Raw genomic sequence first — 55,523 nt, 5'->3', positions numbered from 1 at the left:
TGTTCTCGTTTTGACAAATTGGCCAGGAACTTCTTGAGTTTTCTCTATCTCGTCAGTGCTCTCTTTTGGCTCAAATGAAAGATCAACACAACCTAGCATTCGTGACATCCTCCCGGCGCTCGTCCTACGGACAGAGCGCGGGCTTCCCTTGGCGTCAGCGGGATGGAGTCTTTACCTCGCGGTTGGGTATTCCTACCCCACGCCACTTGTCTAGGTCTACGACCCCCGACAGAACAACTGGACAGGTGGTTTCCCTTCCCCAGCATTCCTGGGTACTAGGCTTTGTTGACGCTGGGGGGAACAGCGGCACTTCTGGGGGGTAGGCGGCGTCGGCTAGGCTGTGGACTGTACGAGGGATTTGCCGTTGAATTCACGGCTGGCTTTCAAGTTCTGTTGCGATTCAACTAGAGACCTGCGATGGCAAAATCCGTCTCCCCTGACTCATTGCCGGCAGCTCCCTGGCACGCCCTGCCCGAAGAGGAAGTTGCCCGCCAAATCGTTGCAGTGGATCTGCCTCTGGCGGCGCTTCTGGAACGGGGTCTGTCTCAAGCTGAGGTGATCCAGCGGCAGAAGCAATATGGCCCCAACGAGCTAAAGGCCAAGGCGGCTACCCCGGCCTGGGTGAAGTTTCTGCAGCAGTTCAACCAATCCTTGCTCTACATCTTGATGGTTGCCGGGGCGGTCAAGGCGTTTTTGGGATCCTGGCGCAATGCCATCGTGATCTGGGCGGTGGTGGTAATCAACGCTCTCATCGGCTACATCCAGGAGTCCAAAGCGGAGGAAGCGATTGCCGCTCTGGCTCGGTCGGTGGTGACGGAGGTCACGGTCATCCGGGATGGGCAAAAACTGCGGGTGCCCTCGCGGGAGCTGGTGCCGGGGGATGTGGTGCTCTTGAGCTCGGGAGATAAGGTGCCCGCCGACCTGCGCTTGCTGAGCGTGCGCAACTTGCAGGTGGATGAATCGGCCCTGACCGGAGAGTCGGTGCCGGTGGAAAAACGGCTGGGATCCCTGCCAGAGGAGACTTCTCTTGCGGACCGCCAGAACATGGCCTATGCCGGCAGCTTTGTTACCTTCGGCCAAGGAGCAGGGGTGGTGGTGGCCATTGGCAACCAGACTCAAACAGGCCGTATCTCGGAGTTGGTCGAAAAGGGGGGATCCCTGCAAACTCCCCTAACACGCAAGTTCGAGGAATTCAGCCTCATGCTGCTCAGGATCATCCTCAGCTTGGCCGGGCTCACCTTTTTGGTGGGATTGGCTCAGGGACAGGGGGCGGCCAGTGTTTTTGAGGCGGCAGTGGCGCTGGCGGTGAGTGCTATCCCCGAAGGCTTGCCGACGGTAGTCACTGTAACCTTGGCGATTGGGGTTTCCCGCATGGCAAAACGCCACGCCATTATCCGCAAGCTGCCGGCGGTGGAGACCCTGGGCAGCGCTACGGTAATTTGCTCTGACAAAACCGGCACCCTCACGGAAAACCAGATGACGGTGCAGGCCATCTACGCCGGATCCCAGCTCTACCAAGTTACGGGCAGTGGCTACAGTCCTCAGGGACAAATCCTGGCCCAGGAGGGGGGTGATCCAGTGGAAGTGGAGCGGCTGCTGGCGTTACAGGCTTGTCTCTTGGCCGGCTGCCTCTGCAATGACACCCGTCTGCAACCCAAAGACAACGGCCAGTGGGAGGTGGTAGGGGATCCCACCGAGGCGGCTCTGCTTGTGGCGGCTCAGAAAGGGGGCTTGGATCGAGAAGATCTGCAGCGCTGCCGCCCTCGCCTAGATACCCTCCCCTTTGAATCCCAGTTTCAGTACATGGCTACCTTACACAGATTGGGGCCGGAGGAGCATTGCATTTACGTCAAGGGATCGGTGGAAGCCCTGCTGCCCCGCTGCCGCAGCCAGATGGGATCCCAGGGGGAGATCCAGCCTCTGGAAGAGGAGCGGATTCGCCAGCAGGTGGAGGCCTTGGCACGGCAGGGGCTGCGAGTTCTGGCCTTTGCCCAAAAAACCGTCCCCAGCAGCCAAACTCGGGTGGATCACCCAGATCTGCAGGAGGGTTTAATCTTCCTCGGTTTGCAGGGAATGATTGACCCGCCGCGGCCAGAGGCCATTGCCGCCGTGCGCGCCTGCCAGAGTGCCGGGATCCAGGTGAAGATGATCACCGGCGACCACGTGCTCACGGCTCAAGCCATTGCCGAGCAGATGGGCCTGGGGGGTGGCAAACCGGTAAAAGCCTACAGCGGCCGGGATCTGGAGCAGCTCGGCCCAGAGGAGTTTGTTACCGCCGCCAATGAGGGATCCGTCTTCGCACGGGTGGTGCCAGAGCAAAAGCTGCGCCTGGTGGAAGCTCTGCAAGCGCGGGGGCAGATCGTGGCCATGACCGGCGATGGCGTCAACGACGCTCCGGCCCTAAAGCAAGCAGATGTGGGGATTGCCATGGGGCGAGGCGGCACCGAAGTGGCCAAAGCTGCTGCCGACATGATCCTGACCGATGACAACTTCGCCTCCATTGAGGCAGCCGTTGAGGAGGGGCGCACGGTTTACAACAACCTGCTCAAAGCCATTGCCTTCATCCTGCCGGTGAACGGGGGGGAATCGATGACGATTCTCCTCAGCGTGCTGCTCAACCGCCAGCTCCCCATTCTGGCCATTCAAGTGCTGTGGCTAAACATGATCAACTCCATCACCATGACGGTGCCTCTTGCCTTTGAGCCGAGCACAGGCCGAGAGATGACTCGCCCACCGCGGGATCCGGAGGCCAACTTGCTCTCTCCTAGGCTGCTGCAGCGCATCCTGCTGGTGTCCGTGTTCAACTGGATCTTGATCTTCGGGGTTTTTGAATACATCGAACAAACCACTGGCAACCTTAACCTGGCCCGCACCATGGCCATCCAAGCGTTGGTGATCGGTCGCATCTTCTACTTGCTCAGCCTCAGCCAGGCCATTCCTACCCTGTTGGGCCGTGGACGTGCCAGCCAATTGGAGCGCCATGAGCGCCTCATGGATACAGCAGCCATTGCCATCGGCATTGGGGCGGCCATCCTGCTGCAGATCCTCTTCAGCCAGTGGAGCCTGTTCAACATTATCTTCGACACAGCACCCCTGTCTTGGGAGCAATGGGGCTTTTGTTTGCTGGTGAGCTTGCCACTCATCGTTGTCTCAGCGGCAGCCAATCGAGTGGATCCTGAATGAATAACTTGCTTTGGGCAACTCGCGCTCACTGCGCTCCCATCTGAAGAAGTGCCGAAGAGGGGATCCCTCAGCCATTACTCAGATGTAGCCGGCCTCTGCCAAGAGATAAAAATGCCCGCTGGCCTAGGTCTGATGGCATCCAGCTTCACACCGCTCTGGCTGTCTTTTCGACCGATTTGCGCAAGGCAATCACCATCTCAGCGGCGGTTTTTTGGAAAGTCGAGCCTGTTTTCTGGCTGTGATCAGAGTTTGGGGCAGCCGACGAGTGGGGATGAGGCTGTAGAAAGCGGTGAGTCGGATCTACACCGCGGTACTACCCCCAAGGCGATCTTTTGTCAGCTCCATCCACAAAAGCCCCAGCACTCTTCAGGGCTTGAGTTCTTTTTGCCCCCATCACCTTTTGGCAAGGGCAGGAACACCTCTTGAGGGAGACGAGGTTTTTCCTTCGGAGCTGCTGGCTCAAGGAACAAGAGAAAAACCTGTCTTCAAAAAAGTCTCAGACTTTCGGTTGCAGGAGTACATCACAAGGGTATGATCTTAAGAGAAGGATGTAGGACATTAAAAAATGTCAGATATACCACCACAACCTTTAACCGGGAAGGCTCTGCTCCAGAAGGTCGAAGCGTTGGGGCATCTTCCGCGCCGAGAAACGGCAAAGCGATGTGGCTATGTAACCATGACCAAGACCAACAAGCCTCGCGTCAACTTGAATGAGTTCTATGACGCGGTGCTGGCGGCAAAAGGTCTGAGTCTCAGCCCAAGTTCCAGCCGAGACAAGCGCGGTCGTGAACCAACCTTTCGGGTCAGCGTCCACAAAAATGGGCAGTTGATCATTGGGTCGGCCTACACCGAAAAAATGAATCTCAAGCCTGGGGATGAGTTTGAGATTCAGCTGGGTTACAAGCACATTCACCTCAAGCAAGTGCTAAACGGCCAGGTGGTGGAGGAGTCAACCCCAAGTAAAGAAGCTTCCCCCAAAGCGACTCGCGGTCGCCGGAAAAAAACTGCTGGGGCTTGAGCCGCTGCCGGGCCGGGAGTGAGGAGAAGGGATCCAGTTGACGAACTGTCACTGTGTGGCTTTCTTCTTGCCTTGCCCTCTTTAAGATGGGATCCAAAGCCTAGGTTCACCGATCTTGCTGACCCTAGATAAGGATCCCTATGCAACAGAAGGTTCAGCCACCCCTCAAGTTTTTGCCACCGCGATTGACGCCTTGGGTCGTTCGTTTTGCTCAAGCAGGCTTGCCCTTTTGGTTGCGATGGACCAAAGGGATCCCTCGCGTTGAAGTGGAGGGGGGAGAGCGTTTGGCTCAGCTTTATCAGCAGTTTGAGGCGGGCAAGATTCGCCTGCTGGTGGCGTTTCGACACCCGACCCTGGATGATCCCCCCTGCTTGATGTACTTGTTTGCCCATCTTCTGCCGCAGGTGGCCCAACGCCAGGGGATCCGCTTTCGGGGCCGACCCCACGTTTTGTTTGTTTATGACCGCGGCCTACCTCTGTGGCTGGGATCCGTTGCCCGTTGGGGCTTGCCGCGCTTGGGCGGGATCCCGATTTTGCGAGGCCGTCTGGATCGGGCAGGGCTAAAAAGTTCTCGTGAGCAGTTTGTATCGGGCCAATATCCGCTGGCGGTAGCTCCAGAAGGGACGATCAACGGCATGAGCAGTCTTCTCAACCCGTTGGAGCCGGGGGTAGCCCAGATGAGCTTTTGGGCGGTGGAGGATCTGCACAAGGCGGGACGGCCAGAGCAGGTGCTGATCTTGCCGGTAGGCCTTCGCTATTCCTACCTGCGGGATCCCAGTGCCGCTCTGAATAGATTGCTCAGCCGCATGGAGGCCGATTGCAAGCTGCCGCCCACGCGCTCGGCTCACGCCGGTCAAGCCTTTTTGCTGGCCCGTATCCTTCGCTTGGGAGAACACCTGCTCCAGGTCATGCAGACCTTCTATGAGCGCTTCTATGCCCCTGCTCTTCCTGCTGCAGATAGAGCCCAAGTTAAAGAGGGGGATCTGTTGGCGCGTCTTCAAAGCTTATCGGATCTGGCCCTGCGCGTGGCCGAGCAGCATTTTGGTCTGGAGCCCCAGGGAGACTTCATCGAGCGGCGGCACCGCATCGAACAGGCGGGCTGGGCCTGGATCTACCGCGAAGATATTGCCGATATTGCTGCTCTCTCGGCTCTGGAAAGGGGGCTGGCCAATCGAGTGGCTGCTGAGGCCAGTTTTCACCTCTGGCACATGCGCTTGGCGGAAACCTTGATGGTGTTTGCGGTGCGCCCCATGCCCGAGCAGCCCAGTTTGAGTCTAGACGAGTTGGCGGAAACCGCCCTGCGCCTCTGGAGTCTGCTGGCTTGGATCAAAGGAGAAAATCCCGTCGGAACTGCTCCCCCCCGCTTGGGCCCCCGCCTGGCGCGTTTCAGCATTGGGGATCCCCTCTCGGTTTCCGAACGCTGGCCCGCCTACCAGGCCAACCGCCGACAAGCCGTACAAGCCCTCACCCAAGATTTACAAGCAGAAATGGAGCGGCTTATCAAAGGGATCCCGTGCTCCCCTGCGGTCCTCCCTGCTGTCTGACATGCCTAGTCGGCTCAGGGGCAAAAAGTGTAACAATTCCTGAGACATCTTGTGAGATATTTCGTGAAAGTAAAACGAACTTTTGCATTATCTGACAAGCAGGTGAAGGAAAGGGGAAGTTTCTGGCTCTTGGGGTAGAAAGGGGGCAGAAAGGAAGTGAGGCTCGTTGGCTTGGTCTATGTCTGATGAGCTGCTCCGCGCCATTCGCAGACGCGACCTGGAGGCCGCCACTTCAGCCGTGCAGCATTTGCGTTCTCGCCATTTAAGTGAAGCTGTGATCACCTCGATGGTGATGGTGGCCGTGGAGCGGTTGGCATGGGATGAAGGCGACCGGGCCGCCGCCAGTTGGTTACTGCGTCGCTGCTCCAGACGACGGCGCTGAAGGGATCCCTGCCCACATTGATTGTCTCGGGCCGTTGCTCTACGAGCTGTTTCAAGAACGCTGGGCCGAGATCCAACTCGGTCATGGGGTGGAAGGAGGAGTGCTGGAGCTGGCTTTTGAAAAGCCGACGGCTTTGTGCATGCTCTACGACGGCTACCTGACAGTGGCCACCGAAACTTGGCACCTGCATTTGTGCCTGGAGGAGCACCAAGGCGGCCCCTACCGCAAGACCCCACCCGAGCTGCGCCGCAAAAGATGGGTTAGCCGCGCCGCTCTCTACCGCCGTCTCAATCCCCAGAACCAGCCCCGCAGGTGGGGGATCCAGACTGTCTGTCGCTCCAGCCGTTGCTATCCTTCCCGCAACTATCAACCGGTTGTGGAAGCTCTGGAATCTGCCCGCCGAGAAGTCAACCTGGATGTACCGGTCATAACCTCAGGTTGTCTAGAAGTTTGCCAACAGCGACCGGTGGTTTTTTACTCTGGCGACCGCACCTGGTACAAGCGGGTTACTCCGCCAGTAGCGGGACAACTTGTCCACGAGCACCTGCTTAGGAATTGTCCCCTAAAAGCCCATCTTTTCCCAGGAGATTAGCCTATGGTCAGCCTACAGCCGCTTGTTCAAGCCCTTCCCGAAGCTCCTCGCCGAATCCCAGCCTCTATTTGGCTACAGGCTACCCAAGACTTGGCCCAGCCTATTCACCACCCTTGGCTGCCTGAGCAATATCGCCTATACCTGTACGCTGCCCTTTGTTGCTATCGGCATCATTGCAGGCACCAGGTTAACTCGCCAAAGGGCGGTCATCAGCGCTTTGATGATTTGGCTGGCTAACCAAATCTTTGGCTACACCTGGCACAGCTATCCCCGCACCACACCACACGCCCCAACCCTCTAGTTTCCTGCGGTGGAGCACAGCATGCAGACCTGCCGGGACAGCAGAGCAGACCTGTTGCAGGAACTCAGTTTCGGTGAAGGCATCTGTGTACTCGATGGCGAGCACCGGCTTGCCGGCTTTCGTGAAAGGCTGCCAAAGATCGCACCACCCCTCTGCAAAGCAGGACTCACTCACGGCAAAGTCGAAATAGGGCTCTAGAGCAGCCGCTTGTTCAGGATCGTTTTTCAAGCTGACCGCCAAACCGCGACGATGGGCTTCCTGGGCCAGCCAGCGATTGAACTGGAGTTGGTGAGCCGGTGCGAGGGCAAAGCCGGTGGGGTTCAGGTAGCCGTCCACGTTGTCCGGGTCTACACCGTCAAATCCCTTCTGCACCGCCAGATCAAGCCTCGCGCTCAGGATTGGTGCCAGGATGTCAAGGGCGCGAATGTCCACCCAGCGTTCTCTGTCCCAGCCTTCGTAGGCTGCGCCCAGTACGCTTTCCGGGTACAACGCAGCGTCTGGTCGCCAATCTTCCCAACTCCCGGCTGAAAAATAGGCAACAACGCGGGCACCCGACCGCTGGAGCAGAGCAACAGTCTCCGGGGGCGTGTCAAATTCAAATAGATCCAAGACATAGACCTCTACCCCCGGCTGGGGCGCTGTAACCGGCTGGCTCAACTGGTAGAGCCACACCGCTTCCTTCTGGGGATGCCAGCGGCTAGTCAGGCCACAGCCAGCCGCCAATGCAATCAACAGGGGCAATAGATCGCGATTCATTCCTGTATCCACCGGCAGCTTGCTAAGAAAACGGTGGCCTGCTCCCTCTCCCCTTTATTCTAGGACATCCCACCCATACCCAAACTTTTAGTCCTAGCAAGCGAGAAGAATTTGGTACCCCAGTCATCTCATCTCAATCCTAAATGACTACAAAGTTTGCCTTGACCTTAACTTTATGCATATGCATTTCTGATCCCTTCTAGGGTAAACTCCTGGCAGAAAACCCGGAACGGATCCGGAGACCTGGGAGACAACCATGCCTTTTTACGTGGGTTTGCGGCGCCATGCCCTGCAAGGTTTTATTTTCTCTACGCTAACAGCTCTACTTGTCCAGGCGGGGCTGGCTCGGGCCGATCTGCCCGGAACGGCGGATCCTCCGGGGCTCAAGCGCTTTGCAGGATCCAGCATTGTGTTTCAATCGCAGGCCGACTACGACCGCTTTAAGTTAGCCCTTGAAAAAATCGTCTTCAGTGGCGCGATGGGAGCTGTGCAGCCGTACCGGTCTCAAACTGTCGAAGGGCGTCGCATCACGACCTATTACCGACTGCCGGAGCGGGTTGCCCCTCTTGAGGCGCTGCTCAACTACGAAACCGAACTGAAAGAGTCCGGCTTTGAGATCCTCTTCTCCGGGTTGGGGGAGGAGATTGAGACCCTCGGCTACAACAACCAGATTGCTGACGAGATCCTGGATATGAAGGGCACCTACAGCACGCCGGAAGAACGGGCCCAGTGGCCGTTTCAAAACGCCAGAGAAAACACTGCTGCCTATTTAGCCGCACGTGGCAAGTCCCCCGAAGGCGATGAGCGATTCGTGAGCGCCTACTTTGTGGTCAATACCGATGACTGGGAGATCACCCGCGGCAGTGGGCAGATCCCGACCGGGATTACTCTGGGGCGAGTGGATGTCGTCGATGTCAAGCCCCGCCAGCAACGCCTGGAGCTGGTTGAAAGCATCACAAGCGGCGAGATCAATCAAGCCATCAGCCGCGATGGCCGGATCGCCCTCTACGGCATTCTCTTTGCCTATGACTCGGATCAGATTGAAGCGGCTGCCGAGCCCACCCTTGCCGAGATCGCCAAGCTGATGCGCGAGCGCACCGACCTCAGCATCCTCGTGGTCGGTCATACCGATGCAACCGGTAGCTTCGACTACAACCTAGGTCTCTCGCGGCGCCGGGCCGAGGCGGTTGTCAACCGGTTGGTTCAGCTGGGTATCGAGCAACGTCGACTCTATCCGGTTGGTGTGGGGTTCTCTGCTCCTGTGGCCAGCAACACCACTGAGGAAGGCCGGGCGAAGAATCGCCGCGTGGAGTTGGTGGATCTGGCGGGTGGCAGAATCCCCTAGGGGAGAGTTTCTGAGTTTTGGCTCAGGGCAAGCATCGCCGAAACTCTGGACACTGCGGCTGCGGCGAACTAGTTTAGAGGCAACTCTTTACTTCTAAGCTATTTCAAGGGGTGGGATCCATGCTTAGGCCCAGTCTTCTGTTCTCCGGCTCGGCTTTGTTGGGTTTGCTGTCTTTGCCGTTTTTGATTGGCGAAGGTGGCTGGTTGACCTCATCTCGTAAGAGCCAGAGTCCTGTCACTGAGGTTTCTCTACAAGCTTGGGAGCACTCCCTGCCCTCATCCCAGGCCTTGTTTGAAGATGAAGCAGGTTCTGGATCTTGGCTCATGCGGCAAGCCCAGCTGCAAGAACGGGTACAGCAGCTTGAGCAGCGCTCTCTAGCTCACCAGCAGCAGGCTCATCAGTTGCTGGTACAGCAGGCAGCTCCCCAGCCCGCCGGGGGTGTTGGCCGTTCCAGCTCAAGCCCTGCCCTGTCGGCACGGCCTCGGCGTCAGGATCCTACCCTTTCTCCATTCTCTGCTCAGGCGGATGTTCCCAATGAGCTGGCGCTGCTAACCCAATTCATCCAGCAGGAGCCGGGAAATGCGCAACTTTATCTGCAACGGGCGCAATACTTCTGGCGTCAGTCTCAGGAGGATCCTGCTGCTTTACCGCAGCCGGAGCATGCTTCTGCCATTGCTTACCTGATGCGCTCCGCTCTGCGGGATCTGGATATTGCTATTGCTTTGGATCCCTATCTGGCTGAAGCCTATTTGCTCAAGGCCAAAATCCAACACGAGCGTTTGCAAGAACCTGAGCAGGCTCTGGCAACCTTGTCTCCTCTGGATCGGATTGCCTATCACAACCCGCAACTGCACTTGATCCGCTCTCGCATCTGGGCCGAACAAGGCCATCTGGAATCGGCGTTTGATGTGTCGCATCTGGCGATTGAGCTGGCCAAGCAAAATCAAAGTGCTGCCGATCTTTTCGAGGCCTATGTCCATCGCGGCCTGATGTGGGCCAGCATCTGCGACTTCAATTTGGCCGTTCAAGATTTCAGCCGAGCTCTTGAGTTGCAGCCTTACCAAGGTGATGTGTACTACTACCGGGGTATGGCGCGCGCTTACCAGGGAGAGGATAGGGCTGGTGCCGCTTCCGATTTGGGTAGCGCTTTGATGTTGTGGCGGGCTTCCGGCACGGGATCCCCGGAGCTGCTGGAATATGCAGAAGCGGTGCGGAGGGAACTGTTGCGGTAGCTCAGCTCTGGCGGGGTTTTTGCTGAGGATCTGAAGCGCTGGGTTTGGGGTCTTTGCCCAGGAGCATTTGGCAAGTTCGTCCAAGCCAGGCCAGGATGGTAGAGCCATCTGTTACCCAGGGGGGCTTGAACGCCCCCCTGAAGAGAACCCAGCCAGATGATGAGCCGAAGACAATTGACCATCTCCGTATCCTCCGTAGCCCTGGTGGTGGCCACAGGGATGCTGTTGTTGCTGCTGTGGCAACTGCGCAGCTTGGTGCTGACGGTGATGATCGCGGTGGTGGTGGCGGCAGCGCTGGCTCCCCTGGTGGATCTGGCCGAGCGATTACGCATCCCCCGCTGGCTGGGGGTTGTGCTGGTGTATTTGAGCTTAATTGCCGGGATTGCCGGCTTGGCTCTGCTCATTGGCCCAACGGTGGTAACTCAGACCCAGCGGTTGCTAGCGAGGTTGCCTTTCTATCTGGAGCAGTTGCAACTGCTGGTGGACACCTGGATTGCTGATCTGGCGGGGGTGGATCCGGCGGCGCTGGACTACCTAAACCAGTTGCTCGACCCTCAGTCGTTGATGAGCTGGGCGGTTCGCTCGGGACAACGGGTGCTGGTGCAGTCTTTCGACTTCACCCGCGGTTTGCTGGGCGGTCTGCTGACCATGGTGCTGACCCTCTTCATTTCCGGCTACATGCTGGTGAGCGGCTCTGACTTGGTGCGGGGCTTGGTGGAGTTGTTTCCCTATCCCTGGAATGAGCGGCTTGCTGAGCAGGTACACCCGATGGCCCAGCGCATGGGGGGCTACATCCAGGGGCGGGTGCTGGTCTCTGCCATTTTGGGCGTGATGATCACCGTCTCGCTTCGCTTTCTCGGCCTGTCGGAGTTCGCTCTGGCGCTGGGGGTGATCGCCGGGTTTACCAACCTTATCCCCTTCATTGGGCCGGTACTGGGATCCCTGCCCGCCTTGGTGGTGGCGATTGTGCAGGGGGGCTGGACTTTTTTGTGGGTGCTGATCCTATATGTTGCCGTTCAAAACCTGGAAACTTATGTGTTGGATCCTCTGTTGGTGGGATCCTCGGTGCGGGTGAAGCCCTTGTATCAGTTGCTGGCGGTGCTGGGGGGCACCCAGTTGTTGGGTATTGTTGGGGCGGTGATCGCCCCCCCGTGGGTGGCGGGTATGGCGGTGCTGCTGGAGAACCTCTATCTGAAGCCCAAGCAGGAGGCAGAGGTTCGAGCCAGGCTGTATGCTCGGGCCACCGAGGCTGCTGGTTCTTTGGCTTTGCCGGGGATGGATTCTGCCGACGCGAGCAACCTAGAGCCATCTTTTTCCTCTGGTCCGAATGGCTCTTCAAATGAGCCGGAAGAGTTGCCACAGGAAGAAAGTCTCTCGCCTGCGGATCCCGTAGCCGGAAGAAGTCCTTATTAGCAAGCTTCTCATCTATTCGCCTCTCTCCGCTCTCGGAGAAGGGCTGCTGTGGTTTTGGGTAGGGTGCACATCTCAGCGGTGACGGGCATCGAGGATGAACAGAGCACTACCTACGACGAACAGGAGGCTGGCTCCTATCCCCAGCAGGGTTTGGACAACCTTGAGATTGAGAAAGGCTGGAGCTGCTGGATCCCACGGAGGGGGGTCGCTACCCAAGGTCATCACCTCGCTCGCCGCAAACAGGCTGCTCCCCAGCAAAAACAACCAACTGGCCAACTCGTAGCGGTGGCTGCCTCTCATGTCTGCTCCGACTGCAAGTGTTCGTAGGCTTGGGCAGCGGCGGCCATTTCCGCAGCCTTTTTCGAGCGACCTTCACCGCGGCCCCAGCACCGCCCTTGCCCCCAGACTTCCATGGTGAAATGGGGGGGATGTTCCTGGGCGGCCACCAGGCGGTATTCCGGCAGGCTGCCCCAAAGGCGTTGGGTCAGTTCTTGCAGGGCTGCTTTGGGGTTGCGCCGAGTGGGGTCTTGGAACCATTGCTCCACTCGTCGGTGTAGATAGGGATCCAGCCAGGGATGCAGCCTGGGCAGCGTGTAAATACCCCAACTGAGATAAAAGGCTCCCAGGAGAGCCTCGAAAGCATCCGCCAGCCGCCGACCCCGCCCGGCCAAGTCGTTTTGCGAGCTGGATCCCACCTCCAGGTAGCGATCCAAGCCGTGCAGATCCGCCAGTTCTGCCAGGTAAGCATCGCTGGTCAGGTCGGAGCGAATCGCGGTCAGCTCTCCCACCGACAGATGGGGATAGGACTGAAACAAGAATTCCGTAACCAAAATTCGCAGGACAGAATCCCCCAACAACTCCAGCCGATCGTTGTTCCGTCGGCCATCCAGAGAAGGGTGAATCAGAGCCTGATCCAGCAGATCCCAACGCAGTTGTTCCAGCAAAGCCGGATCCCTGAATCCAAGACGAGCCAGCAAATGCTCCAAGGCACGACGGCGGGACGGGATCAACTCAACCATACCATCAGGATACTGACGTTGCCTCAGCGGTTAGAGCTGCACAGCTTAGGCCCATTTTGACCTGGGCCATCTCACCCAGGCCAGGATCCCCGCTCAGGCGGTAAGCCAGCTATGCTACAGGAGTAGTATAGGCTTTTCGAGGGAGGATCCCTGCATGCCCGTTCGCGCCCATTCCCCCATTCCCACGACCCAGATGGAAGTGACCAGCATTCGGCTGGAACGTGAGCTGAAGCAGCGACTGAAGGCGTTGGCCGGAAATCGGGGCTACCAGGCCCTCATACGGGAAATTCTTTGGAGTTATGTCCTGCGTCACTGATACATTCACGCTGAACTCTCCTGAACATGGTTCAGGAAAGAAGCGATCGCATCCTGCCTATCTCTGAGCAGGAAGGCGGTATCCCGCAAAGCCCTGAGGAATACCCCCCGAGCGCTTTCCCCCTTCACTTCCCGGCAACCGTTGCGGTGGACTCAAGGATCAGGGGGAAACTTGGTCTACTATATCCCTCTCAATGACTTTTGCCAAACCGCCTAAAGCTCAGTAAATTCAGCAAAGTTCAGGGTTTTGGGGGTTAGAGGCATGCTCTCAAGGGGCTGCTGCCCTCAGTCCTGAGGATATTCGGGCCAGCTTCCCGGCCACGGCCCACCAAGCCCAATGCTGTGCTCTCACCGGACGGGCCATTCAACCGCAAGAGCCCATGCTGCTGGGGTGGACCACCGATGGGAAGTTTGTCGCCCTCAGCTCCTCCTGCTTTTAAGTTTTGGAGTCTCTCTCCAGTTGGCGAAAGGCTCCACCCGGCACGAATGCCACCCCTTTAGACGCCACGAAGTTCTCGATATTTTCTGGCCCGTTCCTCGGCTGGATCGGGGGCTTGAGCTTTGGCAACTGCCTCCTCCAGTTGGGCCATCACCGTCTCTGCCGGTTCAGCGGAGCGGACGACGTAAAACATTAGGTTAATGGCTTCGTTGGCCGTCAGTTTGAGGGTTTCTTTTCCCTTGGGCACCAGCGCGATCTTGCCATCTGTGGTTGTGATGGCTGTATGGGATCCTTTAGCCAGAATCTCCCCAGCTTTTTCCAGAGTGACAAGCATATCCGTAGCTCACGGCAGCAGGACATCTACTATCCTATCGAATGTCTTGGGGCAAACGTTCCAGAAGGGTCTAAGCCATTTGGCGGATTGGGTGGGTTCATCATGGGTTGCCATGCTCTGCCAGCCAAGCATGCAAGTGGGGAAACAACTTTTGATTGGCTCCCGGGAAGGGAAATTCCGACAGTTCCGCCGGGCTGACCCAGCGCACCTCGCTACATTGCAGGGCTTGGGCTTCTCCGCCCAGGTAGCGACAGATAAAGGCGATAAGAGTAACGGTGAAATGGGTATAGGCATGTTCGACGGTGGCCAGCGGTGCGACCACCTCGATGTCGATGCCGATTTCTTCCTTCACCTCCCGCACTACACACTCAGCAGCCGTTTCTCCCGGCTCGATTTTCCCTCCGGGAAACTCCCACAGCCCACTGAGCATCGAGCTTTCCAACCGTCGATCGATAAGGATTTCTTTCCCCCGCAGAACAATGGCAACCGCGATTTGCTTGTGAGGACGAGAGGCACGGGGTGCAGACATAGGCAATTGTTGGTGTTGACCTCGATTGTAGGCGCTGCAATCCGCTTGCCAAGGGCACCGGCCACAGTGAGGCTTTTTGGGACGACAGACGGTAGCCCCCAAATCCATCAGGGCTTGGTTAAAAGCCCGCGGCTGCACGGGATCCAACAATTGCTGGGAAAGCTGCCACAGCAGGGACAGACACTGGGACGGAGGCTGCTGCAAAGCCACCAAGCGAGCCAGCACCCGCTTGACGTTGCCATCCAAAATGGGCAAAGGCTGATCGAAGGCAGCGCTGAGAATGCCGCCGGCTGTGGTGCGCCCGATCCCCGGCAGAGCCAGCACCTGCTCCAAATCCCTGGGGAACTCGCCGTTCCGTTCCCGCACCAGGATTTGGGCGGCTTTGTGCAAGTTCAGGGCCCGCCGGTAGTAGCCTAGGCCCTCCCACAGTTTCAGCACCTGCTGCTGGGGGGCTGCCGCCAATGCTGGGATCCCGGGCAGGGTTTGCATCCAGCGCTGAAAGTAGGGGATAACTGTTGCCACCTGGGTTTGCTGTAACATCACTTCCGAAACCCAAATGGCGTAAGGATCCCGGGTGCGGCGCCAGGGCAGATCCCGCCCGTGTTCACGGTACCAACGCTGAAGAGACTGCCGCAAGCGTTGCAAAGAAGCCTCGTCCCACTCCCCTCCTTTGCTCGGAAGGCTGGCAATGTAGGAAAAACTGACCTCGGCTTCTGATATGGGCTGAGACTCAAGCCGCGTAAGCAAAGTGCAAAGCCCACCAGATCAGGGCCGAAACCACACCGGCCACAATTCCTGCCGAGATCAAAACGACAATTGGGCTATCTGCCCCCTTGAACTTCATAATGCCGCGATTGTAGTCAGCCATCCTTGCCTCCTACCAGCTCTGGCGTTGGGGTTGCCATGGATGTTGATCGGGATCCAGATCTGCCAGCTCTATTCACAGGGAAAGCTGTGGCGAAGATGTCCCAGTAGAGGTGCTCCGCACCGCCGGCACAAACATGCCTGGGGAGAAGCACCGTCCTCGGTCATGCATGATACAACCTTAGCATGGAACAGACTTTGACCCTGGTGATTTGGACTGTTTGGAATAACCAGAAGCTAGGCAACCCGCAGAACTAACCGGTCTGCTTCCCACTGTCGAAATAGGTTGAGAAGGTGGTCGGCTCTCTCTTCATGGGCAGCCAGGATCTCAGCGCCAGAACGGGCTTGATTGGCCAGGGGCAGCAGCAGCTCCACCACCTGGTAGCGGGTAGAGGCTATCATCTTGCCCGGGATGCGGGCGATAGGCCAGAAAATATCCATCTTCTGGGTCAGGATCTGGGCCGGATCCAGCTTGCCCAACAGATCTGAAAAGGGGATTTTTTGATCCCAGTAGCGCACGCTGCCATAGCGGACGAACAAGGGGTTGAGTTGCCAGCGGGATCCCTTAAAAAATTCGACTGTAAAGGGATCCCAAGTTGTTATCTTTTGACCTTGATGGCAGCACCAAAAGAGATTTTGCGTGTGATATAGGGGCTCCAGATACTCCATGACCCGCAGTTGGTCGATGCGAGCAAGGGCCTCGTAGCGGCGATGGAACTCCGGGTGGGTGGCGGCAATCAACGGCCTGGCGTTCCAATAGTCCAAGTAGGGGGCTACATCGATAAACTCCAGCCCGGCTTGGGCAAGCAAGTCGGGAATCTCGCCGATGTCGAAAGGAATATCATTGGCATGGAAGAAATTATCGACAATGTTTTCATCTTGTCCATAGTATTCTTGGTGAGCCTTGGCGTGCTTGGCCAAAAGGGAATTGGGGCTGGCTCCCTTCAGCAGTTGCCGCACAAATTCGATCTTTTCTGGGGTTGCAGGTGGGGTGATGCCCAACAACTCCAAGGCTCGCCGAATGCGGTAGAGGTGCCAACGGCCTGAACGGTTGTAGAGCATCAGCGCCATCACCCCATCGGGAGCCAACCGCGATGCCAGATTGCTCAAAGCCTTCACCGGATCTGCAGTGTGGTGAATCACGCCGTAGGAGCTGATCATGTCGAAGCTGCCTTCGGGCCAAGTAGAGGGATCCATTAGATCCCCGTACTGCACAGAGCAGTTGCGTAGGCCGTGGTGCTTAATTCGCTTTTGGGCAATCTCTAGGGCCGGGCGGCTGATGTCGATCCCGACCACCGACCCATAGCCGGGGTTGCTGGCGGCAATGCCATGCACCTCCCAGCCGGTGCCACACCCTGCCACCAAAAACCTGGCTCCTGCGGGCTCTTGCAGCCTACGGGTGCGGGCGTACTGCGCCAAGGTATAGCTGCCCAGACTGGAGAAGCCCTCAAAGGGCCGGTCGTAAGGAATAGGAGGATAGGGGAACGTCTCGTACTGGGCCTGCACCGCCCGGGTAATCTCGGCTTCGCTCACCAAAAGCACTTCCTCCCACGTATTCCCCCCCATCCTACGGTTTTCTTGAGGTTTTGAGCGGGGAGATCTTCCCAACCGTTGCTAAGCCCCTGCCAGAGCGTGGGTAGCCCGCTTGTAGGCTTCCTCCAGCGTCTCTGCCAAGGTGGGGTGAACGTGCACCAAGCCGGCCAGTTCTCGCACCGTGGCCCGGCGAGCAATGGCCTGAGCTGCCTCGTGAATCAAATCCGCCGCATGGGGCCCGAAGATATGGGATCCCAGCAGTAGGCCGGTGCTCTTGTCAAAGACCAGCTTGACCATGCCCTCTGTCTCTCCCGAAGCAATGGCCTTGGAGTTGCCGCCAAAGTAGGTGCGCACCGTGCCCACGCTGTAGCCTTCCTCCTTGGCCTGAGGTTCGGTCAGCCCCACAAAACCCATTTCCGGGTGAGTGAACACCGCGGCCGGGATGCTGAGGTAGTCCATGTAGGCAGTACGGCCACAGATGTTTTCCACGGCCACTCTCCCCTGAGCTGCCGCCGCGTGGGCCAACATCATCTTGCCGGTCACATCCCCAATAGCCCAGAGGTGAGGCAAATCGGTGGCCATGCGGCTATCGACAGGAATAAACCCCCGTTTGCCGGTGTCGATGCCCAACTCGGCCAAGCCCAGCCCCTCTGAGACCGGGATCCGACCGGCAGCCACCAAGCAGCCATCCACCTGCAGCGTCTCGCCGTTGGAGAGGTGAATCGTTACTGGCTGGCCAGGGATCACCTGCTTGGCCGTGATCCCCACGTAGGTCTGGATTTGCCTGGGCTTAATCAGCACCCGCTGGGCCAGGCGGGCAATATCGGGGTCAAAGGCCGGCATCAGGGTCTCCAGGGCTTCGATGAGGATGACCTGGGATCCCAAGGCAGTGTAGATGTCGGCAAACTCCTGGCCAATGTAGCCACTGCCGATAATCGCTAGGCGCTCCGGGATCCACTCCAGCCGCACCGCCTCGTCGCTGGTGAACACCGTCCGGCCATCCACCTCGATGCCAGGGGGCACAAAGGGGCGGGAGCCCGTAGCAAGAATAACATCCTGCGCCGTGTAGGTATAGGATCCCTTCTCTTCCTGGACTTCCACCTGCTGGGGTGCCACCAACTTGCCCCGCCCTCTCAGGATTGTTACCCCCAGCCTCTCCAGGGAGCGGGTCATGTCGGCGCGGATTTTCTCCACCACTTGGGCAGCATGATTGGCAATAGCCTCTCGGTTCACCTGAAGGGATCCCACTTGGATGCCCAGCTCAGAGCTGTGTTGCAGTTCCCGCAGGCGTCCGGAGGCGGCCAAGAGAGCCTTGGAGGGGATGCAGCCGCGGTTGATGCAGGTGCCGCCCATTTCTGCACCTTCAACGATGGCGGTCTTCAGGCCAGATTCGACCGCATGTAAAGCAGCGCCGTGACCGCCGACGCCGGCACCGATGATGATCAAGTCAAAATCGAAGCTCATGGCGAGATTGGATAACCGGTGCTTCATTCTCTCATCTTGTCGGCCTTCCCAGAAACCAGGCTGAGAGCACCCAAACCATGGGGTAGCATAGGGTCGCTTGTAGCTGGGGGGGAGCGGGGGTACGCATGGAACTGCAAGCTTTGATTTTCGATGTGGACGGCACGCTGGCGGACACGGAGCGGGATGGCCATCGCGTGGCCTTCAACGCCGCCTTTGCCGAGGCAGGGCTGGACTGGCACTGGTCGGTGGAGCTGTACGGCCAGCTCTTGGCCATTACGGGAGGTAAAGAGCGCATTCGCCACTTTATCGACACCATTCAGCCGCCGCTGCTCCCTGGGGAAGATCTGGTGGCTCTGATTGCCCGGTTGCACCAGGCCAAAACCCGCCACTACACGGCTCTGTTGGCCAAAGGCGGGATCCCTTTGCGCCCCGGTGTCAAGCGGCTACTGCGGGAGGCCCAAGCTGCTGGGATCCGTCTAGCCATTGCCACCACCACCACGCCGGAAAATGTAACGGCCCTTTTGGAGCACGCGCTGCCGGAGAGCCTGAGCTGGTTTGAAGTGATCGCTGCCGGCGATATTGTCCCCGCCAAAAAGCCCGCCCCCGACATCTACTTCTACACCCTGGAACAGATGGGGCTGCCCCCTCAAGCCTGCCTGGCCTTTGAAGACTCGGAGAATGGGCTGCGCTCTGCCCAACAAGCGGGGGTCCCCACTGTGGTGACAGTAAACGACTATACCCGGGATCAGGATTTTTCCGGGGCAGCTTTGGTGTTGGATCACCTAGGGGATCCTGAGAATCCCTTTCGGGTGTTGGCGGGAACGGTGGGATCCCACCGCTACTTCACCCTGGAGTTGGCCTGCCAAGTCCATGCCCAAGCCATTCCCTCTGAGGTGGGAAACTGATGTCAGCAGCAGAGCTCCCAGACCTGCAGCAGCGCCTAGAGGCCCATCTGCGCCAGGTGGCCCAGCCGCGGGATCCCGACTGGTCGCCCTTGGGCCATCAGCAGGTGGAGCGCTACATCCAAGAGCAGCTCTCTGGCTGGGGATCCCTGGAGTCCTTCCCCTTTGAGGCCGGTGGCCGCCTGCACCGCAACTGGATCTTGAAATTGCCGGGATCCCGTTCTGGTCGCCCGCCCATTCTCATTGGGGCCCACTTCGACGCCGCTCCGGCAACCCCTGGAGCAGACGACAACGCCAGCGGCATAGCGGTGTTGCTGGAATTGGCCCGCCATTTTGCCGCCAACCCTGCCCCTTCCCCCCTGTGGCTGGTGGCTTTTGACCTGGAGGAGCGGGGAATGGTGGGCAGCACAGCCTACGCCCGCTTTCTTAAACAGCAGCGCCAGCCCCTGCGGCTGATGCTCTCTCTGGAGATGCTGGGCTACCGGGATCCCGCCCCCGGATCCCAGGACTATCCCGCCGGCCTTGAGAAGCTCTACCCCAACCGGGGAGATTACATCGGTCTCATCGGCAACTGGCCCACCTGGGGGGATCTGCTCAAGCTGCAGCGTGATTTTCAAAAAGTGGGGATCCCTTGCTGTTGGTTGTTGGCCGGGCAGCGGGGCCTAATCCTGCCTGCCACTCGCCTGAGCGACCACTCCCCCTTTTGGGATGCGGGCTACGCCGCCGTTATGGTTACCGACACCGCCTTCTTGCGCAACCCTCACTACCACAAGCCAAGCGACACCCTCGAAACCCTAGATCAAGACTTCCTGACGGGGGTCTGCCAGGGCTTGATGGCCGGGATCCGCTTGCTGTAGCTCCTCCAAACCCCCCAGTCATTCCGGCAGCAAGTAGCATGCGTTGAATCCCAACTCCCCTCTCCTGGAAGGAGGCCAGGGGTAAGGATGGAATTGGCATCCTCAGTACGGAGATTTCTCCAGGGGGTTCGCGATTCTGCGACTGGATCCTTTGTTGATGAGGGGAGACAATGGATGAGAGTAGTAATGGGGAAAAGGTTAAAAAAACCTGCCTTGGCAGTGTGAAACTCAGCAGGAGCATTGTGTATGAGCACTTTTGCCCAAGCTCCCAAAAAGTGCGTTTCCAAAGTTTCCGAAGTAGTGAGAGCACAGTAAAGCGCCATCTCGCCCTTCTGCCTCTACCTCTTTTGGATCTGCTCTAATTCGCCAACTGCAACTTTGTATTCTGGAAATAGCTCGAAAAACCCTAACCTTGCAGGGGTGAGCCTATGGCTGCGAGTGACTTCAAGGATTACTACAAGATCCTGGGCGTCAGCAGAGATGCCTCTGCCGAGGAAATCAAGCGCGTCTATCGCAAGTTGGCCCGCCAGTATCACCCCGACGTGAACCCCGGCAACAAGGCGGCAGAGGAACGCTTTAAGGAGATCAACGAAGCCTACGAGGTGCTCTCTGATCCGGAAAAGCGGCGGCGCTACGACCAGTTTGGGCAGTACTGGCAGCGGGTGGGTGCCGGCTCTGCGGCTGGAATGCCCGGCATGGAGGGCTTCGCCCAGTACACCAGCTTCGAGGAGTTTATCAACGAGCTGTTGGGCCGTATGGGATCCCGCCGCAGCGGGTTCCAGGGCTTCAGCGGCGGCTTTGGGCCGTTTGTCTCGGTGGATCTGCCGGGGCAGGATGTGGAGGGCACCCTGGGTCTCAGTTGGGCAGAAGCTTTCCACGGCACCCAGAAACGGCTGAACCTGGATGGAGAAACGCTAACCATCCGCATTCCCCCCGGTGCCAAGCCGGGCAGTCGCATCCGCGTCAAGGGCAAAGGCCAGGTCAGCCCCTTTGGAGGGCCAAGAGGGGATCTCTACCTCACCCTGGAGCTGCCCCCCCACCCCTTCTTCCGCTTTGACGGGGACAACCTGCTCTGCGAGCTGCCCATTACTCCTGACGAGGCGGCTTTGGGAGGGACGGCGGAAGTCCCTACCCCCACGGGTCGCGTGCAACTGAAGATCCCTGCCGGGGTAGACAGCGGCCAAACCCTGCGGCTGCGGGGCCAAGGCTGGCGGGATCCCCAAGGCCAGCGGAGCGACCTGCTGGTGCGGCTGAAGGTGGTGGCACCCAAATCCCTTTCCCAGACCGAGCGGGATCTCTACGAAAAGCTGCGCCAAAGCCGTAGCTGGGATCCCCGCGCCCACTTGCAGGAGGTGAGTCTATGAGTTTGGCCATTGTGCGGGTAGAAGAACGGCTCTATACCTTCGAGCAGGCCACGGAACTGCTGGGGATCCCTCCCCACCTGCTGGAATGGCTGCTGGCCCAAGGCTTAGTGGAGGCCGAGAGCAGCTACCTGACCCCCCAACAGCTCAGGCGGTTGTTGCAAATGAGCCGCCTACACCGAGACTTAGGCCTCAACTGGACGGGGGCAGCGATGGTCTTGGACATGGCTCAGGAAATTGCCCGGCTCAGGGGGCAACTGCGCCACTACCGCGGATTTTGAGGCTGCCCAGCCAACCCATCAAGGAGATAAACTTCGATGAACCCTATGGAACAGATCATCCGACGTAGCCAAGTGGTGGGCCTGCTGGCCCTCGATGGCAGCACTGCTACCGCATTGGGTACCGTAGAAGAAATCTGGGTTGACCCAACAGGGCGGGTATGCTACTTCACCAGCCAGCAGGGGTACACCCCCCTGGAGCAGATTTCTCTCATCGGGCCAGACGCGCTGCTGACCTACTCTACCGTTTTTGCTACCCCCCTAACCCCCATCAGCTCTCTTTACCGTCGCACAGTGCGCATTGGGAATCGAGAGGTCGGCTGGATTGAGGATTTTCTCTTTGACTGGGAGACTGGAGCGATTGCCGCTTATATTCTGGGTGGCAGCATTGCCGAGCCTTGGGGGGGGCGCGCCGTTCTCCTGCCTGAGGACGTGGAAGCCATTGATGTGGACGCGGTGGTGGTTAAGGAGGATGCTCCGCAGCGGCTGAAATCGGAAGCAGAAGGCTTGAAGAACTTTTGGAGCGAAAAATCTCGGCAGGTGAAACAGCTTATCCAGCGCATGGGGGATCGCCTCAAGGCGTTGGTTGGCCCCCAGGATCCGCCCGAGGTGGTGCGCGTCAAGGTGAAGCAGGTGCGGGACGAGCTGGCCAAAGGGGGCAAGTTCGATCTCTCCCTACTGGACGAGGCGGCAGAGTTTCTGCAACACAAGTGGGAAACCTGGCAACATCGCCTCAGCCGCGCCGCTCAGCGCATGCAGGCTGCCCTTCAGGCTGCTTGGGAGAAGCTGACCGAATAATTTTTCAACCTCTAGCCTACGGTCGCTACAGATGCTGCGAAGTTGATTCTTAACTCCCCTCTCCCTCTAAGGGGGCTGGGGGTGAGGGTCAGCAGCAGGGGGATTCTGTCCCACTGCTCGACCGGAACTGTTGCAAGCCAGTCCTCGACCAAACCCAGCTGACGGACGGCGGCTTTTTCGGCTACGATCTAAGATCGCTGTCAATGCTCGGATCAGGTTTCAAGACCCCCGCAGGGCACCTGTACGGCAGGGAGAAAGATGACTTACGCAATTGTGGAAACCGGCGGTAAGCAGCTTTGGGTGGAGCCGGGGCGTTTTTACGAGGTCGATCGCCTGGCGGAAGTGGAGGAGAACAGCCCCTTCGATTTGTCTCGTGTGCTGTTGATCAACCACGAGGGACAAATCACGTTGGGGCATCCCTACGTTTCGGAGGCGGTCGTCAGGGCACGGGTTTTACAGCATCGGCGCGGCGATAAAATCATCGTCTACAAGATGAGGCCAAAGAAAAAGACCCGCAAAAAGAGGGGTCATCGGCAACCGCTGACCCGTCTGCTGATCGAGTCTATTGAACTCAATGGGGTGCCCCTAGCAACGGCACCATCCCGTACGGAAGCGGCTCCAGAGTCTAACCCAGAGGCAGCCCCTTCGGCAGCGGCGACAGGGATCCCTGCGGATGAGGAATAAACTCTGAACTCAGGTGTCCTGAATCCCGATTTCTTTATCTTGTTGTTGATCATGCAGTTGCATAGGAGGCGTTATGGCTCATAAGAAGGGAACGGGCAGCACTCGCAACGGTCGAGATTCCAATGCCAAGCGGCTGGGGGTGAAGCGCTATGGGGGCGAGCTGGTGCATCCCGGCCACATTCTGGTCAGGCAGCGGGGCACCAAGTTTCACCCAGGGGTGAACGTGCGCATCGGCGGCGACGACACCTTGTATTCTGTGGTCACCGGCATTGTGACCTTTGAGCGCTATGGCAAGTGGCGGCAAAAGGTGAGTGTCTACCCAGCTGAGGTGGCTGCCCAGTAGGGAAAGGCCCAGCTTTGAAACTGCCTGGGAGAGCATGACTCTAGTCAATAATAAGCTCAACTATACTGAAAATAATGTATAATATGTTCAGTACGGATTACTACCGGTTGATCTTTCTGTTTACTTTCGAGTCTGCCAACATGGTAGCCAAAGCAAAGCAGAAAATTGGTAGTAAGACGACACGGAAACTGCGCTTTGGGTATTCTACTCAAAGCTTTGCGGGATACCGCCATTCTGGTTGGAAACAAACAGAATGCTATCGCTGCATAGTTGAACAGTGATGTTCAGCAGTGCTCAGCGTAAATGTATCAGTTTCTTCCGCAAGAGAAGATTCTCGCTTCTGTCGACCAAGCTGCTTGCCGGGCTGAAAACTGTCTGCTCCAGAGCAGACAGGGTTTTGCTGTTGCTGATTCCTGAACTTTTTTCGTTCTTGAGGATTGGGGCCAGCCGGAAGAGAAGAGGAGCTAGGGATCCCTGACCACTTAGGGGCGAAAATGGCAAAAGCACGGAAGGCAGAAAGCTGATGCGGGTGTATCTGTTTCGCTGGGCAGGGTTGCTTCACCTCATTGCCGGGGTGATGTACCTCTACTGGCGACTGACAGCCGGGTTGATGGATTTGGGATCCCTTTTGTTTTGGGGGGCAGAGCTGTATGTTTGGCTGGCGGCGGTGGGCTTTACCCTCAGCCGCTATCCCCAAGTGCCGAGAGAGACGATCCCATCCCCAGAGGTCCTGCGGCGGTCGTTTTTCCAGTTACCGCGGGTGGATGTACTGGTGCTGCGCCAGTGGGATTCTCTGGAGGCAACCCGGCAAACAGTGCTCTCGGCTCTGCACCTCGACTACCCTTGGGAGCGGTTGTTTGTCCACATTGTGGATCGGGTAGAGGATGAGGAGATGGCCAAGGCGGCCCGGGCCATTCCCTGCGAATACTGGGCCTGCCCTAGCCCCACAGCCGACCCCCTAGCTTACGCGATGGGATCCCCTCATATCCAAGGGGAGTATCTGCTCCTGGTGCAGCCGGGCCATTTTCTCGAGCGGGACTTCCTGTGGCAGACCTTGCCCCGCTTTTACGACTCGCCGGAGCGGGCTCCCATCGCCAATCGTATCGGGTTTGTGCAGGCGATGCTGCGCACCCTAGGCCAGCCCAGAGCCGTTCACCCCCTGCAACAGCTTTTGGCGGTGGGATCCCAGGGCTACCAGGCGGCACCCCTGTTGGGTTCTGGCTGTCTCATCCGGCGGGCAGCCTTGGAAGGGATCTCGCGGATCGACATTCGTCGCCCTGTGCAGTTGGGGTGTCAGATGCACTGCCGTGGCTGGCAATCTCAATTGGTTCGCCAAACCCAGGTTACGGGTGTTTTGTTGCCCTTGCGCAACCGCCGCGTTGCTTTGCTGGCTTTGTTTTCGGCCTTGAGGGAAAATCCCTTCTGGGGCAAGCCGACCACACAGCAGCAGCGCTTTCAATACCTGTGGCTGGCCCTCTGGGCTGCCGGTGGGATGGCGGAGCTGGTCTACTTGGCGGTGCCGATGGTCTTTCTCTGCACGGGGTGGATGCCGGTGCCGGCCTTTGACCGGGTCTTCTTCGCGTGGTTTTTGCCTTATGCTCTCCTAGGGCGCATCAGTTGGCTCTTGGCCTTTCCCCCGCATTTGTGGGGGGCAGCTTGGCAGTCGGAACGGCAGACGGGCAGCCAGTTTTTCCAGTCCATCCAGGCGCTGGTGCAAAGTCTGCAGGGAGTGCCCCCCTATCCCGAGCAGCCTTCCCAGCTCTCCTTAGGACCTCAGGCTCTGGCTATTGTGCTGACTTTTCTGGCTATGGGGGTGGGATCCCTGCGTTCTGCCGGCAGTTGGGATCCCTCTTGGCCTGAGCTGCTGTTTGGCTTGGTCTGGGCTTTCTACAACCTGATGATCCTGACGGTGCGCCCCGACGATCACGATTTTGCCGGCTTTGCTTTTCCCAGCAGCAGCGCCGCTGCGGCGACAGAAGAGAGCGCCGACCCATAGGCTGCCAAGCCAAGACAAGTTCATCGCAAAACCAAATCCCCACATCCATTCAGCTGCTGCATGGATGAAATGGCAGGCTGCCGCGGCAGATGGTGGGCAAACGCTATGCTGTGAGAAGTGTAGGATAAGTGGATCGGCACAGGTTGTCTCCAACTCTCCGGGGAGGTGTACCGGTGGAGAGGGGGGATCCCTGGCCAAGTCGCCCCTCCTGTTTGCAGGATTGAACGCGGTCTTCTAGGTTCAGAACGACACACCTGTGGAGTCAGAGAGACCCCCCCTTCGACTGCTCCCCCTGGGTACGGATCCCCGTCAACAGGGCTGTGCCTATTGGGTGGAGATGGGATCCCACCGTTTGCTTCTCGATTGCGGGTTGCCCGCTCCTGCCCTCTTTAAGGCTCTGCCAGGGATCCCGGATGCGGTAATCTGCAGCCATGCTCACTTTGACCATGTGCAAGGGCTACCTGCTTTTCATCGTCGTTACCCTCAGGTACCTCTCTACGCCACGCCGGTGACTGCTCATTTGGCCGCTGGTCTGTGGGAGTGTGGCGTTTGGCCAGGCTACGACCGGGACATTCGCTTTCCCCCCTTTCGGGCGCTGCCTTTGGGCCGGGCGCGAGAGATTTTGCCCCATCTGATGCTCACTTTCTTTGCGGCTGGGCATCTGCCGGGAGCGGCGGCAACCCTGCTGCAAAATACCCAAACCACTCCGGCCCAAGCCTGCGTGTACACGGGCGACTGTTCCCTGGCCTCAACTCGCTTTGCCCCCGGCTTGGATCTCATTGCTTTGCGCCACTGGCAGCCGGACGTGTTGCTCATCGAGGCTTCGCTGGGATCCACCCGCCATCCACCCCGTCGTCACCTGGAAAATCGCCTGGTGGAGCGGTTGCTCAGCGCCTTGGAAGCGGGGCAAACGGTGCTGTTTCCCCTGCCAGTGTTGGGGTTGGGGCAGGAGCTGATCTTTCTCCTCAAAGCCCACCACCGCTTTACCCAAGCCCCCCAAGAGCTCAAGATATGGGTGGCGCCGGGGCTGGCGGCAGGCTGCAATCTCTACGAGCGCTTGCTCACCTACCTGCCGGAGCCGGTGCGCAATTTCGCCACCTACCAGCCCTTGTTCTGGGAAGACCGCCTGCAGCCGCGGGTTCAGCCCCTTACCGAAGCGGATCCTCTGCCCCAAGGCTTGCTGCTGTGCGACGCCGATGCCGGGCCTGAGGCTTGGGATCCAATTTGGTCGAGGTTGTTGGCCCAACCGCAGCGCTCCTGTCTGCTGGTGCGGCTGCCAGAGGTGGAACTGGCTACCCCGTTTGAGCGTTGGCCGGCGCCGCTGCGCTCCCGCATTGCCGTTGAATGGATAACCTGGCACAGCCACAACGATGTCGGGCATCTCACCCAGATCATCCACACCTTTCGCCCCCAGCATTTGGTCTTGGTTCACGCCGACCCCAAGCAGGCCCAGGATCTGGCGGATCTGCCGGAGCTGTGCAATCGCTACCATGTCCACTGCCCTCAGCCCGGACATTGGCTGGAGTTGCCCGATGGGCACCTACAAACCCCAGTTAGGCTCGCGGAGCTGAAGGCCGGTTCCCCCGCCGAGATCAGGGATCCCCCTTTGCGCTACGAGGGGGAGGTGGAAGAAGTTTGGCAGGAGCAGGGGTCGCCGCGGACTTTGGCGGGGGTACAGGTGCGTCTGCCCCCCCAGATTACCCAGGATCCCCGTTGGCCGGCCTGGGCCGATACCGGCCTGGTGGAAGCCCGCTGGCAGGGATCCGAACTGGTGCTGCGCGGCCTTTCTCCACGGGAGCTGATCCGCCCGGCAGAGGCTGCCCCTTCTCCAGCAGGGATCGTGCCGCGTCCAAAACAGCCTTCTGTATCCAGTCATCACGGTGGCAAAAAGTGCCAAAATTGTCGCTTTGCCCGCCAGATCTTGACTTCCCAAGCCCAAGCCTTTCGCTGCGATCAGGAACGCTCTCCCCTCTACCGCCTCAGGGTGGATCCCCAGGGGAGCTGCCCCTACCATCAGCCGCAGGAGATCCGCTCTTCCGGTTAGCCGTCAAGCCAGGGAAGCCCAAAGGCTAGAATGGGGCAAGTCGCGGTGCCAACCATGCTTGAGCAAGATTCCTGGGCAAATCATCGCCGTGGGCCGGTCGGATCCCTGGAGCGCCCAGCCGAGGCCTTGGCCGCGGCCAGCCCGCCCGTGGTGCAGATGGTCGGGGTGAACAAAGTCTATCCACTGCCGGAGGGCAGTTTTCAGGCCCTCTACGATATCGACTTGGTGATCCAGCGGGGGGAGTATTGCGCCATCATCGGGCCCTCTGGATCCGGCAAATCCACCCTGATGAACCTCATCGGCTGCTTGGATCGGCCCAGCTCAGGGCGCTACTGGCTGGATGGGGTGGAAGTTTCCACCCTGACCGATCGCGATTTGGCCCACATTCGCAACCAAAAAATCGGCTTTGTCTTCCAGCAGTTCCATCTCCTGCCCGTCCTGACAGCGCTGGAGAACGTCATGCTGCCCTTGGCCTATGCTGGGATCCCGGAGCCGGAGCAACGCCGGCGGGCCAAGCAAGCCCTAGAACAAGTGGGCTTGGGGAGCAAACTGCAGCAGCGTCCGGCCCAACTCTCCGGCGGCCAGCAGCAGCGGGTGGCGATTGCTCGTGCCATTGTCAACCGACCCCAACTGTTGCTGGCTGATGAGCCGACTGGGGCTCTGGATAGCCATACCGGCCAGGAAGTGCTGAACCTTTTTGCGGAGCTCCACCGGCAGGGCATCACCCTGGTCGTGGTCACCCATGACCTTGAAGTAGCCCAGGCCGCCCAGCGCATTATCCGGGTTGGGGATGGCCGTTTGCTGGATTGAGGAAGACAGGGATCCGCCTGGGGGCAGTTGGGCGGTTCCCAGTTGCAGTGAACTTGCCTGCTGGATGGATCCCTGGCCTCACTTTGGGTGAAGGTCGAAGGGAATGTCTTAAACGGGCATGGGATAACCCTATCTAGGATGGCCCAGCTTGGGCTACTCTAAACGCAACTGAGGGCTTGGGAAGAGGATCCGTCCATGAAACTGATCGAAGATATCATCCGGTTTTTGGAAACCCGCCTGGAAGAATTTCTCAGGGCCCACCCTGAGATCGAGCTGCAAGCCCTCGATGAGCAGTTGCGCCAGCAGGAATCCGATACCCTGCAGCTGTTGCAGGAAAGCCGCGTCCAAGAGGAGGCTCTCCAAAAAAGCATTCTCAACTTAGCCGAGGAGATTAAAACCTGGCACTTTCGCATTGAGAAGGCGCAGCGGGCCAATCGTCCCGATCTGGCCGAAGGAGCGCGACGCCGGGAGGCTGAGCTGTTGGAGAGGGGCAGCCAGCTATGGGGTCAAATGAAAGCCCAAAAGGAGAAAATCCAACAAATGGAAGCCCTGCTGCCGCAGATTCGCCAGCGCCGCCAAGAAGTGAAGGCTAAGCTGCAGGAGGTAAGAGCCGCGCAAGCCAAAGGCATCGACAACCCGGACCGGAATTTCAGCCCTTGGGGAAAACCTTTCGAGGCTTGGGATGAATTGGAAGAGCAATTTCGTCAGCTAGAGGTGGAAAACGAATTGAATGACACGAAGAGGAAGGTGCGGGAACAGCAGCGGCGGTAACAGCCTGACCCAAAATCTTGTTAGTTTGCTAATGTTGAATCCAGTCGCAACAGCCAAAATCGAGCTGGGCGGAACTTGTGATTTAAGCCCTTGGTCTCAAGAGCCATAGCCACATCATTTCCAGAACTTTCTCTGGCACCGACCGGGAAGAAAAGTCTCTCCTCTCCCCCAAGAGTGATACGCTATTGGGCATGAATGAGTTGTATCTGAATCACCCCACATTTGGTCTGCTCTACAGCCTGTGTCAGGTCGACGAAAATCAGGCTCTCTTCACCACTCTCTACGCCCAAAGGCTCTTTTTTCGGGTTTACTTCAGGCCGCCGGATAACAGCGGGGATCCTGCTGCCATGGAGGAGTTGGTCTTCGATCCGATTAGCCGTAATGAGGCTCGCCAGCTCATCGAAGAGCAAATGCGCCTGCTGCGCCGTGCTGCCCGCCAAGATGAGCTAGAACAATTGCAGTTGATCTACAAGCAAACCTTTTCCTGAAAGAGGGTTTTCTGAAGGTCTTGCAGGGCTCAGGACGAGGGTTTTGTTCCTCAGATAAGATAGCCACCTAAAACTGAGACAGAAAGCGCAGGTCGCTGGTATAAAACAGGCGGATATCCTGAATGCCGTGGAGGAGCATGGCCATCCGCTCAATGCCGATCCCTGCCGCAAATCCGGTGTAGCGCTCCGGGTCGTAGCCCACCGCTTGAAATACATTGGGATCCACCATGCCGCAGCCGAAGATTTCCAGCCATTTCGAGCCAAAGCGCACGTCCATCTCAGCAGAAGGCTCGGTAAAGGGAAAATAGCTGGGCCGAAAGCGGGTTTCTCGCTTGCCCAATAGGCGGGTGATGAACGTGTTGAGGGTGCCCTTCAGGTCGGAAAAGGTGAGGTTCTCGCCCACCGCCAAAATTTCCATCTGGTGAAACACGGCGGAGTGGGTGGCATCCACGGTATCGCGGCGCATCACCCGACCGGCATGCACAATGCGCAGCGGCGGCTGGTGTTGCTCCATGTAGCGCACCTGCACCGAGGAGGTTTGGGTACGCATCAGGTAGCCATTGGCCAGGTAGAGGGTATCCTGCATATCCCGCGCCGGATGGTCGGCAGGGGTGTTGAGGGCCTCGAAGTTGTAGTACTCCGTCTCGAGCTCAGGCCCATGCACCACGGTGTAGCCCATGCCCACAAAGATATCGAGCATGCGGTCGATGGTGGCCTGCAGCGGATGGATCCGCCCCAGAGGCCGACGGGGCCCGGGCATAGTGACATCCAGGCGCTCTGCTTCTAGGCGGGCCAGCAGTTGAGCTTCACCAAGGGCCTGTTTGCGCTGCTCCAGACTGGATTGGAGGGCCTCTTTAAAGGTGTTGGCCAAAGCGCCGATGGCAGGCCGTTCTTCTGGGGGCAACTTCCCCATCCCCCCCAAGATTTTGGAGAGCTTACCTTTCTTGCCCAGGTAGTCGATGCGGATCTGTTCCAGAGCCTCCAGACCGTCAGCTTGTTCCACTTGGGCGAGGGCCTCGCTTTGCAGGGTGAGAAGCTGTTGGCGAAGCGTGTCTTTTTCGTCTTGCATGGGGCCGATTCCAAGGGCAGAAGGGATCCCTGGGGTTGTGAGGAGTCCCTACAAAGGTATCACAGCAGGGAGCTCGGTCGCGCCTTTGCATCCGATGGGGTTGGTCGGCAGCAGGGGGAACCCTTTTGGGGAACTAGCTCTGAGGCGCCGAATCTGGCAACAGACACCCCAGAGCGTCACACCCTGCCGGCCCCTCTGCTGCCAAGGTAAAGTTGCGGTCGTAGCGGGCCAGGGCCGCGAAGAAGTTATCTGTCCGCCGTCTCTTTTTGACCTCGGCCACCAGTCGTTCGTAGGTGGGCTTGTCGATTTTCTCAAAAGGCAGGCGGGGGAAGGGGGCATCGAAGCGGGCCAGCAGCGCTGCGCTGATGTAGCCCTCGTCGTCGCGGATGGCTTCGTAGATACGGGATCCCAGAGCTTCCACCTCGTCCTCCCGCAGCTCGATGGTGGCGGAGGTGTTGTGGGTGGTGTAGTACTTCTGAACCTGCATATAGAAGTCAAACTGGGCCAGGGCCGAGAATTGCTCGATCTCGATCTGGCCAGCACCGGGCAGGTTGGCCCATTCTACTTCCACAGGCAGTTCCACCAGCCATTCGGTACAGCGGGGATCAAAGGGGTCGTTGAGCAAGTTCCCGTTTTCATCTTTGTCCGCCTGAGCAGGTACCACCGAGTAGCCATAGTCCAGACAGGCCAGCGCCACCGGGTCATTTTTGGCAAAGGTGATGCGGCGGATGTAGCGTTGGGCTTTGGGCGGGTGCCAGCCGGGAGAGGCGTTGGTGAGCAGCGACTTGGTGCCGGCGGGCTGAACCGTGGTGCAGCGGTTGGGGCGGCGCAGGCTGTGGCGGTCGCAGTAGTCCCACACCACGCGGTGGACGATCTCCTTCCAGCGGCTGAGGTATTCCCGCTCCTGCTGCTTGAATTCCTTCCCGATGGGGGTATCGGGTCTCCCTTCCTGCCACCAGCGCAGCCATTCAACCCCAAAGGCTTTGACGCAAAAGTCGAACAGGCCTGTGAACGAGACGCCGACGATGGGATCCCATTCCCGCGAACGCTGAAAGCGGGGTTCCACAAAGCGGTGGTGGAGTAGGGCTGCCACCGTGAGGGCTCCCGCCGTGAAGGCTTCCTCTTGCTCTTGCCGGTTGTGGGGATCCAAACGGTTGAGGTGGATCTCGGCCAAGTTGCAATGGAATGTGTGGCCAATAATCTCGCCACAGTTGTGGACAACAAACCCATTGGCATCAAAGCACGCTGGGCCGGGGACAGTACAGTCATACACCGGCTCTACCCCGTCTGCCTCAAGGGCAGCAACCGTCACAGCAAACCGCTCTCGGTTGAGCTGGCGCTTGTAGCCATTCAGCAGTGCCTCTAGCTTTTGGGCTTTGTGCGGTTCCCGAAAGCCGACCCATTCCTGGAACAGATGCAAGTTGTCGTTGGCAATAACCAATTCGTGCTGGGCTTTGCAAGCGTATGGTGCAGGTTGGCGAGCACTGTTCGGCAGCAGGCGATATCCAGCAGGACGGCGATTCTCATACAAAACTGCAATGATGCCCAGCCGCGCCAGCATGCGCTGAACCGCTTTGAGGGTACCCAGATGGCTTTGAGAGAGCCGCACGCTAACCCCTTTCTCCTGATTACCTTGCACGCTGCCATCCGCATCAAAGAGCCCGCACAAGAAGCCTCGATGAAACTGGAAGCTGGTGGCTTCGAGCGCCTCTGTCATCTGCTTTTGTCCGGGCCTCATGCCGAACTGGGCCGCCAGTTTTGCCAACCCCCTGGAGCCGATAACCCGCAACCCAAGCTGCGCATAGTGATATGCCTCTGGCTGGCGGGGCTCGTAACCCACTGCCGTTTGCAAAAGCTGAATCGCATACTGGCTCATTTCGGCTTGGGTATCTTGCCAATAGCGTAATAAAGCCGTGTCGTTCCACGGGGTTGCCGTAAGGCTACCGTCACCCAGCAAATTCCCCAAAAGCCAGCCTTCTTCCCAGGTACCCGCCCCATCCCACGGGGTGAGATCGCGATGGTTGTGCAGCAGGATGCGGTCGCCCGGTTGTAGGCTTTCTGCCGGTACCCACTCGGTGTATTGTGCCTTTTGGGTTTGAGCGGTGACTTTGAGAACCCGATGGTTGCCTGTCAGCCGCAGAGAGAACCCTTCCTTGGTCAAAAGCTTCAGCACAGGCTTGGTACCGGAGTAGAAGAACCCCTCCGGTGTGGTACTGAATAGTTCTCCATTGACATAGGTGCTGTGCTGCTTCCCAATCAGGTCTCTCACCTGGCGCGGCCCATCGCCCGTGTGCACCCAGGTATCGGCTGTCACGCAGGGGTTCAGCCCATAGCGCCACAGGCGATCCTGAAGTTCCTCTTCCCCTAGGGAGGGATCCCGTCCCTTTAGCCATTCTCGGGCCGTTCCTGCCTCATAGGCTTTGAGAAAGTCGGGTTTTAGGTCGGGTGGGATAAGGTCGCAATTGGCCCGTGCTACGGCTTCCCCGGCCCACTGGATGGCCCCCTCGCCTGAGTAAAACTGCTTCCGCACGGCCTCAACACATTCTTCCCGCGTCGGCTTGCGGTGAAACACCCGCGTGTGGTTGGCCATGCGCAGGGCATCTCGCTCGGGGTCAATTCTCCAGTTGCCGTTTTCGTCCTGCTGCCACAAGTTGTCTTTGGCGGTGGATCCCAGCTGGTCGTCGGCAGCAAACTGACGAATGCCAGCGCTACGACGAATGTTTCCCGCCACCACCACCACCGCCGCCTCGTCAATGAGCAGGCAGCATTCCACGGAGTTCAACTGCCGCCCTACTGCCCTGTTGAGGATGGCGGCACAGCGCTCGTACAAGCCGGGCAGCTTAATGGGGTTGGCTACGCCCCCAAACCCTTTTAGCCTCTCGCCGGCAGGGCGGATATCGCTCAGATCTACCGTCACGTCCACCTGACCGCCAAAGCCGGGATCCGAGGCCAGCTCCAGCAGCGCTTGGTACGAATCCACCCAGCCGCGGCGGCTGTCCCCCACCTGGATGTGCACCTGGGATCCCTGCCGGTGGATGCGGGTGTGTTCCTGCCGCTCTTCGGGAGGGGTGGCGCCGATGGATCCCTTCACGTGAACCCGCAGGCGGTTGACAATGGGGGGCAACTGGCGGATGAACTGGGGTTCCAGCACCGCTCCCGTGCCGCAGCCCATCATGGCCAGATCCATCATCAGGCCAAAAGCCTGCCAGTCCACCACGGTGGTGCTGGTGCAGTTGTAGGCGCCGGAGAAGTTTTCCGGCTTCTGGATCCAGTCGGTGCCCATCACCCACAAGGCTCGACCGGAGATCAACGCCTTCAACTGCCGCTGCAGACGTTCTACCAACTGCCGCTCCTGAGGGGTGAAGCGCCCCAACCGGGCAATATCGGCCAAGGTGCGATCGCAAACCTCGCTCCAAGTCTCGCGGCTGCCATCTGGGCGGCGACGGCTGTAGGTGCGGTAGAACACCGGGCTGGCCGCCGGGGCTGTGGCCGGAAACTCGCCTGGAGGCGCGGCTCCCATCGTCTGGGCGGGATCAAGTCCCTGCACTTCTTCGCTCTGTTCGCCTGAGTGGGACGAAATCCACACCATAGCCACACCCCTCCTGCAAAGCTCGGTAGTTCCAACTCTTGAGCGCCGGTTGGCAACCCCGCCGACCCAATGTCCAACCACGTTATCACAATCTTCAGGGATCCGGTGTTGTAGGTAGTGTTGTGCTCTGAGAAGATCTTTAAGAGCCTCTAGGGATAGGGCAGGCCCGCTGTCTGCCGGGGGAGCCGCAAGGGAACGGAAGGCCCGGCAGAGGGGCTACAGTGGAGGAGAGGGATCCCAAGTTAAGGGGCTGCTTGTCGTCTTCAACGGCACCTTCCTGGGCCTTCTCCCCAGTGAGAGCTGTGTAAGGAGTTGTATCGTCATGACCAGTCGCCTGCGCATCGGTAGCTTGTGGGGGATCCCCTTTTTCATCGACTACACCTGGTTCCCGGCGGCCCTCCTGCTGGTGCTCTCCTACGGGGTGTTGACGGCGATGGGGTTGTTTCTTTCTCTGCTGGCCCATGAGTTGGCCCACAGCTTGGTGGCCCGCGCCTATGGGGTACGGGTTAACTCGATAACCCTATTTATTTTTGGGGGTATGGCGGCGATTGAGCGGGAAGTTCCCCGCCCCCTTGGGGCTTTTTGCGTGGCGGTGGCAGGCCCTCTCCTCAGCTTGGGTCTGTTTGTTTTCTTCAGCGTGGCCCGGGCTTGGGCTGTGCCGGAGTCGATGCTGGCCTCAACCCTCACCAGCTTGGCTGCCATCAACCTGACGATTGCCCTGTTTAACCTGCTGCCGGGCCTGCCTCTGGATGGGGGGCAAATGCTCAAGGCGGCCATCTGGGGTTGGACAGGGGATCGGCAAAAGGGTATGCTGTGGGCGGCCCGAGCCGGCCAGGGGGTGGGCTGGGGTTTGGTGGGGCTAGGTCTGCTGGTGGTATTTTGGGGGAGCCTCAACGGCCTCTGGGTGGGGTTGATCGGCCTGTTTATTTTGAACACCGCCCGCCGCTACAGCCAGTACGCGCAACTGCAGCAGGTGCTGGCCCGCCTGAAAGCTGCAGATGTGATGACCCGCCAGTTTCGGGTTTTGGACGCGAACATGAGCCTGCGGGAGTTTGTGGATCGCTATCTGGTGCCTTCTTCTCTCAGGCCGGAAGCCCCAACTCAACCGGCGGACGTTTATTTTGCTGAGGAAGATGGCCGCTACCGTGGGCTGGTCAGGCCAGAATTGCTCAACGACATCGAGCGCAGCCAGTGGGATCGCCTCACCCTCAAGGCTATTCTCAAGCCGATGGAGCAACTGCAGGGGGTACGAGAAGAGACCCCCATTCCCCAGGTAATTCAGATGATGCGCCAGGCAGAACCCCGCCGCATTTTGGTTTTCACGCCCACCGGCGCCATTGCTGGCTTGATCGACCGGGGGGATGTGGTGGCCATGGCTGCCCGGCAGTTGGGGGTCGTGCTGCCCCAAGAGGTGGTGCAGCGGGTGCGCGATAGCGAAGAATGGCCCCCTGGATTTCAGGTGGAGGACAATCTGGCCGGAGAGGGATCCCCCAGTCTGGCTTGGCAGGGATCCCCGGATCTGCGCAATGAGCCTTAGGGGGATGTCTGGACAGGGAGCAGCCCAAGGTACCTAGGTTCTCCCTCTACCACAAAAGGGGTTGGGATCTGCAAGGTGGGGAGAGAAGGCCGAGAAAAGTAGTCTCAGATACTATTTCCCGGAGCCCTTCTCCATCTACAATTAAGACTGTTCTCCATCAGTTAAGAATTTTGAACCGCTTTCCTCGTCTCTTGCCCGCCTACACCCACCGACTGAGCAACGGGCTAGGCGTTATCGTTCATCCCATCCCCATTGCCGATTCTGTAACCGTTGACGTCTGGGTACGGACAGGTGGACGCCATGAGCCGCCGGAGTGGCTGGGCCTATCCCATTTTTTGGAACACATGGTGTTTAAGGGCAGCGAGCGGCTGGCTCCTGGTGAGCTGGATTGGGCCGTGGAAGGACGGGGCGGAGTTACCAATGCTGCCACCGGCCAAGACTACACCCATTACTACATTACGGTGGCTGCTGCTGACCTAGCGGATACCTTGCCCTACTTGGCAGAGGTGGTTTTGCGGGCCGGGATCCCGGATCCAGAGTTTGAGCGGGAGCGGCAGGTGGTTCTGGAGGAAATTCGCCGCGCCGCCGACAACCCTGATTACACGGCCTATCAGCTTTTGATGCAGACCGCCTATGGGGAGCATCCCTATGGACGACCGGTGTTGGGCACACCGGAAAGCTTGATGCAACTGACCCCTGAACTGATGCGCGCTTACCACCGCGCTTGGTATCGGCCTGAATCCATGACGGTGGTGGTGACGGGTGGCATCGATCCCGAGCGGGCGTTGGCCTTGGTGGAGGAGCAGTTTGGCGGCCCTGCCGCCGGGCCAGCACCGGTCAGCCCCCCCATTCCGCCCCAGCCTCGTCCCCAAGGGATCCTGCGCCGGGAGAGCGACCATGCCCGCTTGGAGCAAGCCCGCCTGAAGTTGGCCTGGCCTACTGTTGGCATTGACGATTGGCAGCAAGCCTGTGGCCTGGAGATGTTGGCTTCTGTGCTGGGAGATGGCCGTACTTCGCGGCTGGTGCATCTGCTGCGGGAACAGCGGGGCTGGGTGAGGGCCATTGGCTGTTCTTCGCTGGTGTTGAAGGAGGGGGGACTGTTTTGTATCGGCGCTCAGCTGGAGCCGAAGGATGTGGCGCGGGTGGAGGCGACGATCCTGCACGAGATTGAAAAGCTGCAGCAGGATGGCATTGGCCAAGCAGAGTTGGATCGCACCCGGCGTATGCTCATCCATGAGTTTCTGTTCTCCGCCGAGTCTCCCAGCCAATTGGCGGGCATCTATGGCTACTACGAGACGTTGGGCGGGGTGCAGCGCATTCAAGAGTACCTGGAGCTGGTGCAATCCTTTACTCCGGCTCAGATCCGGGAATTGGCCCAGCAGTACTTGTCTTTGGAGGCCTATGTGGTCACCGTTCTCAAGCCGACTGCCCTGGATACAGCGGCGGCTTCGGAGCTGCAACTGGCTTGCCGTTAAGCGCCGCCTTGGCGCTCCGGACTCTTGATTTTCGGATTTTGGACGGGATCCCTTGCCTGCATGAACTCTGCTCTGCTTGCCACCCAACGTGGCCGTTTACAGCGCGTCCTTTTGGCCAATGGCATCACGCTGTTGCTGGGCCAGAACCCAACGGTGGAGATCTTGGCTGCCCACTGTTTTTTCCGCGGCGGTAGCCGGGCAGAGCGGCCGCAACAGGCGGGGGTGAGCCACTTGATGGCGGCTGTCCTCACCAAAGGCACGCATCGGCGCAACTCCCAGGCCATTGCTGCTGCGGTGGAATCGCTGGGGGCCTCGCTATCGGTGGACAGTTCTGCCGACTCTTTCGAGGTGAGCCTGCGCTGTGTGGCTGCCGATTTCCCGGAGCTGCTGGATTTGCTGGCGGAGATATTACGGGATCCCAGTTTTCCTGAAGAGGAGGTGGCGCGAGAGCAGGGGTTGATGCTGCAAGCCATTCGCGCCCAGCAGGAACGGCCTTTCAGCTTGGCTTTCGATCAGGTGCAACAAGCCCTCTATGGGGATCATCCCTACGCTCTGCCGGGGTTGGGACGGCTGGAAACGGTGGGATCCCTGACCCGCGAGGATTTGGTAGCCTATCACGCGGCCTACTGTCGTCCCAATGGAATGGTGATGGTGGTGATCGGCCCAGAGCCGCCGGAGCAAATGGCTGCCCAGGTGGAAGCGGCTTTGGGGGACTGGGTTGTTCCCGGCCCCTCTCCAGAGGATCGGGATGTTCCCCTGCCCCCTCTGAGGGATCCCCAACTGCTGAGGTTGCCCCAGCCCACTCAGCAGACGACGATCTTGATCGGGTTTCGCGGATCCCCTGCTGCTTCTGCGGATTATCCGGCCCTGAAACTGTTGGCCACCTACTTGGGCAGCGGTCTATCCAGCCGTCTGTTCGTGGAACTGCGGGAGCGCTGTGGCCTGGCCTATGAGGTCTCGGCTTTTTTTGCCACCCGCCGGGATCCCGCCCCTTTTGGGGTTTACATGGGCACTGCAGCAGAGAACACCCAGGTGGCCCTGGAGCGCCTACAAGCAGAAATCCACCGTCTGCAGGCCAATCCGCTCGACCTGGCAGAGGTGGAAATGGCGCAGCGCAAACTTCTGGGCCAGTATGCCCTCAGCAAACAAACCAATGCCCAGGTGGCTCAACTGGCGGGCTGGTACGAGATTTTGGGCTTGGGCATGGAGTTTGACCGGCAGTATTTGCAGGGGGTCAGGCAGCTCACCCCAGAGCAGCTCCACCAAGCCGCAAAAACCTACCTGACCCCCCCGGCCATTGCTCTGGTGGGGCCGGAAGCCGCCTTGGCAGAGGTTGAGCTGGTGTTTTAAGCTGAGCAAACCATGAGGAAAACTAAGATCTGGCAAACATGGCCATTTCGATTCAAACGGGGACATTGCGCCCACACCTCAATAAAACACCTAAATAAAAAATGTTGAAAATGTTGAATGCGCAGTGCCGGAAAGCTTTTTTTAGGAGCCCATGTGTCTCAACCTGGCCTGAAGTAACCATAACTCTGGATTGAGGTCACGATTGTGGGTCAATCTCGAGATGTCCAAGAAAACGATGGGGATCGTTTCTGAATAGCAGCCCTCTGAGAAAACTGGCGTTTTTCCTTTCTTTATCTTGCTTGAGCTTTTTGTGGCTGGTAGGCACAGCAGATCATCTGCAGGGGATACCCAAAAAGAGGGATCCGTGCCGCTTGGGCGGCTGGAAAAGCGGTTTTCCTTTGCGTTTTGCCCCTACTGGCGTCCCTTTCGGCGGCCCCTGCGCACCCACCACGGCCTGTGGTCTATCCGGGAAGGGATCCTGATCCGACTTACAGATCGGGAGACAGGCTGTCAGGGATATGGGGAAATTGCTCCCATCCCTTGGTTTGGCAGCGAGACCTTAGAGCAGGCTCTGGCGTTTTGTCGGCAGCTGCCCCCTCTTTTGTCGGAGGCGTATATTTTGGGGATCCCAGAAGCACTGCCGGCCTGCCGGTTTGGGTTGGAAGGCGCTTGGCTGGCCTGTCGGGATCCCGATTGGTTGAACAAGGATCTCTCTCTACTCTCTTTCTGTGAACTTTTGGGGGAGACCCTGCCGCCGGAATCTTACAAGGACTCCTACAAGGACTCCGTCCCACTCACGCGGTCGGTGTACAAGCTCAAGGTGGGGAGGGATCCCATGCAGCAGGAGTTGGAGAAGCTGGAGCAATGGCTGGAGCGGTTGCCACCAGGATCCCATCTGCGTTTGGATGCCAATGGGGGGTTAACGCTTGCGGAGGCCCACCGGTGGCTGATGGTTTGTGATCGGCTCAACCAGGCCTCGCCGGGCAAGATTGAGTTTTTGGAGCAGCCTCTGCCGCCGGATCAGCACGCCCATTTGGTGGAGCTCAGCCGCCAGTACCAAACCCCCGTTGCTTTGGATGAATCGGTGGCCTGCCTGGAGCAGTTGCAAGCGATCCATCGCTCAGGATGGACAGGGATCCTGGTGGTGAAGCCGTCTCTGGTGGGCTCCTGCATCGCGCTGCGGGAGTATCTCAGCCGACATCCCGGCCTGGATCTGGTTTTTTCTTCTGCGCTGGAGACTGCCATCGGCGCTTGGCATGGACTGGCCTGGGCGGGATCCCTGCAAGCCAAAACCGCCTCTCCCCGGGCCGTGGGATGGGGGGTAGGGGAGTTTTTCCAGGAAGGGGATCCCCTGACCTTGACCCAGCTCTCAGCCCAGGAGCGGGCTGCCCTCATGCAGGCGGTGTGGGAGCGCTACAGCCGGCCCTAGACTGCGGCGGCCTGTTGTTTGGCGTATTCCTGCCGCAGATAGGCCTGGATAAAATGCATCAGCTCCTCCGGCTCGCCGTTCATAAAGGCCTCGACATTGTAGGTTTCGGCGTTGGTGCGGTGATCTTTGATCAGCTTGTAGGGATCGAAGGTGTAGGTGCGAATACGCCCCCCAAAGCCCTGAGTCACCATCTCGCCGCGAATCTCGGCCAGCTTTTGTCTGCGTTTTTCTTCTTCCATCTCGATCAGCTTGGCCTTCAAGATCTGGATGGCCCGCTCTTTGTTTTGCAGTTGGGAGCGCTCTTCGGTGCAGCGCACAGCAATGCCGGTGGGCTTGTGGATCACCCGCACTGCTGTTTCCACTTTGTTCACGTTTTGGCCACCTGCTCCACCCGAGCGGGAGGTCTCGAACTCCAGATCTTCCATCTTCAGCTCATACTCGCTTTCCTCTTCCAGGATCGGCATCACCTCTACGCCAGCAAAGCTGGTTTGCCGTTTGCCGTTGGCGTTGAAGGGGCTGATGCGCTCCATGCGGTGGTTGCCCTTCTCGGCAGAAAGATACCCATAGGCGTAGGGGCCTTCGATCAGCAGGGTGGCGGACTTGATGCCGGCTTCGGCGCCTTCGGAGTATTCCGAGAGGCTGACCTTGTAGCCCTGGTTTTCGGCCCAGCGGGTGTACATTTTCAGGAGCATTTCCGCCCAGTCCTGGGCGTCGGTTCCCCCTGCGCCGGCGGTGATGGTGAGGATGGCACCGTTTTTGTCGTAGGGGCCGGAGAGCAGTTGCTGTAGCTCCCACTGGCCCAACTCCCGCTCCACCACTGCCAGGGATCCCGCTGTCTCGGCTAGGAGTTCTGGATCGGGCTCTTCTTGGAGCAGCTCGAGGGCGCTGGCGGCATCTTCCAGGCGATCCTTCCAGCGATGCACCTGATCCCAGGAGGCCTTGAGGCTGTTGAGCTTTTGCAGGTGGCGGCGGGCTGCCTCTACATCATTCCAAAACTGCGGCTGCGAGGCTTCTTGCTCTAGGATGGCAATCTGTTGCTCCAAGTGGGGCAGGTCAAAGATAGTCCTGAGCGTTGCTCAGGCGCAAGGTGAGCGATTCTAGGGTGCGTCTTAGATCGGCAAGTTCCATAGAGAGCAGCAAGCTGTTTGCGCGTCGGATCCCATCCTAACCTGTGGGCCGGCAACTCAATCAAGGGATGGAGCCCTTCTGTGGGGCAGTTCCTGGCCGTTCCCATTGCAACAGCATTGCGATCCCTTGTCCATAGCAACAACCCCGCCAGAGGCAGGACGGAGTCCTTTGGCTTCTGCCGAAAGATCCCTGTTGAGGTGGCTCAAGCCTATAGCAGAATAAAGAATTCGGTTTCGGAGGCTGCGATGCTGAAGGTCTTTTCCTTGCTTTCCGGGCTGGTTTTGGCGGGAGGAGTGGCTGCTTTGGCCATCACCAATCCCACCTTAGAAGAGCATGCCTCTAACCCCCAAAACCCTGAACTTTGCTGAATTTACTGAGCTTTAGGCGGTTTGGCAAAAGTCATTGAGAGGGATATAGTAGACCAAGTTTCCCCCTGATCCTTGAGTCCACCGCAACGGTTGCCGGGAAGTGAAGGGGGAAAGCGCTCGGGGGGTATTCCTCAGGGCTTTGCGGGATACCGCCTTCCTGCTCAGAGATAGGCAGGATGCGATCGCTTCTTTCCTGAACCATGTTCAGGAGAGTTCAGCGTGAATGTATCAGTACAGAACCCATGCAGGGCAACAACTGGCCGCCTACGCTACGCGAGAATACTGCGCTCAGATCCCGTCTTTCTTGGTCACTTTGATCGAGGAATGTCATGCCCTTGTCCGAGAGCTCCAGCCCGAACTAGAAGCTCTGTTCATGCGCCAAACCCGCCGGCAGAATTTTATCCTTTTCAGCCTCTACACCACCGATTTGTCGTTGCTCAACTTTGGCCCACTGGGGATCTCCTTGCCCACCTACCACTTTGAAACCCTTGCCGTGGCTGGGCAATTCTACACTTATGAGATTCGAGAGGGGAAAGTTGACCCCTAGCCACCATGGCAACCTTAGGGATCAGACAGATCCAAAAGAATCTCAAACCCAAAAGGGAGGCTAGATCTGGGCTCGTTCCAACAGGGTTTGCAGCTCTTCCAGGGCCAACTGGGCCGACTGGGCCTGCTGGTAAAGGGATTGCACCACCTCAGCGCTGCTTTGGGCCGATTGCAGGGTGGATTGGCTTTGTCGCTGGATGCGATCTGCCAAGCTGCGAATGCGGTTGCTGGCCTCGGTGGTTCGTCCCGCCAATTTGCGGATCTCCTGGGCAATGGCTCCAAAGCCACCGGCACCACCGCTGCGGTTGGCCTCTACAGCCGCATTGAAAGAGAGCAGGCGAATGTATCCTGCCACCTCCACGATCAAATCCACGATGGTGTTGATCTCCTTGAGTTCGCGGGATAGCTCCTGGTTGTTGTCGGCAATTTCCTGGAAGAGGGTGCGCACCGCTTCTACCCCAGCAAAGGTGGCGGCAAAGGTGGATTTGCCCTTCTCCGAGAGGATCGAGCTAATCTCGATGATGCGGGCGTTGAGGCGAGCCAGCTCCTCAGAGCGCTGTTGGGCCCGCCGGCGTTCCATATCTAAGGCCAGGTTTTGGTTGAGGATCTCGGCTTTTTGCCGCTCCAGATCCCGGGCATACTGGAGGCTGCGGTTTTTTTCCTGCTCCAGCTCTGCCAAGATCCTTTTCATCTCTTCCTGCTGCTCTTGTAGCTTGCGCTGGGTGGCCAGATGCACCTGGGCCTGGGCCACCAACAACACCGGCACATCGAGAAGGCGGTAGTCCTGGGATCCCAGTTGAACCACCACGGGGTCATAGATGGTCTCTTCGGGCCGTTGGAAAGCTCGGTCGGCTGCTTGGATGACATCGCAGTCGCCGGGGAGCAAGAGAAAATCCCGGCTATGGAACTCTACCATGGAGCTGATGGGCCGCTTCAAAAACACATCCAGGCCGTAGGGCTTGCTGAGCATCCACTCCAAAATGGCGCGGCGGGTCAACATTCCCCGCACCTGCGACCGCTCGTCCAGCACGATGACTCCTGAAAGGCTGCTGTCATCTTCCAGGCGGCGCACCACATTCTCGCAAGGGGTGGACTCGTTCACCTGAAACTCCACCAAGGCCAAGTCACGCAGCTTGGTGTTGATCGATAGGGTGGGAGTGGGCGGGTTCGTCAGGGTAGCCATCACAGGGATCCTCGGCACAGGTTGGGTACAGATGGGTTGGAGACTGATGTGTAGAGGAACACAAAAAGTCGGCTCTAGATCGGCCTTCAATGGGGTAATTTGTGCAGAAAATCGACCACCTTCAGTTTGCCCTGGGATCCCACCTTTTGCCCATAAGATTCTGCGGGATTGTACGGAAAGGATGGCCTGGGATCCCTTCTTTGCAGTTTGCGGGGATGGATCCCTTTGGAGCTGAATGTTCTGGGTTGGTATCTTGGATCCCTGATTGATCTGGAGCTGGATTTAGCGGGTTTCTGGATAGCGGTGGTAGATTTCCAGAATTTCGCTGCGTCCTCGGTTAAAGGCGGCCACCACTTGCGGGTCGAAATGGCTGCCGCTGTTGTCTTCTACAAACTGAAAGACCTCATTCAAAGCCCAGGCTTCTTTGTAGGGGCGACGGCTGGCCAAGGCATCGAAGACATCGGCTAAGGCCACAATCCGCCCTTCTAGAGGGATCCCTTCTCCTTTGAGGCCGCGCGGATACCCACTGCCGTCGAACTTCTCGTGGTGGGTAAGGGCGATGATGGCGCTCTTTTGCATCAGCTCGGAGTCGGACTTGCTGAGAATTTCGTAGCCGATCTCAGGGTGGCGGTTCATGATCTGCCGCTCTTCTGGGGTCAGACGCCCCGGCTTTTGCAAGATGGCATCCGGGATCCCGATTTTGCCCACATCGTGCATGGGACTGGCGTAGAAGATCAGCTCTTGCTCATGGCTGGATAGGCCCAAGTGCTTGGCGATGATGCGAGAGTGGTTGCTCATCCGCTTCAGGTGAAAGGAGGTATCTTGATCCCGGTATTCTGCGGCCAGAGACAGACAGAAGATGGTCTCGAAGTGGGCAGATTTGAGCTCTTCCCGCAATTGGACGTTTTGATAGGCAACCGCCGCCTGGGAGGCTAGGGCTTCTGCCACGCTGACTTCCAGCTCAGAAAAAGGTTGGCTCCACTCAGCCACCTGGTCAGGAGCTAGGGGGGTGGGGTGATCCGGCTTTAGGCGGTTCAACAGTTGCAGGGCGCCAAGGATCTTGCCTGAGGGATCCCGCATCGGCACGGTGAGCAAGGAGCGGGTGCGATAGCCGGTTTGCCGATCCACCTGTGGGTTAAAGGCATAGGGCTGATCGGCGGGCAGGTGGTAGACATCTGGCAGATTCAGGCTCTCCCCGGTGAGCACCACATAGCCCACAATGCTGGAAGGGCTGAGGGGCAGGCGCAGATCCCGCAGCTCCTCATGGCGGTTGACCACGAAAAAGCGCAGTTCCTCCCCCTCTCGGACAAAAAGGCTGGCCCCATCACAGTGGGTCAGTTCTCGGGCTTGAGCAACAATCAACTCCAGCAGCCGCTGCAGATCCGTTTCTGAGGAGAGGGCAATCCCCACCTGAATCAGACGCTGGCTGAGGCGCAGGGCATCCGAGGCATCGAATTCGGTTGTGCTGGGGTGAAGACCGAAGGGGGTGGGCAGGCTCATAGCAGGGTTGGTCAGAAGCGTTCACAATGAGCGTTGACAATAAACAATGGCAGAGTCATGGGCGGCGAGCCATTTGCCCCCAGGGATCCTCACCGCTGTCCCGACTCAGTCCGGCTGGGTATCTGACACCTTCGGGGCGACCAGCAGCCCAAAAACACGCCAACACCACTCAAAGCAGCGATGCCTTACTTTAGCTCGAGGAGGCGAGAAACGTTGTGACCCAGGTCAAGCCCAAGGAGGTAGATGAGATTTCCCTGCAGCTTGTTGTGGGCTTGGGCAATCCCGGCCCTCAATACGCCAATACTCGCCACAATTGCGGCTTTATGGTGGTGGATCGGCTGGCGCAGCGCTGGGGGATCCCATTGGTTTTGGAGAAGCGATTCCAAGGTAGCTACGGAGAAGGGTTTGCCCTGGGAGGAAAGCGGCGCTTGCTCAAGCCGGAAACCTACATGAACCGTTCCGGCCAATCGGTGCGGGCGGTGCTGGATTGGTACAAGTTAGATCTCGCCTCTGTGCTGGTGGTGTACGACGACATGGACTTGCCGCTGGGTCGTCTGCGCCTGCGGGGATCCGGTTCTGCCGGTGGGCACAACGGCATGAAGTCCATCATTCAGCACTTGGGGAGCGAAGGGTTTCCGCGGCTGCGTTTGGGGGTAGGCAAACCCAGGGGCAGCCAAGATGTGGTCGGGCATGTGTTGGGGGGATTTGCGCCTGCAGAACAAGAGGTGCTGGAGCGGGTGTTGAATACGGCGGTAGAGGCCGTGGAGCGCTGCTTGCAAGAGGGACTGAGGACAGCCATGAACCGCTTTAATCCTCTGGATCTGTCTGGGCCACCGTCCGATTTGGATGGATCCAACCCTGCACCGGGCCAAGGCGAGGCTTCCTCCTGAGGAGCAGCTTGTCCTGGATTGCCGGTTCTGAGGGGTTTTCCAGGAGAGGAAGTGGTAAGGGCTTCGTCCTGCTCATGGGAACGTCTGTGGAGACAATACTCCAGATAAGTATCAATTATCTGGAGTATAAGAGTGCCTACCTGGGCGTTGCCAACAGTTCCCAAGGGAGGTTAGCTTCTGTAACAGTCTTCCAGCAGAAGGGCGAAAGGAATGGGAACGGCAGCGTTCCCACCAGGGCCGGCCCGAGACAAAAAGCTGTTCATCATTTGAGGGTGAGATCTTGCTGTTGAACAACCTAGATTCAGTGTTGCTTGCTGTTGAAGCCGCTGCCCCCCTTGAACCGGAAGGGGCTGCCAATCTTTTACCCCTGATCTTGGCGGCGGTGCTGATGGCTCTGGTGGTCATCTATCTGGCCAGCCGTATTGCCGGAGAAATCGCCGTTCGCCTCGGCTTTCCGCCGGTGCTGGGAGAATTGCTGGGGGGCGTTACGGTGGGAACCTCCGCTCTGGGGTTGCTTGTCTTCCCGGAAGGACAAGTTTCCGGCCAAGAGCTGCACACCTTGGCTCAATCCTCAGCACTGATGCAATTTCTGCAAGCCACTGCCGGACTCGACGAGGGATCCCTGGTACAGGTGTTCTCCTCCCAAAGCCAGATCATCGACATCCTCTCCGAGATCGGGGTGATCGTCCTTTTGTTTGAAATCGGCCTCGAGTCGGATCTGGCCGAGCTGTTGCGGGTCGGCCCTCAAGCCGCAGCCGTAGCCGTCATCGGGGTCGCTGTGCCTTTCCTGGCCGGAACCCTGGGCTTGCTCTACCTGTTTCATGTGCCCGTTATCCCCGCCATATTTGCCGGCGCTGCCCTCACAGCAACCAGCATCGGCATCACCGCCCGCGTCTTGGCCGAGCTGCAAAAACTCACCTCCCCAGAAGGACAGGTGATCATCGGCGCCGCCGTCTTGGATGACGTGTTGGGCATCATCATCTTGGCCGTGGTGGCGGGCTTGGCCAAAAACGGAGAAGTCAACCTTTCCGATATTGGCATCATCATCCTCAGTGCCATCGTCTTCTTGGTCGGCTCCATTGTTTTGGGGCGCCTTCTCAGCCCCTACTTTGTGGCCCTTCTCAACAGCCTGAAGACCCGAGGTAACCCCCTTCTGCCCGCCCTTGTGCTGGCCTTTCTGCTGGCTTATGTAGGGCAAATCATTCATCTAGAAGCGATTTTGGGCGCTTTTGCCGCTGGCCTGATCTTGGCCGAAACCGAGAAACGGCAAGAGCTGGAAGAACAGATCAAGCCCATTTCCGACCTACTGGTGCCCATCTTCTTCGTCTGCGTTGGGGCCAAAACCAACCTTGCCGTACTCAACCCCACCCTCCCCGTCAACCGAGAGGGGCTGATCATTGCCGTCTTCTTGATCGGAGTTGCCATTGTGGGCAAGCTAGCAGCGGGCTTGGGGGCCTTTGGCAAGCCGGGCATCAACCGCTACGCCATCGGAGTGGGCATGATTCCCCGGGGTGAGGTGGGCCTGGTGTTTGCCGGTGTGGGGGCCGCCAGTGGAGTTCTCTCCGATGCCCTCGATGTCAGCATCATCGTCATGGTGATTGCCACCACCTTTGTCGCTCCCCTCTGGCTGCGGGGAGTGTTGATTGGGGAAGCCAACTCCCCCTCCCTCCTGGACTTGCAGGCAGAAGCGTCAGAGCAAGACCGCAAAGACAGCACCGACGAGACTGCATCAGCGCTCCCAGACTCAGAACGGGTGGGCATTCCTGAGGGCTAAATTATCTCAGCTTTCCCCTCAAACGCCCCCAGAGGGTCTGGAACAGCAGCCGCAGCGGATGGCGACGTCGGGGCCTCACGCCTTCAATCTTCTCCGTCGTCTCCTCTTGGGGCAAAATCGCCTGCATCGAGGGCGGATCAAACCGCTGCAGTGTTGTGGAGCGTCGATCCACCACCTCCGCCTTCACGCTGCGAAAGCTTACAGACTGGAGATACTGCTGAAAATCTTCGTCCGACAACCGACGAATGCAGTACTGCATCCGCACCTGATTCCCCAACAGGATCTGATCCCCATCCTTGAGATCCCAGCTCAAACATCTCTGCCCATTCACCGAGACGCCGTTGGTGCTGCGCTTGCCCTCGATATTGCCGTCCAGCAGCCGGTAGGTATACTGGCCATCTTTTTGGGGTAGCCGCAGCAGCAGCGCGTGTTGCCGGGAAACCGCCGCCGAATCGATGACAATCGCATTGCTGGGATCCCTGCCGATGGAATAGGTGGCAGCGCTGAGGGCCACAGCCCGCCGTCCCTGCTCATCATCGATCACCAACACATGCCAGATTTGGGAGGGGGAAGACTGTGCGCCGGTAGCCATGGTCTGGGGCCTTGAGGGGGAGCTGGGTTGACCGTCGAAGTTGCAGTACAGGCTCCTTTCCCGTTAGCGGGCTGGCAGCCACACCTCAGCCATTGCCCAACCCTCGGCGAACCGCTGTGGGAAGAAGCTCAACGAGGGGGAGACTCGGCAAGAGAGGGGCTTTCCCCCATAATAGTAAGGCAGAGCTTCTGCAAAAAAAGAGGATAGCTGAAACGTGAACACGACTCCAACCCCAACCCTCCTCGAAGCCCTTCCCCCGATCTACCCCGGCGTTGCCGTGCGGGTCATCAACCCCAACGACACCTACTACTGCTTTGAGGGCCAGGTACAGCGGGTTACCGACGACCATGCCGCTGTCCTCTTTGAAGGCGGCAACTGGGATAAATTGGTCACCTTCCGCCTCACAGAATTGGAAGTGGTGGACAAATCTCGCCCCTAGCCCTGCTCTTCCCTGTCCCTCTTGGAACTTCCCCATGCGCAGCCATTGGCAGGAACCTTTCCTCTGGATCCATGCCGCCGGCATCCTCCTCTTCCCCTTGTGGGTGGGGCTGACCCTGATCGGGCTGGCCACAGGGGATCCCCTCCTGCCGGTGGGGGCGGAGCAGGCTTGGGTGGCCGTAGTGGGCATTGGGCCGGTCTTTGCTATGCAGTGGCGCAAACCGTTTGACATCTTTAGCGTGTGGGTGGCTTCTGTCCCCCCGGAAGAACTTACCCCCGACCAGCGCCGCATCTTGGCCGCCTTCCTCAGCCCCGAACATAAGATTTTGACGCTGTTGGCGGCAATCCTGATGCTGGAAGTCGGTGAGCGCCTCTACGACTTTGCCCCCCTCTTTGCCCCGCTCACCCCTGGCAACGGCACCCGTCTGGCCGGCCTAGCCATAGCTGCCTTTGGATTTTGGGGATCCAACCTGTTCTTGCAGATCCCCATTGCAACGATACGGGTACTCCTCCTCAGCGAGCCGGAGCTGGCCCAAATGGATCCCGTCCCCGTCGAAGAGATCGAAAGCCGCTTCTCCGTCATCGGCGATCGCCGCAGCCCACTCCTGCAACGGCTGTTGCGCCGCATCTCCGGCCAAGATTCAGAAGGCACCTCGAAAGACCAAAAAGACAAGGTTAAAAACAGAGCGGCAGAAAACCCCCAGCCGGAATCCGAGAAGCGGGATCCCTCTGGGGAAGTTGCCATGCTGGCCCCTGAAACTCCCCCCGATCCCACCTAAGGCAAGCTTCCGCAAAAGCTGTAGCTCAATGTTAGATTGGAAGCAATCCAAGCCCTGTGAAATCCAACCATCGGCATTCCCCTGATCTTCGAGGCTACCGCACCGGCAATGGCGAGCAACTTTTCTTTCCGCTTCAAGCAATTTACCCAACGCCTCAGAGAAACCACCCAACTTCCCCAGTTTTTCACCGATCAAGCCACCAGTGAAACCCAAAACCTCGCTCGGGAGTTGGCTTTGGTTGGGGAATACGCCACTCAGCTTAGCCAAGTGGTGATGGAGGTGGACTTTCTCAACCAGCTCTACACCCGTCTTTTGAACGAGCGGGAAGTGTTGCAGCAGGAAAAAGATCACTTGGAAGCGCGGGTCTTTGAGTTGCAACAGGAACGCAACGAGACGGAGCCCCAGGTGATGTATTTGCGAGAGCAGCTCAGCCAGGCCAGCTTTCAACTGGAACAAACTCAAAACCGGGAACGCAGCCTTAGCGAGCGAGAACGACAGTTGTCGGAAATTGTAGCCCAACTGGAGCGACGGCGGGCTGTACTCAACCAAGCCATCGAAAACCTCACCAATCAAGAGGCCGATTACACCGTTCGCACCAAAGAACTGGAGGCGGTCGTCCGGGAAAACGAAAAGAAAGCCAAGCAGTACCTGGAAGCTGCCAACCACTACCGCGCCTACCTGGAAGAGCTCAATGCGCAAGTGCAAGAAACGCAAGCCAAGCTGAGAAGCCTTGGTGTCGAGCCCAAGCCCGCCGACCTGCCTCGACTTGAGGATCTGGAAAAACCCACCCCCATCCCAACACCGCCTCCTGCTTACACGCCGCCCCTTCCCCAACAGCCCCCTCCACCCCAGCAGAGTGGCTATTGGTCAGATAGTCCTTTCGACGACGACCCCTGGGGATAGACTATCCTGCCAGGATCTATAAGCCAGCTTTGCGACAAAGCTCAGTCCTCTCTGCCCTAACCGGCCTTGGGAGGGCCTGGGTGGTCACATACCCTGGAAGAAACCTGTTGCAAGGGATCCGCAGGATCTCCACTGGGGATCCCGAGCCTCGAGATTCAATATTCAATTCGATGGGTTTCCTTCAATTCGATGGGTTTCCTGCCCAGCCAAACCTATGGAACCGACCCTGCCGGATTTACAAGCCCTTAGCCAATGGGATCGACAGTTCTGCCAGTTTGCTGAGCAGCAACAGCTCCTCAAGCCCAAACAACTGGCTCTGGCCCTGAAGATCCAGCGGCAGCAGCACGGCCCTCTAGCCTTGATCCTCTGGCAGTTGGGCTTTGTGGGCCTGCAACACCTGGCTCAGTTCTGGGAAAAAATGCCCAGCGAAGCCGAGTCCGAACTGCTCGAGGACAGGGCCCTCGGTGGATGAAAGGTGCCCCCTTCCCCCACTCGCTTTTCCGCCAGAAGAGAAGAAGCAAGCAGATCTCTCTTGCTACCCAACGCTGTCGCCACCAGGCAGCACCTCTTTGGGATCCTCCGGCGGCGGCAAATGCGCCAGATCCACAGGTGAAGGGGATCCCCCCAAAATTCGCACCTGGATCCCCTTGATCACGACATAGAGCACCGGCACCACCAGCAAACTGAGCATTGTCGAGACGAACATGCCGCCGATCACCGCCGTGCCCAGAGACTGACGGCTGGCGGCCCCGGCCCCGCTGGCCACTGCCAGCGGGAAAATGCCAAGTATGGTGCTCAAGGCCGTCATGAGAATCGCGCGGAAGCGGGTCTCTGCCGCCTGCACTGCAGCCTTAACCAGGGGGATCCCTTGGGCAACCAACTGGTTGGCAAACTCCACAATCAAGATGGAGTTTTTGCTGGCCAGCCCGATCAACATCACCAACCCGACTTGGCAGAAGACGTCGTTGGTCAAGCCCCGCAGCAGTTGCGCCAAAAGAGCCCCAAGAACCGCCAGCGGCACCGCCAACAAAATGATCAAGGGATCCACATAGCTCTCAAATTGCGCCGCCAGCACCAGGAAGACGAACACCGAGCCCAAAGCAAAGATCAGCGGCGCCTGTCCTCCCGACTCGATTTCTTCCAGCGACAGGCCCGACCACTCGAAGCCAAACCCCTGCGGCAACAACTGGGCGGCTAGAGTTTCCATAGCCCGAATCGCTTGCCCTGAGCTAAAGCCCGGCAGGGCGCTGCCCTGAATTTCCACCGAGCGGAAGAGGTTGAAGTGGTTGATGATGGCCGGGCTGGTGGTCTCCTCCACCTGAACCAGGGTGCTCAACGGCAAGAGCTGCCCCTGCCCACCCCGCACGTAGAACTGGCCGATGCTTTCCGGGTTACCTCGGAATGCTTGATCCGCCTGCACATAGACCCGGTAGTTGCGGTTGAACAGGTCGAAATCATTGACGTAGGTGCCCCCCAGCAGCGTCTGCAGCGTGCCGAAGACATCCAACAGAGGGATCCCCAACAACTGGGCCATCTCCCGATCCACCTGTACTTCTAGCTGCGGCGAATTGGCGTTGAAGGTGGGCGGGTTAATCCGCAAGCCCAAGGGGGGTTGGCCCGGCGGGGGCGGCGAGTTGCCCACAAAAAACAGGGTGTTGGCCGTCTGCTCCAAGAGGTTGAAATCGTTCACCCCCCGATCCTGAAGCTGGAAAGTAAACCCGCCCGCAACCCCCAAATTGGGAATGGCCGGCGGCAGGATCGGGATCACCAATGCGCGGCTGATCCCGCCCAAAAAAGGCCCAAATAGCCGGTTGACAATCGCTTGCGCCGATTGCTCCGGTTGCCGCCGCTCTTCCCAGGGCTTGAGGGTGGCAAAGATCAGCCCATTCCCCGGCGAGGGCCCGGTAAAGCTGAACCCCCCCACGATCACCCGATTTTCGATCTCAGGGATCCCCTCCAAAATAGCGGCGGCCTGCCGGATCACCCTGTCGGTATAGTTGAGGGAAACCCCCGGCGGCCCCTGGACAATGGTGATGAAAAAGCCCTGATCCTCATCCGGCACAAACCCCGTCGGCACAATTTGGAACAGCCAGTAGGTGAGGCCCAAACAGGCAATAAACCCCGTCACCACCAACAGCCGCAGCTTCACCACCAGCTCCAGCAGGCGGCAGTAGGCCGCTCGGATCCCTTCCACGGCGCGGTCAAACCAGCGCAGCAGCCAAAACATCTGCTCTGAGCGGGGGCGAATTAGCAGCGCCGACAAAGCCGGAGCCAAGGTAATGGCATTAAACGTGGACAGCGAAACCGACACGGCAATGGTGACGGCAAACTGCTGGTAGATGCGACCGCTGGTGCCAGGAAAGAAAGCAACAGGCACAAATAGCCCCAGCAGCACCAGCGTCGTGGCGATCACCGCCCCCAACACCTCGTTCATCCCCGCCGAGGCCCCCTGCAGAGGCCGCATGCCGCGGTCGCGGATGTAGCGGGAGATATTCTCCACCACCACAATGGTGTCGTCCACCACCAAGCCAGTGGCCAGGGTGAGGCCGAACAGAGTCAAAGTGTTGATGGAAAAGCCAAACAGGCGCACAAAGGCGAAGGTCCCCAGCAGCGCCACCGGAATTGTAACGGTGGGAATGAGGGTGACGCGCCAATCTTGCAAAAAGATGAACAGTACCAGCACCACCAGGGCAATAGCCTGCAGCAGGGTAAAAATCACCTCCTGCACCGACTCGGTAATGAACAGGGTGGCGTCGAAAGGGATCTCGTAGATCAAGCCGGGCGGAAAACTCTCCGCCAGCTGCGCCAACGTCTGCCGCACCTGCCGCGACACCTCTAGGGCGTTGGCATCCGGTTGTTGGGTGATGGCGATCCCCACCGCCTCCTGCCCCCCGATGCGGAAGAACGTATCGTAGCTTTGGGCCCCCAGCTCTACCCGGCCCACATCGGCAATGCGCACCAAGCTGCCATCGGCGTTGGCCTTGAGAACGATCTGGGCGAACTCCTCCGGCTGCGACAGCCGCCCCGTGGCCTGGACGCTGATCTGAAACTCCTGATCCGGGGGGCTGGGCTGGCCGCCAATTTGGCCGGCGGGCACCTGGATATTCTGCTGGCGCACTGCGTTTACCACATCCAGAGCTGTCAGACCATAGCTGGCCAGCCGCGTCGGATCCAGCCAGATGCGCATGGCATAGGTGCGCTCCCCGAAAATGATGACATCGCTGACGCCGCGGATGCGCCGCAAAGCATCCCGCACAAACAGCTCCGCGTAGTTGCTCAAAAACAGCTCGTCGTATTCCCCCGCCTCTGAGCGCAGCGCCAACACCAGCACAAAGGCGCTGTCGCCGGCCTTTTCCACGCTGATGCCGTTTTGGATCACCTCCGCCGGCAGCCGGCCCTGGGCCCGCGCCACCCGGTTCTGCACATCCACAGCCGCCGTGTCCAGATCCCGATCCGGGCTGAAGGTAACGGTGATCTGGCTGGTGCCGTTGCTGCTGCTCACCGAGGCGATAGACCGTATACCCTCGACGCCGTTGATCTCCTGCTCCAGCACATTGGTTACCGCCGTCTCCACCGTCTCGGCGTTGGCCCCAGGATAAACAGCAGTCACCCTCACCGCTGGCGGCGCCACCTGTGGGTAGTAGTCCACCGGCAGTAGGGGAATGCTCACCGCCCCCACCAGCACGATCAGGATGGAGCAGACGCTGGCAAAAACAGGGCGGCGAATGAAAAAGTCAACAAACATAGTCCAGCGCAGTGAGGAGTGAAAGGGGATAGCTGAGTTGGGAAACCGCCGGAGAGAGAGGACCTAGGGCGGGGATCCAGGAGGTCTCCCTCCCCCTTGTGGCTGCATCCTCTGCTGAAAAAGCACCTCATCGACAATCGGGGCGCCATCGCGGATTTTCTGCAGGCCGCTCAGCACAATTGGCTCATTGGCCTCCAAACCCTCCAGCACCTCATAGCTGTTTCCGTAGATGGATCCCAGCTGCACCGGCCTTTGCACCGCCACCGCCCCCGGGGGCATGCCCTCTGCTGGCGGCTCCGTTGTCTGCACCGTGTAGACAAAGGTTTGCGCCCCCAAGCGGGCCACCGCCGTCACCGGCACCAGCAAGGCCGGCCGCTCCTCCCAGATGACCCGAGTCCGCACAAACTGGGCCGAGCGCAACTGGCCGGCAGGGTTCTCCAGAAGAGCCTTGGCCAGCACCGATTGCGTGGCGGCGTTGGCTTCGGGAGCAATGAAAGAGATTTGGCTGCTGCCGATCACCTCGCCGCGGCTATCCAGGATCTGCACCGGCGTGCCAATGCGCAGCTGGGGGGCCCGCTGCAACGGGATGTTGAGGTTGAGCTCCAGCGCCTGGGTTTGGGTCAAGGTGGTCAAAACCGTCTGAGGCGTCACGTAGTCCCCTTGCCGCACCAAAACATCCCCCACAATGCCGGCAAAGGGAGCTGTAACCTGGAAAAACTGCAGTTGCACCTGTTGCCGCTCCGCCTCGGCCTGGGCTCGCTGCACCTCCCGCTCTGCCCGCAAGATCGCGGCCTCCTGAGCGCGGATCTGCTCCTGTTGCGCCGCCAAAGCTGCCTCCGCCTGGCGCAGGTCGCGGCTGGATTGATCCGCTTGCGCCTGGCTGATGGCCCCCTCGGCCAAGAGGCGCAGGTTGCGCTCGTGCTGCTCCCGGGCAAACTCCGCCGCTGCCTCCAGCCGCATCCGATCCGCCCGCAACTGGCTGAGCACGGCCCGGCCGCTCTCCAGGTTGGCTTGGGCTGCGGCAATCCCCGCCGTTTGGCCGGCCACCGCCGCCTGTTGCTGCCGGCTGTCGATCTCAAAGAGAGGGGCTCCGGCAGCCACCTGGGATCCCAGCTGCACGAACACCTGGGTCACCTGTCCACTGACCTGAGGGCGGATACTGGCCACCTGCTGGGATCCGAGGCTGGCCATGAACTCTGAAGTCTCTTCGATTTGCTGTTCCTCTACCCTGCCGACGGCCACTGGTGTGGGTTGGCCTTCTCCGCCCCCTTCACCCCCCATGCTGCGAGGTGGCCCGCCGGGCCGGCAAGCAGCTACCAAGAGAGAAAGGCACAACAGCGGCAGAGCTGTTCGCAGTTGCATCGTGAACCTGCCTCCCTAACGGCTATCCCAACAGAGGGATCCCACCTCTGCATTGACTCAATCAACCAGGGTACTGAGACTGTGCCCTGCTGCGCCTGTGCAAAAGCGCTGGCCATCCTTCCTAATCCAGAGCTAGGGTGGATGCGTGACATCCTCCCGGCGCTCGTCCTGTGGATAGAGCGCGGGCCACCCTTCCCGTCAGCAGGACGGAGTCCTTACCTCGCGGTCGGGCATTCCTGCCCCACGCCACTTGTCTGGGTCTACAACCCCC

49 protein-coding genes and 1 pseudogene are annotated in these 55,523 nt (G+C 59.0%); 34 read left to right on the top strand and 16 right to left on the bottom strand.

Annotated elements, in window-relative coordinates; translation table 11 throughout:
• Positions 1–417 precede the first annotated feature (417 nt).
• The 5 genes from ACVW0B_RS08455 to ACVW0B_RS08435 all read left to right on the top strand — a co-directional run bounded on the left by ACVW0B_RS08455 (position 418) and on the right by ACVW0B_RS08435 (position 6,719).
• Positions 418–3,183, top strand: coding sequence for a cation-transporting P-type ATPase (locus ACVW0B_RS08455; RefSeq protein WP_457491448.1), 2,766 nt, complete (start codon positions 418–420; stop codon positions 3,181–3,183).
• 565 nt (positions 3,184–3,748) lie between these two features.
• Positions 3,749–4,201, top strand: coding sequence for an AbrB family transcriptional regulator (locus ACVW0B_RS08450; RefSeq protein ID WP_011432404.1), 453 nt, complete (start codon positions 3,749–3,751; stop codon positions 4,199–4,201).
• 140 nt (positions 4,202–4,341) lie between these two features.
• On the top strand, positions 4,342–5,745 hold the full coding sequence (locus ACVW0B_RS08445) for a 1-acyl-sn-glycerol-3-phosphate acyltransferase (protein WP_457490590.1): 1,404 nt from the start codon (positions 4,342–4,344) through the stop codon (positions 5,743–5,745).
• A 178-nt stretch (positions 5,746–5,923) separates the two neighbouring features.
• Positions 5,924–6,127 carry a hypothetical protein gene (locus tag ACVW0B_RS08440; protein WP_041436260.1) on the top strand — a complete coding sequence of 68 codons (204 nt, stop codon included), beginning with the start codon at positions 5,924–5,926 and terminating at the stop codon, positions 6,125–6,127.
• Positions 6,066–6,719 carry a (2Fe-2S) ferredoxin domain-containing protein gene (locus ACVW0B_RS08435; protein ID WP_414406465.1) on the top strand — a complete coding sequence of 218 codons (654 nt, stop codon included), beginning with the start codon at positions 6,066–6,068 and terminating at the stop codon, positions 6,717–6,719. Before ACVW0B_RS08440 ends, ACVW0B_RS08435 begins: the two co-directional genes overlap by 62 nt.
• Before the next feature lie 187 nt (positions 6,720–6,906).
• Here ACVW0B_RS08435 and ACVW0B_RS08430 read toward each other — a convergent pair whose 3' ends face one another.
• Positions 6,907–7,776, bottom strand: a complete 870-nt coding sequence (locus ACVW0B_RS08430; protein WP_457491447.1) for an endo alpha-1,4 polygalactosaminidase — start codon at positions 7,774–7,776, stop codon at positions 6,907–6,909.
• A gap of 256 nt (positions 7,777–8,032) precedes the next feature.
• On the opposite strand from ACVW0B_RS08430, the gene ACVW0B_RS08425 reads away from it, so the two are divergent.
• The 3 genes from ACVW0B_RS08425 to ACVW0B_RS08415 all read left to right on the top strand — a co-directional run bounded on the left by ACVW0B_RS08425 (position 8,033) and on the right by ACVW0B_RS08415 (position 11,766).
• The gene (locus ACVW0B_RS08425) at positions 8,033–9,121 is read left to right on the top strand and encodes an OmpA family protein (RefSeq protein WP_457491446.1); all 1,089 of its coding nucleotides are present in this window, start codon (positions 8,033–8,035) and stop codon (positions 9,119–9,121) included.
• A gap of 323 nt (positions 9,122–9,444) precedes the next feature.
• Positions 9,445–10,353 (top strand): hypothetical protein, encoded by a 909-nt coding sequence (locus tag ACVW0B_RS08420; protein ID WP_457491445.1) that lies wholly within the window; start codon positions 9,445–9,447, stop codon positions 10,351–10,353.
• 159 nt (positions 10,354–10,512) lie between these two features.
• Positions 10,513–11,766: an AI-2E family transporter gene (locus tag ACVW0B_RS08415; protein WP_457491452.1), complete on the top strand. Its 1,254-nt coding sequence runs from the start codon at positions 10,513–10,515 to the stop codon at positions 11,764–11,766.
• Positions 11,767–11,838: 72 nt separating this feature from the next.
• On the opposite strand, the gene ACVW0B_RS08410 is transcribed toward ACVW0B_RS08415, so the two are convergent.
• Both ACVW0B_RS08410 and rnc read right to left on the bottom strand, forming a co-directional pair.
• A complete protein-coding gene (locus ACVW0B_RS08410) occupies positions 11,839–12,066 on the bottom strand; it encodes a hypothetical protein (RefSeq protein ID WP_457394684.1) in 228 nt (75 codons plus the stop codon).
• On the bottom strand, positions 12,063–12,785 hold the full coding sequence (gene rnc / locus ACVW0B_RS08405; RefSeq protein ID WP_457491444.1) for a ribonuclease III: 723 nt from the start codon (positions 12,783–12,785) through the stop codon (positions 12,063–12,065). Before rnc ends, ACVW0B_RS08410 begins: the two co-directional genes overlap by 4 nt.
• A 154-nt stretch (positions 12,786–12,939) precedes the next feature.
• On the opposite strand from rnc, the gene ACVW0B_RS08400 reads away from it, so the two are divergent.
• Complete coding sequence (locus ACVW0B_RS08400) at positions 12,940–13,101, top strand: hypothetical protein (protein ID WP_457441425.1); 162 nt, start codon at positions 12,940–12,942, stop codon at positions 13,099–13,101.
• Between the two features lie 496 nt (positions 13,102–13,597).
• Here ACVW0B_RS08400 and ACVW0B_RS08395 read toward each other — a convergent pair whose 3' ends face one another.
• From ACVW0B_RS08395 to lpdA, 5 genes are all read right to left on the bottom strand, one after another.
• Positions 13,598–13,873 (bottom strand): hypothetical protein, encoded by a 276-nt coding sequence (locus ACVW0B_RS08395; RefSeq protein ID WP_099812344.1) that lies wholly within the window; start codon positions 13,871–13,873, stop codon positions 13,598–13,600.
• A gap of 100 nt (positions 13,874–13,973) precedes the next feature.
• Positions 13,974–15,047 (bottom strand): A/G-specific adenine glycosylase, encoded by a 1,074-nt coding sequence (gene mutY / locus ACVW0B_RS08390; protein WP_457491451.1) that lies wholly within the window; start codon positions 15,045–15,047, stop codon positions 13,974–13,976.
• 85 nt (positions 15,048–15,132) lie between these two features.
• Entirely contained in the window at positions 15,133–15,270 is a 138-nt protein-coding gene (locus ACVW0B_RS08385; protein ID WP_011432392.1) for a hypothetical protein, read from the bottom strand.
• Positions 15,271–15,503: 233 nt separating this feature from the next.
• Complete coding sequence (locus tag ACVW0B_RS08380) at positions 15,504–16,832, bottom strand: class I SAM-dependent methyltransferase (protein ID WP_457491443.1); 1,329 nt, start codon at positions 16,830–16,832, stop codon at positions 15,504–15,506.
• Positions 16,833–16,880: 48 nt separating this feature from the next.
• Positions 16,881–18,263, bottom strand: coding sequence for a dihydrolipoyl dehydrogenase (gene lpdA, locus ACVW0B_RS08375; protein WP_457491450.1), 1,383 nt, complete (start codon positions 18,261–18,263; stop codon positions 16,881–16,883).
• Positions 18,264–18,388: 125 nt separating this feature from the next.
• Between lpdA and ACVW0B_RS08370 the strand changes: the two genes are divergently transcribed.
• The 13 genes and pseudogenes from ACVW0B_RS08370 (at position 18,389) to ACVW0B_RS08310 (ending at position 29,595) form a co-directional block, all read left to right on the top strand.
• On the top strand, positions 18,389–19,168 hold the full coding sequence (locus tag ACVW0B_RS08370; protein WP_457491442.1) for an HAD family hydrolase: 780 nt from the start codon (positions 18,389–18,391) through the stop codon (positions 19,166–19,168).
• Entirely contained in the window at positions 19,168–20,022 is an 855-nt protein-coding gene (locus ACVW0B_RS08365) for a M28 family peptidase (RefSeq protein ID WP_457491441.1), read from the top strand. Before ACVW0B_RS08370 ends, ACVW0B_RS08365 begins: the two co-directional genes overlap by 1 nt.
• A 428-nt stretch (positions 20,023–20,450) precedes the next feature.
• Positions 20,451–21,386 carry a DnaJ C-terminal domain-containing protein gene (locus ACVW0B_RS08360; RefSeq protein ID WP_457491440.1) on the top strand — a complete coding sequence of 312 codons (936 nt, stop codon included), beginning with the start codon at positions 20,451–20,453 and terminating at the stop codon, positions 21,384–21,386.
• Positions 21,383–21,664: a chaperone modulator CbpM gene (locus ACVW0B_RS08355; protein ID WP_011432385.1), complete on the top strand. Its 282-nt coding sequence runs from the start codon at positions 21,383–21,385 to the stop codon at positions 21,662–21,664. The genes ACVW0B_RS08360 and ACVW0B_RS08355 overlap by 4 nt, the downstream gene beginning before the upstream one ends.
• Positions 21,665–21,709: 45 nt before the next feature.
• Positions 21,710–22,459, top strand: a complete 750-nt coding sequence (locus ACVW0B_RS08350) for a photosystem reaction center subunit H (RefSeq protein ID WP_041436253.1) — start codon at positions 21,710–21,712, stop codon at positions 22,457–22,459.
• A 258-nt stretch (positions 22,460–22,717) separates the two neighbouring features.
• Positions 22,718–23,143, top strand: a complete 426-nt coding sequence (gene rplU, locus ACVW0B_RS08345) for a 50S ribosomal protein L21 (protein WP_011432383.1) — start codon at positions 22,718–22,720, stop codon at positions 23,141–23,143.
• Positions 23,144–23,216: 73 nt separating this feature from the next.
• Entirely contained in the window at positions 23,217–23,486 is a 270-nt protein-coding gene (rpmA, locus tag ACVW0B_RS08340) for a 50S ribosomal protein L27 (protein ID WP_011432382.1), read from the top strand.
• Positions 23,487–23,572: 86 nt separating this feature from the next.
• Positions 23,573–23,756: pseudogene (locus ACVW0B_RS08335) on the top strand (hypothetical protein); the annotation flags it as partial.
• Between the two features lie 253 nt (positions 23,757–24,009).
• Entirely contained in the window at positions 24,010–25,482 is a 1,473-nt protein-coding gene (locus ACVW0B_RS08330; protein ID WP_457491439.1) for a cellulose synthase, read from the top strand.
• Between the two features lie 256 nt (positions 25,483–25,738).
• A complete protein-coding gene (locus tag ACVW0B_RS08325; protein ID WP_457491438.1) occupies positions 25,739–27,526 on the top strand; it encodes an MBL fold metallo-hydrolase in 1,788 nt (595 codons plus the stop codon).
• A gap of 54 nt (positions 27,527–27,580) precedes the next feature.
• Positions 27,581–28,336: an ABC transporter ATP-binding protein gene (locus ACVW0B_RS08320; RefSeq protein WP_457491437.1), complete on the top strand. Its 756-nt coding sequence runs from the start codon at positions 27,581–27,583 to the stop codon at positions 28,334–28,336.
• Positions 28,337–28,531: 195 nt separating this feature from the next.
• On the top strand, positions 28,532–29,107 hold the full coding sequence (locus tag ACVW0B_RS08315; protein ID WP_414329872.1) for a TIGR04376 family protein: 576 nt from the start codon (positions 28,532–28,534) through the stop codon (positions 29,105–29,107).
• A gap of 191 nt (positions 29,108–29,298) precedes the next feature.
• The gene (locus ACVW0B_RS08310; RefSeq protein ID WP_011432377.1) at positions 29,299–29,595 is read left to right on the top strand and encodes a PipX family protein; all 297 of its coding nucleotides are present in this window, start codon (positions 29,299–29,301) and stop codon (positions 29,593–29,595) included.
• A 67-nt stretch (positions 29,596–29,662) separates the two neighbouring features.
• Here the strand turns inward: ACVW0B_RS08310 and pheS are convergent, their stop codons facing one another.
• Positions 29,663–30,664 carry a phenylalanine--tRNA ligase subunit alpha gene (pheS, locus tag ACVW0B_RS08305; protein WP_011432376.1) on the bottom strand — a complete coding sequence of 334 codons (1,002 nt, stop codon included), beginning with the start codon at positions 30,662–30,664 and terminating at the stop codon, positions 29,663–29,665.
• Positions 30,665–30,797: 133 nt separating this feature from the next.
• Positions 30,798–34,184 carry a ribonucleoside-triphosphate reductase, adenosylcobalamin-dependent gene (gene nrdJ / locus ACVW0B_RS08300; protein ID WP_457491449.1) on the bottom strand — a complete coding sequence of 1,129 codons (3,387 nt, stop codon included), beginning with the start codon at positions 34,182–34,184 and terminating at the stop codon, positions 30,798–30,800.
• Positions 34,185–34,575: 391 nt separating this feature from the next.
• On the opposite strand from nrdJ, the gene ACVW0B_RS08295 reads away from it, so the two are divergent.
• The 4 genes from ACVW0B_RS08295 to ACVW0B_RS08280 all read left to right on the top strand — a co-directional run bounded on the left by ACVW0B_RS08295 (position 34,576) and on the right by ACVW0B_RS08280 (position 40,044).
• The gene (locus ACVW0B_RS08295; protein ID WP_457384075.1) at positions 34,576–35,790 is read left to right on the top strand and encodes a site-2 protease family protein; all 1,215 of its coding nucleotides are present in this window, start codon (positions 34,576–34,578) and stop codon (positions 35,788–35,790) included.
• 170 nt (positions 35,791–35,960) lie between these two features.
• Entirely contained in the window at positions 35,961–37,265 is a 1,305-nt protein-coding gene (locus ACVW0B_RS08290; RefSeq protein WP_457491436.1) for a M16 family metallopeptidase, read from the top strand.
• A 60-nt stretch (positions 37,266–37,325) separates the two neighbouring features.
• Positions 37,326–38,615, top strand: coding sequence for a M16 family metallopeptidase (locus ACVW0B_RS08285; protein WP_457491435.1), 1,290 nt, complete (start codon positions 37,326–37,328; stop codon positions 38,613–38,615).
• Between the two features lie 364 nt (positions 38,616–38,979).
• Positions 38,980–40,044, top strand: coding sequence for an o-succinylbenzoate synthase (locus tag ACVW0B_RS08280; protein WP_457491434.1), 1,065 nt, complete (start codon positions 38,980–38,982; stop codon positions 40,042–40,044).
• Here ACVW0B_RS08280 and prfB read toward each other — a convergent pair.
• Positions 40,041–41,172, bottom strand: a protein-coding gene (prfB, locus tag ACVW0B_RS08275) for a peptide chain release factor 2 (RefSeq protein WP_414344353.1) whose coding sequence is annotated in 2 segments (ribosomal slippage) — positions 40,041–41,099 and positions 41,101–41,172 — 1,131 coding nt in all. Because the reading frame shifts where the segments join, the coding sequence is not laid out codon by codon here. The genes ACVW0B_RS08280 and prfB overlap by 4 nt on opposite strands.
• Before the next feature lie 245 nt (positions 41,173–41,417).
• Here prfB and ACVW0B_RS08270 point away from each other — a divergent pair.
• Positions 41,418–41,540 carry a hypothetical protein gene (locus ACVW0B_RS08270; protein WP_414349965.1) on the top strand — a complete coding sequence of 41 codons (123 nt, stop codon included), beginning with the start codon at positions 41,418–41,420 and terminating at the stop codon, positions 41,538–41,540.
• 223 nt (positions 41,541–41,763) lie between these two features.
• The gene (locus ACVW0B_RS08265; RefSeq protein WP_457491433.1) at positions 41,764–42,087 is read left to right on the top strand and encodes a DUF4359 domain-containing protein; all 324 of its coding nucleotides are present in this window, start codon (positions 41,764–41,766) and stop codon (positions 42,085–42,087) included.
• Positions 42,088–42,147: 60 nt separating this feature from the next.
• Here the strand turns inward: ACVW0B_RS08265 and ACVW0B_RS08260 are convergent, their stop codons facing one another.
• On the bottom strand, positions 42,148–43,269 hold the full coding sequence (locus ACVW0B_RS08260) for a methyl-accepting chemotaxis protein (RefSeq protein WP_457491432.1): 1,122 nt from the start codon (positions 43,267–43,269) through the stop codon (positions 42,148–42,150).
• 282 nt (positions 43,270–43,551) lie between these two features.
• Positions 43,552–44,769 (bottom strand): HD domain-containing phosphohydrolase, encoded by a 1,218-nt coding sequence (locus tag ACVW0B_RS08255; RefSeq protein ID WP_457491431.1) that lies wholly within the window; start codon positions 44,767–44,769, stop codon positions 43,552–43,554.
• Positions 44,770–44,984: 215 nt separating this feature from the next.
• On the opposite strand from ACVW0B_RS08255, the gene pth reads away from it, so the two are divergent.
• Both pth and ACVW0B_RS08245 read left to right on the top strand, forming a co-directional pair.
• Positions 44,985–45,659 (top strand): aminoacyl-tRNA hydrolase, encoded by a 675-nt coding sequence (pth, locus tag ACVW0B_RS08250; RefSeq protein WP_457491430.1) that lies wholly within the window; start codon positions 44,985–44,987, stop codon positions 45,657–45,659.
• A 286-nt stretch (positions 45,660–45,945) separates the two neighbouring features.
• Positions 45,946–47,433, top strand: a complete 1,488-nt coding sequence (locus tag ACVW0B_RS08245; RefSeq protein ID WP_457491429.1) for a cation:proton antiporter — start codon at positions 45,946–45,948, stop codon at positions 47,431–47,433.
• A 1-nt stretch (position 47,434) separates the two neighbouring features.
• Here ACVW0B_RS08245 and ACVW0B_RS08240 read toward each other — a convergent pair whose 3' ends face one another.
• Complete coding sequence (locus tag ACVW0B_RS08240) at positions 47,435–48,025, bottom strand: FHA domain-containing protein (RefSeq protein ID WP_457491428.1); 591 nt, start codon at positions 48,023–48,025, stop codon at positions 47,435–47,437.
• 214 nt (positions 48,026–48,239) lie between these two features.
• Here ACVW0B_RS08240 and ACVW0B_RS08235 point away from each other — a divergent pair, with 214 nt between their 5' ends.
• The 4 genes from ACVW0B_RS08235 (at position 48,240) to ACVW0B_RS08220 (ending at position 50,617) form a co-directional block, all read left to right on the top strand.
• Entirely contained in the window at positions 48,240–48,464 is a 225-nt protein-coding gene (locus ACVW0B_RS08235; RefSeq protein WP_414375012.1) for an NAD(P)H dehydrogenase subunit NdhS, read from the top strand.
• Between the two features lie 34 nt (positions 48,465–48,498).
• Entirely contained in the window at positions 48,499–49,242 is a 744-nt protein-coding gene (locus ACVW0B_RS08230) for a low-complexity tail membrane protein (protein WP_457491427.1), read from the top strand.
• A gap of 108 nt (positions 49,243–49,350) precedes the next feature.
• The gene (locus ACVW0B_RS08225; protein ID WP_414390040.1) at positions 49,351–50,145 is read left to right on the top strand and encodes a hypothetical protein; all 795 of its coding nucleotides are present in this window, start codon (positions 49,351–49,353) and stop codon (positions 50,143–50,145) included.
• A 214-nt stretch (positions 50,146–50,359) separates the two neighbouring features.
• A complete protein-coding gene (locus ACVW0B_RS08220; RefSeq protein WP_414406717.1) occupies positions 50,360–50,617 on the top strand; it encodes a DUF2949 domain-containing protein in 258 nt (85 codons plus the stop codon).
• Positions 50,618–50,680: 63 nt separating this feature from the next.
• Here ACVW0B_RS08220 and ACVW0B_RS08215 read toward each other — a convergent pair whose 3' ends face one another.
• Entirely contained in the window at positions 50,681–53,890 is a 3,210-nt protein-coding gene (locus tag ACVW0B_RS08215) for an efflux RND transporter permease subunit (RefSeq protein WP_457491426.1), read from the bottom strand.
• Between the two features lie 63 nt (positions 53,891–53,953).
• On the bottom strand, positions 53,954–55,252 hold the full coding sequence (locus ACVW0B_RS08210; protein ID WP_457387460.1) for an efflux RND transporter periplasmic adaptor subunit: 1,299 nt from the start codon (positions 55,250–55,252) through the stop codon (positions 53,954–53,956).
• Positions 55,253–55,523 lie beyond the last annotated feature (271 nt).

Source organism: Thermostichus sp. MS-CIW-23 (genome assembly GCF_054059455.1).
This window is presented reverse-complemented; position numbering and strand designations above follow the sequence as displayed.

Bases quoted from the DNA above. Each gene is read 5' to 3' on its own strand.
- ACVW0B_RS08425 (WP_457491446.1), top strand. From the start codon at position 8,033: ATGCCTTTTTACGTGGGTTTGCGGCGCCATGCCCTGCAAGGTTTTATT.
- ACVW0B_RS08430 (WP_457491447.1), bottom strand. From the start codon at position 7,776: ATGAATCGCGATCTATTGCCCCTGTTGATTGCATTGGCGGCTGGCTGT.
- ACVW0B_RS08310 (WP_011432377.1), top strand. From the start codon at position 29,299: ATGAATGAGTTGTATCTGAATCACCCCACATTTGGTCTGCTCTACAGC.
- ACVW0B_RS08295 (WP_457384075.1), top strand. From the start codon at position 34,576: ATGACCAGTCGCCTGCGCATCGGTAGCTTGTGGGGGATCCCCTTTTTC.
- rplU (WP_011432383.1), top strand. From the start codon at position 22,718: ATGACTTACGCAATTGTGGAAACCGGCGGTAAGCAGCTTTGGGTGGAG.
- ACVW0B_RS08450 (WP_011432404.1), top strand. From the start codon at position 3,749: ATGTCAGATATACCACCACAACCTTTAACCGGGAAGGCTCTGCTCCAG.
- rnc (WP_457491444.1), bottom strand. From the start codon at position 12,785: ATGGTTGAGTTGATCCCGTCCCGCCGTCGTGCCTTGGAGCATTTGCTG.
- ACVW0B_RS08400 (WP_457441425.1), top strand. From the start codon at position 12,940: ATGCCCGTTCGCGCCCATTCCCCCATTCCCACGACCCAGATGGAAGTG.
- ACVW0B_RS08215 (WP_457491426.1), bottom strand. From the start codon at position 53,890: ATGTTTGTTGACTTTTTCATTCGCCGCCCTGTTTTTGCCAGCGTCTGC.
- ACVW0B_RS08315 (WP_414329872.1), top strand. From the start codon at position 28,532: ATGAAACTGATCGAAGATATCATCCGGTTTTTGGAAACCCGCCTGGAA.
- ACVW0B_RS08420 (WP_457491445.1), top strand. From the start codon at position 9,445: ATGCGGCAAGCCCAGCTGCAAGAACGGGTACAGCAGCTTGAGCAGCGC.
- ACVW0B_RS08395 (WP_099812344.1), bottom strand. From the start codon at position 13,873: ATGCTTGTCACTCTGGAAAAAGCTGGGGAGATTCTGGCTAAAGGATCC.
- ACVW0B_RS08365 (WP_457491441.1), top strand. From the start codon at position 19,168: ATGTCAGCAGCAGAGCTCCCAGACCTGCAGCAGCGCCTAGAGGCCCAT.
- ACVW0B_RS08435 (WP_414406465.1), top strand. From the start codon at position 6,066: ATGAAGGCGACCGGGCCGCCGCCAGTTGGTTACTGCGTCGCTGCTCCA.
- ACVW0B_RS08415 (WP_457491452.1), top strand. From the start codon at position 10,513: ATGAGCCGAAGACAATTGACCATCTCCGTATCCTCCGTAGCCCTGGTG.
- lpdA (WP_457491450.1), bottom strand. From the start codon at position 18,263: ATGAGCTTCGATTTTGACTTGATCATCATCGGTGCCGGCGTCGGCGGT.
- nrdJ (WP_457491449.1), bottom strand. From the start codon at position 34,184: ATGGGAGCCGCGCCTCCAGGCGAGTTTCCGGCCACAGCCCCGGCGGCC.
- ACVW0B_RS08260 (WP_457491432.1), bottom strand. From the start codon at position 43,269: ATGGCTACCCTGACGAACCCGCCCACTCCCACCCTATCGATCAACACC.
- ACVW0B_RS08355 (WP_011432385.1), top strand. From the start codon at position 21,383: ATGAGTTTGGCCATTGTGCGGGTAGAAGAACGGCTCTATACCTTCGAG.
- ACVW0B_RS08370 (WP_457491442.1), top strand. From the start codon at position 18,389: ATGGAACTGCAAGCTTTGATTTTCGATGTGGACGGCACGCTGGCGGAC.
- ACVW0B_RS08270 (WP_414349965.1), top strand. From the start codon at position 41,418: ATGCTGAAGGTCTTTTCCTTGCTTTCCGGGCTGGTTTTGGCGGGAGGA.
- ACVW0B_RS08380 (WP_457491443.1), bottom strand. From the start codon at position 16,832: ATGGGGGGGAATACGTGGGAGGAAGTGCTTTTGGTGAGCGAAGCCGAG.
- ACVW0B_RS08455 (WP_457491448.1), top strand. From the start codon at position 418: ATGGCAAAATCCGTCTCCCCTGACTCATTGCCGGCAGCTCCCTGGCAC.
- ACVW0B_RS08330 (WP_457491439.1), top strand. From the start codon at position 24,010: ATGCGGGTGTATCTGTTTCGCTGGGCAGGGTTGCTTCACCTCATTGCC.
- ACVW0B_RS08240 (WP_457491428.1), bottom strand. From the start codon at position 48,025: ATGGCTACCGGCGCACAGTCTTCCCCCTCCCAAATCTGGCATGTGTTG.
- ACVW0B_RS08320 (WP_457491437.1), top strand. From the start codon at position 27,581: ATGCTTGAGCAAGATTCCTGGGCAAATCATCGCCGTGGGCCGGTCGGA.
- ACVW0B_RS08445 (WP_457490590.1), top strand. From the start codon at position 4,342: ATGCAACAGAAGGTTCAGCCACCCCTCAAGTTTTTGCCACCGCGATTG.
- ACVW0B_RS08220 (WP_414406717.1), top strand. From the start codon at position 50,360: ATGGAACCGACCCTGCCGGATTTACAAGCCCTTAGCCAATGGGATCGA.
- ACVW0B_RS08210 (WP_457387460.1), bottom strand. From the start codon at position 55,252: ATGCAACTGCGAACAGCTCTGCCGCTGTTGTGCCTTTCTCTCTTGGTA.
- ACVW0B_RS08385 (WP_011432392.1), bottom strand. From the start codon at position 15,270: ATGGCTGACTACAATCGCGGCATTATGAAGTTCAAGGGGGCAGATAGC.
- ACVW0B_RS08265 (WP_457491433.1), top strand. From the start codon at position 41,764: ATGTATCAGTACAGAACCCATGCAGGGCAACAACTGGCCGCCTACGCT.
- ACVW0B_RS08230 (WP_457491427.1), top strand. From the start codon at position 48,499: ATGCGCAGCCATTGGCAGGAACCTTTCCTCTGGATCCATGCCGCCGGC.
- pheS (WP_011432376.1), bottom strand. From the start codon at position 30,664: ATGCAAGACGAAAAAGACACGCTTCGCCAACAGCTTCTCACCCTGCAA.
- ACVW0B_RS08410 (WP_457394684.1), bottom strand. From the start codon at position 12,066: ATGAGAGGCAGCCACCGCTACGAGTTGGCCAGTTGGTTGTTTTTGCTG.
- ACVW0B_RS08360 (WP_457491440.1), top strand. From the start codon at position 20,451: ATGGCTGCGAGTGACTTCAAGGATTACTACAAGATCCTGGGCGTCAGC.
- ACVW0B_RS08285 (WP_457491435.1), top strand. From the start codon at position 37,326: ATGAACTCTGCTCTGCTTGCCACCCAACGTGGCCGTTTACAGCGCGTC.
- ACVW0B_RS08255 (WP_457491431.1), bottom strand. From the start codon at position 44,769: ATGAGCCTGCCCACCCCCTTCGGTCTTCACCCCAGCACAACCGAATTC.
- ACVW0B_RS08225 (WP_414390040.1), top strand. From the start codon at position 49,351: ATGGCGAGCAACTTTTCTTTCCGCTTCAAGCAATTTACCCAACGCCTC.
- rpmA (WP_011432382.1), top strand. From the start codon at position 23,217: ATGGCTCATAAGAAGGGAACGGGCAGCACTCGCAACGGTCGAGATTCC.
- ACVW0B_RS08350 (WP_041436253.1), top strand. From the start codon at position 21,710: ATGGAACAGATCATCCGACGTAGCCAAGTGGTGGGCCTGCTGGCCCTC.
- ACVW0B_RS08440 (WP_041436260.1), top strand. From the start codon at position 5,924: ATGTCTGATGAGCTGCTCCGCGCCATTCGCAGACGCGACCTGGAGGCC.